The sequence below is a fragment of the Streptomyces sp. NPDC007863 genome (assembly GCF_040633895.1).
GTDB lineage: Bacteria > Actinomycetota > Actinomycetes > Streptomycetales > Streptomycetaceae > Streptomyces.
Genome location: NZ_JBEYEI010000012.1, coordinates 56,419 through 112,004, shown reverse-complemented (window position 1 = coordinate 112,004; position 55,586 = coordinate 56,419). Strand labels below are relative to the sequence as shown.

At 73.2% G+C, this 55,586-nt stretch carries 54 protein-coding genes (2 of these 54 only partly in view); 27 read left to right on the top strand and 27 right to left on the bottom strand.

From position 1 onward, the window contains the following. Positions 1–297: the final stretch of a molybdopterin oxidoreductase family protein gene (locus tag ABZ621_RS20180; protein WP_360606316.1), read on the top strand. It extends 1,791 nt beyond the left edge of the window; only the last 297 of its 2,088 coding nucleotides appear in the window; the start codon falls outside the window, past its left edge; its stop codon occupies positions 295–297. A 13-nt stretch (positions 298–310) separates the two neighbouring features. Here the strand turns inward: ABZ621_RS20180 and cutA are convergent, their stop codons facing one another. Genes cutA through ABZ621_RS20160 form a run of 4 tightly spaced genes read right to left on the bottom strand, consistent with a single transcriptional unit; the run spans position 311 to position 5,246 of the window. Further along, positions 311–1,030 carry a divalent cation tolerance protein CutA gene (gene cutA / locus ABZ621_RS20175; protein ID WP_360606314.1) on the bottom strand — a complete coding sequence of 240 codons (720 nt, stop codon included), beginning with the start codon at positions 1,028–1,030 and terminating at the stop codon, positions 311–313. Next, positions 1,027–2,898 carry an ABC transporter ATP-binding protein gene (locus ABZ621_RS20170; protein ID WP_360606312.1) on the bottom strand — a complete coding sequence of 624 codons (1,872 nt, stop codon included), beginning with the start codon at positions 2,896–2,898 and terminating at the stop codon, positions 1,027–1,029. Before ABZ621_RS20170 ends, cutA begins: the two co-directional genes overlap by 4 nt. Further along, positions 2,895–4,634, bottom strand: a complete 1,740-nt coding sequence (locus ABZ621_RS20165) for an ABC transporter ATP-binding protein (protein ID WP_360606310.1) — start codon at positions 4,632–4,634, stop codon at positions 2,895–2,897. Before ABZ621_RS20165 ends, ABZ621_RS20170 begins: the two co-directional genes overlap by 4 nt. 9 nt (positions 4,635–4,643) lie before the next feature. Further along, positions 4,644–5,246 (bottom strand): NAD(P)H-dependent oxidoreductase, encoded by a 603-nt coding sequence (locus tag ABZ621_RS20160; RefSeq protein WP_360606308.1) that lies wholly within the window; start codon positions 5,244–5,246, stop codon positions 4,644–4,646. A gap of 89 nt (positions 5,247–5,335) precedes the next feature. On the opposite strand from ABZ621_RS20160, the gene ABZ621_RS20155 reads away from it, so the two are divergent. The 4 genes from ABZ621_RS20155 (at position 5,336) to ABZ621_RS20140 (ending at position 8,428) form a co-directional block, all read left to right on the top strand. Then, positions 5,336–6,148: an aminotransferase class IV gene (locus tag ABZ621_RS20155; protein WP_360606306.1), complete on the top strand. Its 813-nt coding sequence runs from the start codon at positions 5,336–5,338 to the stop codon at positions 6,146–6,148. 9 nt (positions 6,149–6,157) lie between these two features. Further along, complete coding sequence (locus ABZ621_RS20150; RefSeq protein WP_360606304.1) at positions 6,158–6,967, top strand: sporulation protein; 810 nt, start codon at positions 6,158–6,160, stop codon at positions 6,965–6,967. 243 nt (positions 6,968–7,210) lie between these two features. Further along, the gene (locus tag ABZ621_RS20145) at positions 7,211–7,723 is read left to right on the top strand and encodes a hypothetical protein (RefSeq protein ID WP_360606302.1); all 513 of its coding nucleotides are present in this window, start codon (positions 7,211–7,213) and stop codon (positions 7,721–7,723) included. An 84-nt stretch (positions 7,724–7,807) separates the two neighbouring features. Beyond that, complete coding sequence (locus ABZ621_RS20140; protein WP_360606300.1) at positions 7,808–8,428, top strand: class F sortase; 621 nt, start codon at positions 7,808–7,810, stop codon at positions 8,426–8,428. Positions 8,429–8,437: 9 nt separating this feature from the next. On the opposite strand, the gene ABZ621_RS20135 is transcribed toward ABZ621_RS20140, so the two are convergent. After that, positions 8,438–9,223: a TSUP family transporter gene (locus tag ABZ621_RS20135; protein ID WP_360606299.1), complete on the bottom strand. Its 786-nt coding sequence runs from the start codon at positions 9,221–9,223 to the stop codon at positions 8,438–8,440. Positions 9,224–9,405: 182 nt separating this feature from the next. On the opposite strand from ABZ621_RS20135, the gene ABZ621_RS20130 reads away from it, so the two are divergent. The 6 genes from ABZ621_RS20130 to ABZ621_RS20105 all read left to right on the top strand — a co-directional run bounded on the left by ABZ621_RS20130 (position 9,406) and on the right by ABZ621_RS20105 (position 16,335). Next, entirely contained in the window at positions 9,406–10,596 is a 1,191-nt protein-coding gene (locus tag ABZ621_RS20130) for an FAD-dependent oxidoreductase (RefSeq protein ID WP_360606297.1), read from the top strand. Beyond that, positions 10,593–13,127: a nitrite reductase large subunit NirB gene (nirB, locus tag ABZ621_RS20125; protein WP_360606295.1), complete on the top strand. Its 2,535-nt coding sequence runs from the start codon at positions 10,593–10,595 to the stop codon at positions 13,125–13,127. Before ABZ621_RS20130 ends, nirB begins: the two co-directional genes overlap by 4 nt. Continuing rightward, on the top strand, positions 13,124–13,462 hold the full coding sequence (nirD, locus tag ABZ621_RS20120) for a nitrite reductase small subunit NirD (RefSeq protein ID WP_360606293.1): 339 nt from the start codon (positions 13,124–13,126) through the stop codon (positions 13,460–13,462). The genes nirB and nirD overlap by 4 nt, the downstream gene beginning before the upstream one ends. Before the next feature lie 38 nt (positions 13,463–13,500). Continuing rightward, on the top strand, positions 13,501–14,085 hold the full coding sequence (locus ABZ621_RS20115) for a TetR family transcriptional regulator (protein ID WP_360606291.1): 585 nt from the start codon (positions 13,501–13,503) through the stop codon (positions 14,083–14,085). A 91-nt stretch (positions 14,086–14,176) separates the two neighbouring features. Next, positions 14,177–15,544 carry an MFS transporter gene (locus ABZ621_RS20110; RefSeq protein WP_360606289.1) on the top strand — a complete coding sequence of 456 codons (1,368 nt, stop codon included), beginning with the start codon at positions 14,177–14,179 and terminating at the stop codon, positions 15,542–15,544. Positions 15,545–15,567: 23 nt separating this feature from the next. Continuing rightward, positions 15,568–16,335: an SDR family oxidoreductase gene (locus ABZ621_RS20105; RefSeq protein WP_360606287.1), complete on the top strand. Its 768-nt coding sequence runs from the start codon at positions 15,568–15,570 to the stop codon at positions 16,333–16,335. Between the two features lie 17 nt (positions 16,336–16,352). Here ABZ621_RS20105 and ABZ621_RS20100 read toward each other — a convergent pair whose 3' ends face one another. Together ABZ621_RS20100 and ABZ621_RS20095 are read right to left on the bottom strand one after the other, a co-directional pair. Continuing rightward, the gene (locus ABZ621_RS20100) at positions 16,353–16,766 is read right to left on the bottom strand and encodes a VOC family protein (RefSeq protein ID WP_360606285.1); all 414 of its coding nucleotides are present in this window, start codon (positions 16,764–16,766) and stop codon (positions 16,353–16,355) included. Positions 16,767–16,884: 118 nt separating this feature from the next. Further along, complete coding sequence (locus tag ABZ621_RS20095; protein ID WP_360606283.1) at positions 16,885–17,352, bottom strand: group III truncated hemoglobin; 468 nt, start codon at positions 17,350–17,352, stop codon at positions 16,885–16,887. Between the two features lie 70 nt (positions 17,353–17,422). Here ABZ621_RS20095 and ABZ621_RS20090 point away from each other — a divergent pair, with 70 nt between their 5' ends. After that, the gene (locus tag ABZ621_RS20090) at positions 17,423–17,989 is read left to right on the top strand and encodes a hypothetical protein (RefSeq protein ID WP_360606281.1); all 567 of its coding nucleotides are present in this window, start codon (positions 17,423–17,425) and stop codon (positions 17,987–17,989) included. On the opposite strand, the gene ABZ621_RS20085 is transcribed toward ABZ621_RS20090, so the two are convergent. After that, a complete protein-coding gene (locus tag ABZ621_RS20085) occupies positions 17,961–18,989 on the bottom strand; it encodes a hypothetical protein (RefSeq protein ID WP_360606279.1) in 1,029 nt (342 codons plus the stop codon). The two genes, ABZ621_RS20090 and ABZ621_RS20085, sit on opposite strands and share 29 nt — an antisense overlap. 167 nt (positions 18,990–19,156) lie before the next feature. On the opposite strand from ABZ621_RS20085, the gene ABZ621_RS20080 reads away from it, so the two are divergent. Beyond that, on the top strand, positions 19,157–20,317 hold the full coding sequence (locus ABZ621_RS20080; RefSeq protein WP_360606277.1) for an alkaline phosphatase PhoX: 1,161 nt from the start codon (positions 19,157–19,159) through the stop codon (positions 20,315–20,317). Here ABZ621_RS20080 and ABZ621_RS20075 read toward each other — a convergent pair. The 4 genes from ABZ621_RS20075 to ABZ621_RS20060 form a co-directional block, all read right to left on the bottom strand. Beyond that, positions 20,287–21,315, bottom strand: a complete 1,029-nt coding sequence (locus tag ABZ621_RS20075) for a winged helix-turn-helix domain-containing protein (protein ID WP_360606275.1) — start codon at positions 21,313–21,315, stop codon at positions 20,287–20,289. The two genes, ABZ621_RS20080 and ABZ621_RS20075, sit on opposite strands and share 31 nt — an antisense overlap. Positions 21,316–21,812: 497 nt before the next feature. Next, the gene (gene ppdK, locus ABZ621_RS20070; protein WP_360606273.1) at positions 21,813–24,524 is read right to left on the bottom strand and encodes a pyruvate, phosphate dikinase; all 2,712 of its coding nucleotides are present in this window, start codon (positions 24,522–24,524) and stop codon (positions 21,813–21,815) included. 358 nt (positions 24,525–24,882) lie between these two features. Beyond that, a complete protein-coding gene (gene dusB / locus ABZ621_RS20065; protein ID WP_360606271.1) occupies positions 24,883–26,019 on the bottom strand; it encodes a tRNA dihydrouridine synthase DusB in 1,137 nt (378 codons plus the stop codon). Positions 26,020–26,099: 80 nt separating this feature from the next. Then, a complete protein-coding gene (locus ABZ621_RS20060) occupies positions 26,100–26,972 on the bottom strand; it encodes a helix-turn-helix domain-containing protein (RefSeq protein WP_360606269.1) in 873 nt (290 codons plus the stop codon). Between the two features lie 101 nt (positions 26,973–27,073). Between ABZ621_RS20060 and ABZ621_RS20055 the strand changes: the two genes are divergently transcribed. Then, entirely contained in the window at positions 27,074–28,516 is a 1,443-nt protein-coding gene (locus ABZ621_RS20055; RefSeq protein WP_360606267.1) for an MFS transporter, read from the top strand. 60 nt (positions 28,517–28,576) lie between these two features. Here the strand turns inward: ABZ621_RS20055 and ABZ621_RS20050 are convergent, their stop codons facing one another. After that, a complete protein-coding gene (locus tag ABZ621_RS20050) occupies positions 28,577–28,756 on the bottom strand; it encodes a DUF6243 family protein (protein WP_360606265.1) in 180 nt (59 codons plus the stop codon). A 242-nt stretch (positions 28,757–28,998) separates the two neighbouring features. On the opposite strand from ABZ621_RS20050, the gene ABZ621_RS20045 reads away from it, so the two are divergent. Then, a complete protein-coding gene (locus ABZ621_RS20045; RefSeq protein ID WP_360606263.1) occupies positions 28,999–30,006 on the top strand; it encodes an aldo/keto reductase in 1,008 nt (335 codons plus the stop codon). A gap of 16 nt (positions 30,007–30,022) precedes the next feature. Then, positions 30,023–30,616: a TetR family transcriptional regulator gene (locus ABZ621_RS20040; RefSeq protein WP_360606261.1), complete on the top strand. Its 594-nt coding sequence runs from the start codon at positions 30,023–30,025 to the stop codon at positions 30,614–30,616. A gap of 71 nt (positions 30,617–30,687) precedes the next feature. Here ABZ621_RS20040 and ABZ621_RS20035 read toward each other — a convergent pair whose 3' ends face one another. Further along, a complete protein-coding gene (locus tag ABZ621_RS20035; RefSeq protein WP_360606259.1) occupies positions 30,688–32,070 on the bottom strand; it encodes a glycine--tRNA ligase in 1,383 nt (460 codons plus the stop codon). Positions 32,071–32,236: 166 nt separating this feature from the next. Here ABZ621_RS20035 and ABZ621_RS20030 point away from each other — a divergent pair, with 166 nt between their 5' ends. The 4 genes from ABZ621_RS20030 to ABZ621_RS20015 are packed head-to-tail and all read left to right on the top strand — an operon-like array spanning position 32,237 to position 35,390. Further along, a complete protein-coding gene (locus ABZ621_RS20030; protein WP_360606257.1) occupies positions 32,237–33,238 on the top strand; it encodes a metal ABC transporter substrate-binding protein in 1,002 nt (333 codons plus the stop codon). A gap of 12 nt (positions 33,239–33,250) precedes the next feature. Continuing rightward, complete coding sequence (locus ABZ621_RS20025) at positions 33,251–34,018, top strand: metal ABC transporter ATP-binding protein (protein WP_360606255.1); 768 nt, start codon at positions 33,251–33,253, stop codon at positions 34,016–34,018. Positions 34,019–34,020: 2 nt separating this feature from the next. Next, positions 34,021–34,920, top strand: a complete 900-nt coding sequence (locus ABZ621_RS20020; RefSeq protein ID WP_360606253.1) for a metal ABC transporter permease — start codon at positions 34,021–34,023, stop codon at positions 34,918–34,920. Between the two features lie 59 nt (positions 34,921–34,979). Continuing rightward, complete coding sequence (locus ABZ621_RS20015; RefSeq protein WP_360606251.1) at positions 34,980–35,390, top strand: Fur family transcriptional regulator; 411 nt, start codon at positions 34,980–34,982, stop codon at positions 35,388–35,390. A gap of 54 nt (positions 35,391–35,444) precedes the next feature. Here ABZ621_RS20015 and ABZ621_RS20010 read toward each other — a convergent pair whose 3' ends face one another. The 4 genes from ABZ621_RS20010 to ABZ621_RS19995 are packed head-to-tail and all read right to left on the bottom strand — an operon-like array spanning position 35,445 to position 37,882. Further along, a complete protein-coding gene (locus tag ABZ621_RS20010; RefSeq protein WP_360606249.1) occupies positions 35,445–35,996 on the bottom strand; it encodes a YcxB family protein in 552 nt (183 codons plus the stop codon). 36 nt (positions 35,997–36,032) lie between these two features. Next, entirely contained in the window at positions 36,033–36,857 is an 825-nt protein-coding gene (locus ABZ621_RS20005; RefSeq protein ID WP_360606247.1) for an isoprenyl transferase, read from the bottom strand. 13 nt (positions 36,858–36,870) lie between these two features. Further along, complete coding sequence (gene recO / locus ABZ621_RS20000; RefSeq protein WP_360606245.1) at positions 36,871–37,620, bottom strand: DNA repair protein RecO; 750 nt, start codon at positions 37,618–37,620, stop codon at positions 36,871–36,873. Between the two features lie 46 nt (positions 37,621–37,666). Next, on the bottom strand, positions 37,667–37,882 hold the full coding sequence (locus ABZ621_RS19995) for a hypothetical protein (RefSeq protein WP_169084979.1): 216 nt from the start codon (positions 37,880–37,882) through the stop codon (positions 37,667–37,669). A gap of 659 nt (positions 37,883–38,541) precedes the next feature. On the opposite strand from ABZ621_RS19995, the gene ABZ621_RS19990 reads away from it, so the two are divergent. From ABZ621_RS19990 to ABZ621_RS19970, 5 genes are all read left to right on the top strand, one after another. Further along, entirely contained in the window at positions 38,542–38,982 is a 441-nt protein-coding gene (locus ABZ621_RS19990) for a hypothetical protein (RefSeq protein ID WP_360606242.1), read from the top strand. A gap of 33 nt (positions 38,983–39,015) precedes the next feature. Beyond that, the gene (locus ABZ621_RS19985) at positions 39,016–39,834 is read left to right on the top strand and encodes a hypothetical protein (protein WP_360606240.1); all 819 of its coding nucleotides are present in this window, start codon (positions 39,016–39,018) and stop codon (positions 39,832–39,834) included. 124 nt (positions 39,835–39,958) lie between these two features. Continuing rightward, complete coding sequence (locus ABZ621_RS19980; RefSeq protein ID WP_360606238.1) at positions 39,959–41,326, top strand: FAD-dependent oxidoreductase; 1,368 nt, start codon at positions 39,959–39,961, stop codon at positions 41,324–41,326. Positions 41,327–41,419: 93 nt separating this feature from the next. Then, positions 41,420–43,069 carry a helix-turn-helix transcriptional regulator gene (locus tag ABZ621_RS19975; RefSeq protein ID WP_360606236.1) on the top strand — a complete coding sequence of 550 codons (1,650 nt, stop codon included), beginning with the start codon at positions 41,420–41,422 and terminating at the stop codon, positions 43,067–43,069. A 78-nt stretch (positions 43,070–43,147) separates the two neighbouring features. Continuing rightward, positions 43,148–44,518: an FAD-binding oxidoreductase gene (locus tag ABZ621_RS19970; protein ID WP_360606234.1), complete on the top strand. Its 1,371-nt coding sequence runs from the start codon at positions 43,148–43,150 to the stop codon at positions 44,516–44,518. Positions 44,519–44,527: 9 nt separating this feature from the next. On the opposite strand, the gene ABZ621_RS19965 is transcribed toward ABZ621_RS19970, so the two are convergent. The 3 genes from ABZ621_RS19965 to leuA form a co-directional block, all read right to left on the bottom strand. Then, entirely contained in the window at positions 44,528–45,220 is a 693-nt protein-coding gene (locus tag ABZ621_RS19965; protein WP_360606232.1) for a TerB family tellurite resistance protein, read from the bottom strand. Positions 45,221–45,347: 127 nt separating this feature from the next. Next, positions 45,348–46,697, bottom strand: a complete 1,350-nt coding sequence (locus ABZ621_RS19960; RefSeq protein ID WP_360606230.1) for a choice-of-anchor A family protein — start codon at positions 46,695–46,697, stop codon at positions 45,348–45,350. Between the two features lie 205 nt (positions 46,698–46,902). Further along, on the bottom strand, positions 46,903–48,666 hold the full coding sequence (gene leuA / locus ABZ621_RS19955; protein ID WP_360606228.1) for a 2-isopropylmalate synthase: 1,764 nt from the start codon (positions 48,664–48,666) through the stop codon (positions 46,903–46,905). A gap of 293 nt (positions 48,667–48,959) precedes the next feature. Between leuA and ABZ621_RS19950 the strand changes: the two genes are divergently transcribed. Together ABZ621_RS19950 and ABZ621_RS19945 are read left to right on the top strand one after the other, a co-directional pair. Continuing rightward, positions 48,960–50,003 carry a M4 family metallopeptidase gene (locus ABZ621_RS19950; RefSeq protein ID WP_360606226.1) on the top strand — a complete coding sequence of 348 codons (1,044 nt, stop codon included), beginning with the start codon at positions 48,960–48,962 and terminating at the stop codon, positions 50,001–50,003. A gap of 22 nt (positions 50,004–50,025) precedes the next feature. Next, positions 50,026–50,274 carry a protealysin inhibitor emfourin gene (locus ABZ621_RS19945; protein WP_360606224.1) on the top strand — a complete coding sequence of 83 codons (249 nt, stop codon included), beginning with the start codon at positions 50,026–50,028 and terminating at the stop codon, positions 50,272–50,274. Position 50,275: 1 nt separating this feature from the next. Here the strand turns inward: ABZ621_RS19945 and ABZ621_RS19940 are convergent, their stop codons facing one another. From ABZ621_RS19940 to ABZ621_RS19915, 6 genes are all read right to left on the bottom strand, one after another. Further along, complete coding sequence (locus tag ABZ621_RS19940) at positions 50,276–51,190, bottom strand: hypothetical protein (RefSeq protein ID WP_360606222.1); 915 nt, start codon at positions 51,188–51,190, stop codon at positions 50,276–50,278. A 39-nt stretch (positions 51,191–51,229) separates the two neighbouring features. Further along, positions 51,230–52,180: a GTPase Era gene (era, locus tag ABZ621_RS19935; protein WP_360606220.1), complete on the bottom strand. Its 951-nt coding sequence runs from the start codon at positions 52,178–52,180 to the stop codon at positions 51,230–51,232. 38 nt (positions 52,181–52,218) lie between these two features. Continuing rightward, entirely contained in the window at positions 52,219–53,166 is a 948-nt protein-coding gene (locus ABZ621_RS19930; RefSeq protein WP_360606218.1) for a DUF916 domain-containing protein, read from the bottom strand. A gap of 93 nt (positions 53,167–53,259) precedes the next feature. Then, entirely contained in the window at positions 53,260–54,597 is a 1,338-nt protein-coding gene (locus tag ABZ621_RS19925; protein WP_360606216.1) for a beta-xylosidase, read from the bottom strand. Between the two features lie 204 nt (positions 54,598–54,801). Then, positions 54,802–55,284, bottom strand: a complete 483-nt coding sequence (locus ABZ621_RS19920; RefSeq protein ID WP_360606214.1) for a hypothetical protein — start codon at positions 55,282–55,284, stop codon at positions 54,802–54,804. Between the two features lie 198 nt (positions 55,285–55,482). Further along, a protein-coding gene (locus ABZ621_RS19915; protein WP_360606212.1) for a cytidine deaminase crosses the window boundary here: on the bottom strand, positions 55,483–55,586 show its 3' portion. The gene runs 259 nt beyond the window's last position; only the last 104 of its 363 coding nucleotides appear in the window; its start codon lies beyond the right edge, outside the window; its stop codon occupies positions 55,483–55,485.

Below are 55,586 nucleotides of genomic sequence, written 5' to 3'. Positions count from 1 at the left end.
CGGCGGGTCGCGGAGCTGAACGCCGCCGCGCCCGGCCCCTTCGTGGAGCTGCACCCGCGGCTCGCGGAGCGGATCGGGGTCGCGGAGGGCGAGCCGGTGGCGGTGGTCTCGCGGCGCGGGCGGGCGGTGGCGCCGGCCCGGATCACCGGCACGATCCGCCCGGACACCGTCTTCATGCCCTTCCACTGGTACGGGGAGGGGCGGGCGAACACGCTGGTGAACCCGGCGCTGGACCCGGTCTCCCGGATGCCCGAGTTCAAGGTGTGCGCGGTGCGGCTGGAACCGGTCGCGCGGTGACCGGCCGGCCGGGCTACGGCCGGTCGAACCAGTCGCCGCTCTCGATGACCGGGCCGAGGGGGGCGTCCGGGGACGCCACGAACACCCAGGCGGACACCTGCGCCCCGTCCTCCGTCCGGACGACGTCCATGGCCACCCGCTCGTAGCCGACGGGCAGCTCCAGGCGGTCGAGCAGGCCGAACAGGTCGCCGTAGTCGCCGGACGAGGGCGTGAGCAGCGAGCCGATCACCCGGCCGCCGGTCCGCGGCACGACGTACGGGTAACCGGGCCCGTCGTGCAGGACCGCGCCGGGCAGCACGGCGGCCGCCTCGGTGCCGATCCGGCCGGTGAGGAACCGGTCGTGGTTGTACCCGCCCGGGCGCAGCGTCCCGTACACGAAGAAGGGCCGCTCGTCCCGGGCCGGGGTCTCCGGCTCGACGGCGCCCGCCGTCTCGTCCTCGACCCAGCGGGCGTACCGCTCGGCCACCCGGGTCACCCGGGTGGCGAGGATCTCGGGCGTCTCGTAGTCGTGCGCGGCGGTGAGATGGGCCTCCAGGGCCCCGTAGCGGGCCTCGGTGGTCTTGAACACCACCTCCCACTCCTCGGTGGTCTCGATCGCGCCCCGCCAGTGGTAGACGGAGGTGACGGGCCCCGAGATCTGCGCGCACGCGGCGAGCCGGGCCTCGACGGCGCCGCGCGCCAGGGCGTCGGCCTTGGCGCGCGCGTCGGTGGTGGTGCGGACGGTGACGATCACGCCTCCACCGTACGGGCGAACTGTGCCGCGTGCAGCCGGGCGTACGCGCCGCCGCGGGCGAGCAACTCCTCGTGGGAGCCCTGCTCGGCGATGCCGCCGCCGTCCATGACGACGATGGTGTCGGCGTCCCGGATCGTGGAGAGCCGGTGGGCGACGACGAAGCTGGTGCGGCCGGCCCGCAGGGCGGACATGGCGCGCTGGACGTGGAGTTCGGTGCGGGTGTCGACGGAGCTGGTGGCCTCGTCGAGGACGAGGATCACCGGCTCGGAGAGGAAGGCGCGGGCCAGCGTGACCAGCTGGCGCTCGCCGGCGCTGAGGCCGCCGCCGTCCTCGTCGAGGACGGTGTCGTAGCCGTCGGGCAGGGTGCGGATGAAGCGGTCGGCGTGGACGGCCTCGGCGGCGGCGACGACCCGCTCGCGGGAGACCTCCCCGGGGACCCCGTAGGCGATGTTCTCGGCGATGGTGCCGCCGAAGAGCCAGGTGTCCTGGAGGACCATGCCGATGCCGGAGCGCAGCTCCTCCCGGCCCATCCGGGCGGTGTCGACGCCGTCGAGGAGGATCCGGCCGCCGGTGGGCTCGTGGAACCGCAGCAGCAGGTTGACCAGGGTCGTCTTGCCGGCGCCGGTGGGGCCGACGAGGGCGACGGTGCGGCCGGGTTCGACGGTGAGGGAGAGGTCCTCGACGAGCGGCCGGTCCGGCTCGTAGCGGAAGGAGACGTGCTCGAAGACGACCCGGCCGCGCGGCACGGCGGGCTTCTCGGGGTCGGCCGGGTCCGGGCGCTCCTCCTCGGCGTCGAGGAGGTCGAAGACCCGCTCGGCGGAGGCGACGCCGGACTGGAGCAGGCTCGCCATGGCGGCCACCTGGTTGACCGGGCCGTTGAACTCGTAGGAGTACTGGACGAAGGCCTGGACGTCGCCGACGGTGAGGGTGCCGCTCGCCACCTTCAGGCCGCCGAGGACGGCGATCAGGACGTAGCCGAGGTTGCCGGCGAGGGTGACGGCGGGCTGGACGAGGCCGGAGACGACCTGCGCGCGGAGCCCGGCCCGGTACAGCTCCTCGCCGAGCTCGTCGAAGCGGCGGACGGCCTCGTCGCGGCGGCCGAAGGCGACGACCTCGGTGTGGCCGGTGATGGTCTCCTCGGCGTGGCCGCCGAGCCGGCCGGTGACCGCCCACTGCTGCACGAACTGCGGCTGGGCGCGGCGGGCGACGAGGGCGGCCAGGCCGAGCGAGACGGGCACGGTGCCGAGGGCGACGAGGGCGAGCCCCGGGGAGATCCAGAGCATCATCGCGAGCACCCCGAGGAGGGTGAGGACGGCCCTGATCATCTGGCTGAGCGCCTGCTGGAGGGTCTGGGTGACGTTGTCGACGTCGTTGGTGGCGCGGGAGAGGACCTCGCCGCGCGGCTGTCCGTCGAGGTAGCCGAGCGGCAGCCGGGCCAGCTTGTGCTGGGTCCGCTCGCGCAGCCGGTGGCCGGCCCGCTGGACGACGTCGGTGACGAGCCGCTGCTGGACCCAGGTGAGCAGGGAGACGGCGACGACGGTGACGCCCGCGAGGGCGAGCTGCCGGCCGACGGCGGTGAAGTCGACGCCGCCCGGCCCGGCGGCGCCGGTGAGGACGAGGTCGGTGGCGCGGCCGAGGAGGAGCGGGATCAGGACGGTGAGGCCGACGGCGGCGGCGCCGGCGGCGAGGGCGGCGGCGAGCCGGGCCCGGTCGGGGGCGAGGGTGCGCAGCAGGCGGACGGCGGAGGCGCGGAAGCGCAGCGAGCGCTCCGGGGAGGGCGTGCCGGGGGCGCCGGGCCCGCCGCCCGGCTGGGGGGCGGGGCCGCGGCGGGCGGGGGCGGTGGGGCGGGGTGCGGTCGCGGTGGTCACGCGGCGGCCTCCTCGGTGGGCTGGGAGCGGACGATCTCCCGGTAGGTGGGGCTGCTCGCCAGGAGTTCCTCGTGGGTGCCGGTGCCGACGGCGCGGCCCCGGTCGAGGACGACGATCCGGTCGGCGTGGCGGATGGTGGAGACCCGCTGGGCGACGAGGACGACGGCGGCGTCGGCGGTCTCGCGGCGCAGGGCGGCGCGCAGCCGGGCGTCGGTGGCGTTGTCGAGGGCGGAGAAGGAGTCGTCGAAGAGGTAGAGGCGGGGGCGGGCGACGAGGACCCGGGCGATGGCGAGCCGTTGGCGCTGGCCGCCGGAGAGGTTGGCGCCGCCCTGGCTGACGGGCGCGTCGAGTCCCTGGTCGAGGGCGCGGACGAAGTCGGCGGCCTGGGCGGTCTCCAGGGCGTGCCACAGCTCCTCGTCGGTGGCGCCGGGCCTTCCGTACCGCAGGTTGGAGGCGACGGTGCCGGAGAAGAGGTACGGCTTCTGGGGGACGAGCCCGACGGTGGCGGCGGTGACCGCGGGGTCGAGGGCGCGGACGTCGGAGCCGTCGAGGAGGACCCGTCCCTCGGAGGCGTCGAGGAGCCGGGGCACCAGGCCGAGGAGGGTGGACTTGCCGCTGCCGGTGGCGCCGATGACCGCGGTGGTCTCGCCGGGGGCGGCGTGCAGGGTGACGCCGTCGAGGACGGGTTCCTCGGCTCCGGGGTAGCGGAAGGTGACGTCCTCCAGGGTGAGGTGGCCGGAGCCGGGGACGGCGGGAGGGGCGAGGGCGGGCGGGGGCGCGGGGGCGGGGGCGGTGGCGAGGACTTCGCGGACGCGGGCGGCGCCGGCCTCGGCCCGGGGCAGGTGCATGAGGAGGAAGAGCGCCATCATCACGGACATGGCGGTCTGGAGGAGGTAGCCGAGGAAGGCGACGAGGGTGCCGGCCTGGACGGCGCCGGAGTCGATGCGGTGGGCGCCGGCCCAGACGAGGAGGAGGGTGGTGGCCTCCCAGACCAGCAGGACGATCGGGTACATGACGGCCTGGAGGCGGCCGGCCCTCAGGCCGGTGTCGAGGAGGGCGGAGTTGGCGCCGGCGAAGCGGGCGCGCTCGTGGCCGTCGCGGACGAAGGCGCGGACGACCCGGACGCCGGTGATCTGCTCGCGCAGCACCCGGGTGACCCCGTCGAGGTGTTCCTGCATGCCGCGGAAGAGGGGCCGCATGCGGAGCACGACGGTGCCGACGGCGAGGGTCATGACGGGGACGAAGAGCAGCAGGACGAGGGCGAGCGGCACGTCCTGGCGCAGGGCCATGGCGAGCCCGCCGACGCACAGCAGCGGGGCGGCGACCAGCATGGTGAGCGCGAGGACGGCGAAGGTCTGCACCTGCTGGACGTCGTTGGTGGCGCGGGTGATGAGCGAGGCGGTGCCGAAGCGGCCGCGTTCCAGGGCGGGGAGGTCCTGGATCCGCCGGAAGACCTCGGAGCGCAGGTCGCGGGCGACGGAGAGGGCGATCCGGGCGGCGGTGTAGGTGACGGCGGCGGCCGCGGCGGCCTGGAGGAGGGTGACGGCGGCCATGACGGCGCCGCCGGAGAGCACGCGGCCGGTGTCGCCGCGGAGCACGCCCTCGTCGATGACGCCGGCGTTGAGCGCGGGCAGGGCGAGCGAGGCGAGGCTCTGGACCAGCTGGAGCAGGACGAGTAAGACGAGCCGGGCGCGGTGTGGGCGCAGCCGCCCGGCCAGGAGGCGCAGCAGGGTCATGACGGCTCCTCAGGCGGCGTACGGGCGGACGGCCTTGGCGTCGCGCAGGGCGGTTCCCCACCAGGCGAGCTGGTCGAGCATGAGCTTGGCGCCGGCCTCGGGCCCGGTCGGGTCCTTGAAGCGGCCCTCCTCGTCGAACTGCCCGTGGGCGTTGGGCAGGACGACCCCGTCGCGGACGGTCACGGCGTGCATCTCGGCGTAGACCTGGCGGAGCTGCTCGACGGCCCGGATGCCGCCGGAGATCCCGCCGTAGGAGACGAAGCCGACGGGCTTGGCGCGCCACTGGGTGTAGTGGCGGTCGATGAGGTTCTTGAGGGAGGCGGGGAAGGAGTGGTTGTACTCGGGGGTGAGGACGACGAAGGCGTCGGCGGCCTCCAGGACGGGGGTGACGCGGGCGAGTTCGGCGCGGACGGCGGGGTCGGGGTCGTAGGAGAGGGAGGTGGGGAGGGTGACGTCGGCGAGGTCGAGGACGGTGAGGGCGAAGTCGTCGCGCTCGGCGACGCGGGAGCGGAACCAGTCGGCGATGACGGGGGCGAAGCGGCCTTCGCGGTCGCTGGCGACGACGAGGGCGAGGGTCAGGGGGGCGCCGACGGTGGCGTTGGTGATGTCCATGTCGAGGATCGTGGTACCTCAAGTTTGGTTGAGGTCAAGCGCGGTTCTCCGGGACCCGTCCGGGCGGTCTCCGTGACTACGGTGGGGCCATGACGACTTCTCCCGTTCCGGCCTCCGCGCACATCGAGATCGACGGGGTCCCGGCCGCCGATCCGGCCTCCCTCTCGGTGGTGATGGGCGGCTACGGCCACTTCACCGCGATGCAGGTGCGGGACGGCCGGGTGAAGGGCCTCGGCCTGCACCTCGACCGCCTCGACCGGGCCACCCGCGAGCTGTTCGGCGAACCACTGCCCGGGGAGCGGGTGCGGGAGCTGCTCGCGCGGGCGCTCGGGCGGGCGGGGCGGCGGGACGCGTCGGCGCGGGTGTACGCGTACGAGCACGGCTCCGGCTTCCTGGTGGCGGTCACCGTCCGCGAGGCCGCGCCCGACGGGCTCGGCGCGCCGCAGCGGCTGACGGCGGTCGACTACCTGCGCCCGGCGGCGCACCTCAAGCACCTGGGCGGCTTCGGGCAGATGTACCACGGCGACGCGGCGCGCCGGGCGGGCTTCGACGAGGCGCTGCTGACCACGCCGGCGGGCGAGGTCGCGGAGGGCGCGGTCGCCAACATCGCCTTCTGGGACGGCACTTCGCTGGTGTGGCCGACGGCCCCGCATCTCACCGGGATCACCATGGCGCTGCTCGCGCCGCGGCTGCCGTCGATCCACCGCCCGGTCCCCCTGGCCGAGTTGGCGGGGTTCCGGGCCGCGTTCACCGCCAACTCGCGGACGATCGCGCCGGTGACGGCGGTCGACGGGGTGGCGTACCCGGTGGACGAGGCGCTGATGGCGCGGGTCCTGGCGGCCTACACGGCGGTGCCGGGCGAGAAGATCGTTTCCGGTGACGGGAGTGTTCTCGCCGGTTAGCCTGCGGCCATGGTGTTCAAGAGACTTTTCGGCAATGGCGGCGTTCCGCTGGAGATCGACACGATCGTCCCCGACGAGCCGGTCCGTCCGGGCGGCAAGCTGCGCGGCGAGGTCGTCGTCCGGGCCCCCGAACGCGACCTGAAGATCGAGTCGATACGCATGCGGATGGTCGTCAACGCGTCCCTCGCGCACAAGGGGGACGGCGACGGCACGGACGACGGCACGACCGTCTGCTACCCCAGCGCCAGCGGCTGGTTCGAACTGAAGAAGGGCGAGGAGCGGCGCATCCCGTTCTCCGAGCGCCTGAAGTGGGAGACCCCGCCGAACGAGACGCGCGGCGAGCGGCTCGGCGTCTCGATCGGCGTCCGGACCGAGGTCGAGGCCGTCGGCGTCAAGGCGGCGACGGACCTGGACCCGGTGCGGGTGGAGACGCTGCCGCTCCACGAGGCGGTCCTCGACGCCTTCGAGGCCGAGGGGTACGGCCTGGAGAACTCCCGGGTGTACGAGAACTCGATCGCCCCGGCGGAGTACCACCTGTACCTGTGGCAGGGCTTCCGGCTGAGCGACCGGCGGGGCGAGGAGGGCCGCCCGCAGCGGCTGGAGCTGACCTTCCACACCAACGCGGTCGGCTGCGAGATCTTCCTGCGCCGGTTCCGGCAGAGCGCCGACGGCTACTGGAGGGACAAGCCGGAACCGCTGCGGTTCGTCGCCGCGCACCACGAGGTCGGAAGCCGCGACTTCGGCGCCGACGTCCGCCGGTGGCTGGAGAGCGCCGCCGCGCTGAAGCAGGGCAAGGGCGACGGGGACGACGAGGACTGACGGGCGGCGGCCGAGGGCGCGGGCACCCCTCAGGGGGCCCGCTCACCCGTTCGGCACGACATGTCAGCTGACGCCTTATAACCAGCTCTGACCTGCGGAAACGTCCTGATTCCAGTCGACGCGCCGCATCGGACGGAGCAATCCTGACGCGCCATCAGCAGGCGGGGGGCGCGCCGGGGCCGTTTGCTCGGTCGTACGGAAGACCGTACGACCGAACGACCGCGCGCCCCGGAGGACCCCACCATGCGCCCCACCACCCGCCTGCTCACCGGAACCGCGCTGACGGTCGTCGCGCTCGGCGCCTTCGCCGCGCCGGCCGCGTACGCGAACAACGACAAACCCGAGACGCTGGAGATCTATCCCTCCACCGCCTCCCCCGGCACCACCGTCACCGTGAACACCCTGGCCTGCGGCAAGAACGGCCACGGCGTCGGCGACGCGAACTCGGTGGGCGCCGGGGAGTTCCAGCTCAGCCCGAGCACGCACAAGGAGGTCGTGGTGGGTCAGTTCACCCTGCCCCAGCACGCCAAGCCCGGAACCCACTGGATCGCCGTCGCCTGCGACAACGGCCGGACCGCCCGCGGCGAGCTGACCGTGAAGCACCGCGAGCCCAGCGGTCATGTCAAGACCGGTGTCGGCGGCAGCATCGGCCCCGACACCGCCCAGGTCACGGCGGGCGCGGCGGTGCTGGCCGCGGCTGCCGTCGGCGGTGTGTGGCTCATGCGGCGCCGGGCGAGCGGCGCCCAGGGCCACTGATCACACCGCCCCGTCCCGCCCCCGCCCGGCTCCCGCACACGGCCGGCCGGGGGCGGGGCCTTCCCCCGATCCCGAGGAAACGACGTGAGCAACAGGAGCAAGGGCTGGGGCATAGCGGTGGCCGCCTGCGTCGGCCTCTGGCTCGTCCAGAACGGCTCGCAGGACGTCACCCCGCCCGTCCCGTCCGCCGCCCAGGCCTTCGCCGCCGGGCCGAGCGTCCACACCGACGCCGCCGCCGACCCGCTGCCGTCGTCCCCGCCGGTGCGGCTGCGCATCCCGGAGACGGACGTGGACGCGCCGATGACCCGGCTCGGCCTCGCCCCGAACGGCTCCCTGGAGGTGCCGCCGGCCGAGGACCGGAACCTCGCCGGCTGGTACGGGGACGGCGTCACGCCCGGCGCCAAGGGCACCGCGATCGTCGCGGGTCACGTGGACAACGCCGGCGGCCCCGCCGTCTTCTACACGCTCGGCGCCCTGCGGAAGGGGCACCGGATCGAGATCGACCGGGAGGACGGGAAGACGGCCGTCTTCACCGTCGACGCCGTCGAGGTCTACGACAACGACGCCTTCCCCGACGAGAAGGTGTACGGCGCCACCGACCGCGCCGAGCTCCGCGTCATCACCTGCGGCGGCGGCTTCTCCGAGAAGGGCGGCGGCTACCAGGGCAACGTGGTCGCCTTCGGGCACCTCATCGGCGTGCGCTGAGCCGGGGCCTCACGCCCACTGGTCCCAGCCCAGCTTCGCCGCCATGGAGAGGACCACCACCAGCAGCACCGCGCGGACGAAGCCCGAGCCCTTGCTCAGCGCCATCCGGGCGCCGGCCATCCCGCCGGCCAGGTTGAAGGCCGCCATGAGCGCGGCCAGCTGCCAGTAGACGGTGCCCTGGTAGGCGAACATGGCGAGCGCGCCCCCGTTGGTGCAGACGTTGACGATCTTGGCGGTGGCGGAGGCCGTCACCAGGTCGAGGTGGAGCACGGCGGTCAGCGCGAGCACCAGGAACGTGCCGGTGCCGGGCCCGAACAGACCGTCGTAGAAGCCGATGCCGCCGCCGACGAGGACGATCGCCGTGACGAGCCGGGCCCGGGTGAGCGGCGCCCGGTCCTCCCCCGCCGGGCGCGCCCCGAACGAGGGCTTCAGGATCACGAACGCCGCCACCGCGACGAGCACCACGATGATCAGCGGCCGCAGGATCTCCTCGTCGACCGCGGTCGTGAACAGGGCTCCGGCCGACGAACCCGCGAGGGCCGCGAGCCCGACCCGTACCGCCGTCCGCACCGGCACCCTCGTCTTGCGGGCGTAGGTGATCGCCGCGCCCGTCGTGCCGACGATCGAGACCGCCTTGTTGGTGCCGGTGACATAGGGGTACGTGGCGTTCGGCAGCCCGATCAGCAGCGCCGGCATGAGCAGCAGCCCTCCACCGCCCACCACGGCGTCGATCCAGCCCGCGACGAGCGCGGCCAGGCACAGCAGGACGATGGTGGTGAGGGTGATGTCGGGCATGACTGTGACCCTAGGGACGGGATCGTTGGCCCGTCCATCGATCGCCTGATCGTTGAGCAAGCTCTGAGCTTGGGGCGGCCCCGCGCCCTCACAGCCCGCCTCCTCCCCCTCGGAGATCAGCGTTCCGTGCGGGAAACAGTCGGGATGCCACCGGGAAACACCGGGCCCGCACCCTTCGGGGTATGAGTACACGGATCGTGGTGGTCGGAGGCGGAACGGCGGGCCTCCGCCTCGCCCAGCGCCTGCCGGTCACCCTCCTCGGCGAGGAGCCGCACACCCCGTACAACCGGGTGCTGCTCGCCGACGTCCTCGCCGGACGGTACGCCCCCGAGGTCGTCGCCCTGCCCGAACCGCGCGAGCCGGTGCGCCGCGGGGTGCGGGTGGTGGGGATCGACCGGGCGGCCCGGACGGTGGAGTGCTCGGACGGCGAGCTCGTGCCGTACGACCGGCTGGTGCTCGCCACCGGCTCGAACCCGGTGCTGCCGCCGCTGCGCGGTCTGCGCGGGGCGGAGCTCCCCCGGGGCGTCCACTCCTTCCGCACGCTCGACGACTGCCTGGCGCTGCGGGCCGTCGTCCGGCCCGGGGTGCGGGCGGTCGTCGTCGGCGGCGGCCTCCTCGGCGTGTCGGCGGCGCGGGCGCTGGCCGCGCTGGGCGCCGAGGTGGTCCTCACCCAGCAGGGCGAGGGCCTCATGGAACGGCACCTGGACCCGTACGCCTCCGCGCTGCTGCGGGAGCACCTGGACGGGCTCGGCGTCGAGACGCACACCGAGTGCCGGGTCAGCGGCCTGCGGCAGCGGGACGGGGCGGTGACGGCGGTCGAGCTGGCCGACGGTTTCGTCCTGGACGCCCAGGTCGTGGTCCTGGCCTGCGGGGTCCGTCCCCGGGTGGCGCTGGCCCGCGCGGCCGGACTCGACGTCCGCTCCGGCGTCGTCGTCGACGACGAGCTGCGGACCTCGGACCCCTACATCCACGCGATCGGCGACTGCGCCGAACACGACGGCCGGGTCTACGGCCTGGCCGGCCCGGCGCTCGAACAGGCCGACGTCCTCGCCGACGTGCTGTCCGGCACCGCCGGGCCCCGCTACACCGGCACCCGGGCCCTCACGCGGCTCACCCTCGGCGGCGCGCAGCCGCTGGACCTCGCCGCCTTCGGCGAGGCCACCCCGCGGGCGGGGGACGACGTCGTCCAGCTGGCCGACGCGACCAAGGGCGCCTACCGCAAGGTCGTCGTCCGCGACAACCGGCTCGTCGGGGGCGTCCTCCTCGGCGATCTGGCCGCGGTCGGCGCGCTCGCCCGGGCCTGGGAGGGCGACGAAGCCCTCCCCGAGGCCCCCCTGCTGCACCTGCTCACCCACGACGGAGGCTCCGCATGACCACCCCCACCATCGTCCTGGTCGGCCACGGAATGGTCGGCCAGCGGTTCCTGGAGGCGCTCGCCGACCGGGGCGTCACCGAGCGGGCCAGGATCGTGGTCCTCTGCGAGGAGCCCCGCCCGGCGTACGACCGGGTCCAGCTGACCTCGTACTTCTCCGGGAAGACGCCCGACGACCTGTCGATGGTCGAGGACGGCTTCATGGAGCGGCACGGCATCGAGCTGTACACGGACGAGCCCGTCGTGGGCATCGACCGCGCGGCGCGGACGGTGACCGCCCGCTCCGGCCGGGTCGTCGCCTACGACCACCTGGTGCTGGCCACCGGCTCGTACCCCTTCGTCCCGCCGGTGCCCGGCAAGGACGCCACCGGCTGCTTCGTCTACCGCACGATCGAGGACCTCCTCGCCATCGAGGAGTACGCCAAGACGGCGACGACGGGCGCCGTGGTCGGCGGCGGTCTGCTGGGCCTGGAGGCGGCCGGCGCGCTGAAGGGCCTCGGGCTCGACACGCACATCGTGGAGTTCGCGCCGCGCCTCATGCCGGTGCAGGTCGACGAGGGCGGCGGCGCGGCGCTGCTGCGGACGATCGAGCAGATGGGGCTGACCGTGCACACCGGCACGGGCACCCAGGAGGTCGTGACGGCCGACGGGTCCGTGACCGGCATGAAGCTGTCGGACGGCGCCGAACTCGCCGTCGACATGGTGGTGTTCTCGGCGGGCGTGCGCCCCCGGGACCAGCTGGCGCGCGACTGCGGGCTCGACGTGGGCGAGCGCGGCGGCATCGCCGTCGACGCGCACTGCCGCACCTCCGACCCGGCGGTCTTCGCGATCGGCGAGTGCGCGCTCGCCGCCGACGGCCGGGTCTACGGCCTGGTCGCGCCGGGGTACGAGATGGCGCAGACGGTGGCCGCGGTGATCGCCGAGGAGGAGCCCGGCGACGGCTTCACCGGCGCCGACCTGTCGACCAAGCTGAAGCTCCTCGGGGTGGACGTCGCCTCCTTCGGCGACGCGCACGGCACCGCCGAGGGCTGCCTCGACGTCGTCTACTCCGACTCCCGCGCGGGCGTCTACAAGAAGCTGGTGGTGGACGGCGAGGGCCGGCTCCTCGGCGGCGTCCTGGTCGGCGACGCCGATTCGTACGGCCTGCTGCGCCCGATGACCGGCACCAAGCCGCCGGTCTCCCCCGAGCAGCTGGTGCTTCCGGCGGGCGCGGGCGCTCCGGTGGCGCTCGGCCCGTCCGCGCTGCCGGACGACGCCGTCATCTGCTCCTGCCACAACGTGACCAAGCACGCGATCGGCCAGTGCTCCTCGCTGCCCGAGGTGAAGAAGTGCACCAAGGCCGGCACGGGCTGCGGCAGTTGCGTGAAGGTCATCGAGAAGCTGCTGCCGAAGGCGGCCGACAAGGGGCTGTGCGGCTGCTTCCCGTACTCCCGCAGCGAGCTCTACGAGATCGCCCGCACCCTGCGGGTCACCTCCTTCGCCGCGCTGCTCGACTCGCACGGCCGGGACGGCGCGAAGGGCGGCGAGGGCTGCGAGGTCTGCAAGCCGACCGTCGGCTCGATCCTCGCCTCGCTCGCGCCGGCGATCGGTCTGGGCGGCTACATCCTCGACGGCGAGCAGGCCGCGCTCCAGGACACCAACGACCACCACCTCGCCAACCTCCAGCGCAACGGCTCCTATTCGGTGGTCCCCCGCATCCCCGGCGGCGAGATCACCCCGGAGAAGCTGATCGTGATCGGCGAGGTGGCCCGCGACTACGGCCTCTACACGAAGATCACCGGCGGTCAGCGGATCGACCTCTTCGGCGCCCGCGTCGACCAGCTCCCGGCGATCTGGACCCGCCTGGTGGACGCCGGCTTCGAGTCCGGTCACGCCTACGGCAAGGCGCTGCGCACCGTGAAGTCCTGCGTGGGACAGACCTGGTGCCGCTACGGCGTCCAGGACTCGGTGAAGATGGCCATCCAGCTCGAACTGCGCTACCGGGGCCTGCGCGCCCCGCACAAGCTGAAGTCGGCGGTCTCCGGCTGCGCCCGCGAGTGCGCCGAGGCCCAGTCGAAGGACTTCGGCGTGATCGCCACGGCGAACGGCTGGAACCTGTACGTCGGCGGCAACGGCGGCGCGACCCCGCGCCACGCCGACCTGCTGGCCCAGGACCTGTCGGACGCCGAACTGATCCGGCTCATCGACCGGTTCCTGATGTTCTACATCCGGACGGCGGACCGCCTGGAGCGGACGTCGGTGTGGCTGGAGCGCCTGGAGGGCGGGCTCGACCACCTCCGGGACGTGATCGTGAAGGACTCGCTGGGCCTCTGCGACGAGCTGGAGGGCCTGATGGCGGCGCACGTCGCCGACTACCAGGACGAGTGGGCGCAGACCCTGGACGACCCGGAGCGGCTGCGGCGCTTCGTCTCCTTCGTGAACGCGCCGGAGACGCCCGACCCGACGGTGCGCTTCGTGCCGGAGCGCGACCAGATCAAGCCCGACCTCACGATCCTGACGATCGGCACCCTGGAAGGAGCCACGTCCCGATGACGACACCGACGACGCTCGAACTCTCCCCGGCCCCCGACGCCTGGATGACGGTCTGCGAGGAGGCCCGGCTCACCCCGGGCCGGGGCCTGGCGGCGCTGCTGCCGGACGGCCGGCAGGCGGCGGTCTTCCGGGACCGGGCGGGGCGGGCGTACGCGATCGACAACCGCGATCCCTTCACCGGGGCGCAGGTGCTGTCCCGGGGGCTGCTCGGGACGGCGGACGGGCGGCCGTTCGTGGCCTCGCCGCTGCTGAAGCAGCGCTTCGACCTGGAGACGGGACGGTGCCTGGACGACGACGAGGTGACGGTGGCGGTCTATCCGGTCCGCACCATCTAGCTTGACCGGTCGTTCCAGAAAGGCGTACTGTCCACCCCGTGGCCAGGACCAAGGAATTCGACCCCGAGGCCGCGCTCCAGGCAGCGCTCGACCTGTTCTGGGCGCGCGGCTACGAGGCGACGTCGATGGCGGACCTCGTGGAGCACCTCGGGATCGGCCGGGCCAGCATCTACGCGACCTTCGGCAACAAGCACGAGCTCTATCTGAAGGCGATGGACCGCTACCTGGAGACCCGGGACCCGGGGCTCGTCGAGGAGCTGTCCGCGCCGGGCCCGGCGCTGCCGGCCGTCCGGGCGCTCGTCCGCCGCTTCGCCGCCGAGGCGACGGCGGAGGGCCTGCGCCTGACCGGCTGTTTCGTCACCAACTCGGCGGCGGAGCTGGCCCCGCGCGATCCGGTGGTGGCCCGCCGGGTCGAGCTCAGCTGGGAGCAGATCGAGACCCTTCTGTACGCGGCGCTCACCCGGGCCCGCGCCCAGGGGGAGCTGCCGGAGGGCCGCGATCCGCGCACCCTCTCCCGGATGCTCCTGGTCCTGCTCCAGGGGATCCGGGTGGTCGGCAAGGCGTCGACGGACCCGGCCAGGGTCCGGGACGCGGCGGAGGAGGCCCTGCGGCTGCTCGACTGAGCGGCCGGAAGGACGGGCGCCCTTGAAGGGCGCCTTTTCTCGGGGCTCATTCTGGAATGAACGGTCAAGTACAGACAGCACGGGGGGACACATGACGACACAGGGGACGACAACGGCACCGGTCACGCCCACGAGAGGCGGCCGGGCCGCCCGCCGGGGGTTCGCGCTGCTCGGCACCGTGCAGGCGACGCTCATCTTCACGCTCGCCTCGCTCGCCGTGCCGCTCCCCCGGATCGCCGCCGAATTCGGCCTGGACCAAGGGAGGCTGATCCTCCTCAGCGCCGCCTACGGACTGACCTTCGCCGGACTCCTGCTGCTCGGCGGACGGCTCGCCGACCGGTACGGCGCCCGGCGGGCGCTCACCGCCGGACTGCTCCTCTTCGCCGCCGCCTCCGCGCTCGCCCCGCTCGCCACCGGATACGCCGCCCTGCTCGGCGCCCGCTTCGCGCAGGGCGCCGGCGCCGCGCTCGTCGCCCCGGCCGCGATGGGCGCGCTGCGCGCCCTGTACCCCGAACCCGCCGCGTACGGGCGGGCGATGGGCACCTGGGGCAGCCTCTCCGTCCTCGGCGCCACCGCCGGGAACCTGCTCTCCGGCGCCCTCACCGCCGCCGCCTCCTGGCGCGCCTCCTTCGCCGTGCCGGTCGCCGTCGCGCTCGCCGCCCTGCTCCTCGCGCCCCGGCTGCTGCCCGCCACCCCGCCCGGCCACGGCCGCGCCCTCGACCTGCCGGGCGCCCTGCTCGCCACCGCCGGGATCGTGCTCGCCAGCACCGGCCTGGTGCTGACCGACGCCCACCCGTGGGGCTCCGCGCCCGTCCTCGTACCGCTGCTCGGCGGGCTCACCCTGCTCGCCGGCTTCGCCCGCGCCGAACGCCGGGCCGCCGACCCGCTGCTCCCGCCGGACTTCCTGCGGGACCGGCGGCGGCTCCTCGGGCTCGCCGCGATCGCGCTCACCGCCGCCGGCACGGCCACCGTCTTCGTCCTGCTCTCGCTCGACCTCCAGCGGGAGCGCGGCTACTCGGCGGCGCTCACCTCGGCCGCCTTCGTGCCCTTCGCCGCCGCGCTGCTCGGCGCCGGCCGGCTCGCGGGGCCGCTGCTCGGCCGGTACGGGCCCGGCCGGGTCGCCGCCACCGGACTCGGCACGGCGGGCGCCGGGCTCGCGCTGCTCGCGGCCGGCACGGCCGACCCCGCCCTCCCGTACGCGTACGGGCTGCTGCCCGGGCTGCTCCTGCTGCCCGCCGGCGGGTCGCTCTCCTTCGCGGCCGCCGCCGTCCTCGCCACCGAACGGGTCCCGGCCGACCGGGCCGGGCTCGCCGGCGGCGTCCTGAACACGGCGATGGAGCTCGGGCCGACCGTGCTCTTCGCCGCCCTGCTCACCCTCGGCGGCTCCGCCGCGCCGCTCGCCGCGGCGGCGGCGCTCTTCGCCGCCCTCGCCGTCCTCACCGTCCGTCTCGCCAAGTGACCATCGATTCCAGGGGAGTTCCCATGTCCGCAGCCGCCCGCTTCACCGGCCGTTCCGTCCTCGTCACCGGCGCCGGCTCCGGCCTCGGCCGCGAGATCGCCCGCGCCTTCGCCGCCGAGGGCGCGAGGGTGGTGGCCGCGGGGCGCACCGCCGCGGCCCTCGACGCGACCGTGGCCCTGATCGAGGCCGAGGGCGGTACCGCCACCGCCGTCACCGCCGACGTCACGGACCCCGCGTCCGCCCGCGCGCTGGTCCGGCGCACGGTGGAGACGTACGGCGGCCTCGACGTCGCCGTCAACAACGCGGGGATCTTCCGGGGCGGGCACAGCGCCGCCGACTTCCCCCTCGACGACTGGCAGGCCCTCCTCGACACCAACGTCACCGGTGTCCTGAACGCCCTCCAGGCCGAGGTCGGCCACATGCGGGCCCACGGCGGCGGGGCGATCGTCAACATCTCGTCCAACCTGGGCGCGCACGTCCGGATCCCGGGCGTCTTCGGCTACCAGGTCTCCAAGGCGGCCGTCTCGGCCCTCACCCGCGCCGCGGCCCGCGACCACATCGCCGACGGGGTGCGGATCAACGCGGTCAGCCCCGGCGCCTCGGAGTCCGCGATGTCGCTGCTGCCCGGCGAGAGCGAGGCCGAGCGGGCGGTCCGGATGAAGGAGCAGTCGCCGCTCGGCCGGATCACCTCGGCCGCCGAGGTCGCGGCGGCCGTCCTCCACCTCGCGTCGGACGCGGCGGGCTCCACCGTCGGCGCGGACCTGGTGGTCGACGGCGGCGTCTCCGCCTGAGCCCCCGGGGCGCCCGCTCAGCCCTGCGCGGCCTCCTGGTCCATCCAGAAGACCTCCCAGTGGTGGCCGTCCGGGTCGGCGAAGGAGCGGCCGTACATGAAGCCCATGTCCATGGCCTCCTTCGCCGGGCTGCCGCCCACCTCCAGGGCCCGGTCGGCCAGCTCGTCGGCCTTCTCGCGGCTCTCGGCGTTCAGGGTCAGCATCACCTGGGTGGTGGCGGAGGCGTCGGCGACCGCCTTGCCGGGGGCCATGAAGCCGGCGAACTTCTCCTCGGTGAGCAGCATGACGAAGATGGTGTCGCTGACCACCACACAGGCGGCGGTGTCGTCGCTGAACTGCGGGTTGATCGAGTAACCGAGCTTCTCGTAGAAGGCCTTGCTGACGTCGAGGTCCTTCACGGGCAGGTTCACGAAGATCATCTGCGGGGCCATGATGTGCTCTCTTCTCCGTCGTGCGGTCCGTCGTGCGGTTCCGTCGTGTGCGGTGCTTTCGGGAGTAGAGACGGGCCGTCCGGCCCGGACTCATCGCTCCCCGGAGAAGTTTTTTCGATCAGGCGGCCGAGCGCAGGGCGAGCGCCGCCAGCGGGACGAACCCGCCGGTCCCGCCGGCGGCCGCCTCGGCCTGCGCGCCGGGGCCGCCGAGCCGCTTCAGCATCGAGACGGCGATCCGCTCCCCCATCGCCTTGGCCCGGTCCGCGAGCGGACCCCGGTGGAGCCCGTCGACGGTGGCGTGCCAGAGCTGCACCCAGCGGCCGAAGTGGGCGGGGGTGAGCGGGCGGGCCGAGTGCAGCGCGGCGTGCGGGGCGAAGGCGTCCCGCCCGTATGCGGCCGTACGGAACAGGGCCCGCTCCCAGAAGTCGGCGATGCGCGGGAGGTGGACCTCCAGGTCGGTGCCGGCGACCTCGGTGAAGAACGGGCCGATGAGGGGGTCGGCGAAGGCCGCCGAGTAGAAGCGGCGCAGCAGCACGTCGAGGTCGTCGCGGCCGCCGATGTCGGTGAGCTCCCGGGTTTCGCGCATGCGCCCAGTCTGCCGGGCGGAGACGTCCTCCCCCAGTGCCGAAGGTCCCTGCCGGGCATAGCTTCGGACCATGAGCAGCGGCAAGCGCATCACCGAGAAGCTCTCGGACGAGGCCCTGACGGCGGCGACCGGCCGGGGCTGGGCGGAGTGGTTCGCCCGGCTCGACGCCTGGGGCGCGACCACCCGCACCCACACCGAGATCGCCCGCCACCTCGTCGACGACGAGGGCGTCGGCGGCTGGCACGCCCAGTCGGTGACCGTCGGCTACGAGCAGGAACGGGGCCTGCGGGAGGTCGGCCAGTCCGGCGACGGCGACTGGCAGGCGAGCGCGAGCAGGACCGTGGCCGCCCCCGCCGCCCGGGTCACGGACGCCTTCGTCGACCCGGAGCTGCGCCGCCGCTGGCTCCCGGACGGCGGCCTGGACCTCCGCGCCCACCGGCCCGGGAAGTCCCTCACGGCCGACTGGGAGGGCGGCCCGAGCCGGATCGCGGTCCATCTGACGCCGAAGGGCGAGACGAAGACCCTGGTGGGCCTCGGCCACCTGAAACTGCCGGACGCGGCGGCGGTGGCGGCGTCCAAGGAGTTCTGGCGCGACCGGCTGACCGCCCTCAAGACCCTGCTCGAGTCCAGCGACTGAGGGTCTCGCCCGCCCGGTCGTGAGTGAGCCAGGTGCCGTCGCCGAGGGGACGGACGTAGCCGGTGACGGGTGCGGGATAGGCGACGCGGCCGAGGACGCGCAGGTCGCCGTCGAGGAGCCAGTGGCCCGGGCCGTCCGCGTCGCCGTCGGTCTCCACCAGGGCGAGCACGGTGTCCGCGTCGACGTGCCCCGCGCACCAGTCCCAGCGCGGGGCGCCGGTGCGGTGCGCCGTCCCCTCCGCCAGCACCTCGCCGTCGGGGCCGTGGACCTGGAGGTCCCACCCGTTGTGCTCGACGGTGAGGAGGTGGCCCCGCTCGGGGTGGACGTCGAGCAGGATCCGGTCGAGGCCCTCGTTGAGGTCGCGCACGACGATCCCGTCGCCGTCCCGGCGGGCCCAGTACAGCAGGCAGCCGTCCTGGCCCATGCCGACGGAGAGGGCGACGTGCTCCCCGTCGGGCAGGGCGAGCTGGTACGAGCCCGAGGCGACGCTCTCCTCCAGCGGGATCCGGCCGACCTCGCGCCCGTCCCGGGCGTCGAGCACGACCCACCGCTCCGGCCCGTCCTCCCCGACGACATGGGCCCAGACGAGCCGCCCGTCGGCGGAGACGAGCACCGAGCCGTGCTCCAGGCCTTCGCAGACCTCCTGCTCGTCGCCGGTGTGCGGGTGGCCGATCACGGGACCCCAGCAGCCGTGCCGGTACTCCCACAGGGCGCGCCCGTCCGCGGCCACCGCCCGGACGGCCCGCTGGCCGGAGAAGACGGCGAAGCCCAGGTCCGGGGCGACCGCGTCGACCCCCTGGTCCCAGCCGGGCCAGGGCGCCGGGAAGACCGCGACGGGCTCCGGCGCCCCGGAGGAGGACTCCGGCATCCGGTGGACCTCCAGGCGGTCGCCCCGCCGCAGCGCGAGTCCGCCCGCGCCGGCCACGCGGGCCGGGCCGTCCACGAGGTCCGCCGCACCCGGCAGCCGTACCGATCCGAGCAACTGCGCGGTGATCGTCATGGCGCGAACCTAGCGTTCGCCTCCGACACCGACTCCCCCGCCCCTCCCGCGCCCCTTCCCCGTCACCGTTTGTTGATGCACAGTCAATTCCGCCCTCCTAGATTCCCCTCGCGCGGCCCCGCCGCTGACCGTGCGGCGGGAGGTCACCACACCCCTGGAGAGAAGACGTGGAGCGACGCAGTTTCCTGCGTGGAGCGGTCATCGGCACGTCGGCGGCCGCCTTCGGCGGCACCCTGATGGCGGGCGCCGCCTACGCGGCCCCCGCCCAGCCCGGCACCGGCCCCTACGGCGCACTCGGCGCGGCGAACGCGAACGGCATCATGCTGCCGGCCGGGTTCACCAGCCGGATCGTCGCCCGCTCGGGACAGACCGTCCCCGGCACCTCGTACACCTGGCACAACGCCCCCGACGGCGGCGCCTGCTACGCCGACGGCACCGGCTGGATCTACGTCTCCAACTCGGAGATCAACCCGAGCGGCGGCGCGAGCGCGCTGCGGTTCGGCTCCGCCGGCACGATCACCGGCGCCTACCGCATCCTGTCGAACACCCGGCAGAACTGCGCGGGCGGCAAGACCCCGTGGAACACCTGGCTCTCCTGCGAGGAGGTCAGCCTCGGCTACGTCTACGAGACCGACCCGTACGGCGTGAACGCGGCCGTCCGCCGTGACGCCATGGGCCGCTTCAAGCACGAGGCCGCCGCGGCCGACCCGGTCCGCAAGGTCGTCTACCTGACCGAGGACGAGTCGGACGGCTGCTTCTACCGGTTCATACCGACCACCTGGGGCAACCTCTCCTCCGGCACCCTCCAGGTCCTCAAGGCCGGCACGGCCACCTCCGGCTCCTTCACCTGGCAGAACGTGCCGGACCCGGACGGCTCCCCGACCACCACCCGCACCCAGGTCTCCGGCGCGAAGAAGTTCAGCGGCGGCGAGGGCTGCCACTACGCCGACGACAAGGTCTGGTTCACCACCAAGGGCGACAACCGCCTCTGGCAGCTGAACCTCACGAACAGCACCTACGAGCTCGCCTACGACGACTCGCTGGTGCCCGGCGGCGCCGCCCCGCTCACCGGCGTGGACAACGTCACCGGCGCCTCCTCCGGCGACCTCTACATCGCCGAGGACGGCGGCAACATGGAGATCTGCCTGATCACGCCGGACGACACCGTCGCGCCCTTCCTGCGGATCACCGGCCAGTCCGGCTCCGAGATCACCGGACCGGCCTTCTCGCCCGACGGCACGCGGCTGTACTTCTCCAGCCAGCGCGGCACCTCGGGCAGCTCCTCGGGCGGCATCACCTACGAGGTGACCGGCCCGTTCCGCGCGTAACAGCGCTCCTCACGGCGCCGCTGGGTCCCGCCTCCCCCGAGGAGCGCGGCGCCCAGCGGCGTCAGCGTGTGCAGCACCGCGTTCCCGTGCCGCAGGGTCGCGATCAGCCCGGCGTCCCGCAGCACGCCGGTGTGCTGGCTCGCCGAGGCGAGCGAGACCCCGGCCCGGCGGGCCAGCTCGCTGGTCGTCCCGCCGTCCCCGATGGCCTGGAGGACCTCCGCGCGGGTCTGGCCCACCAGCTTCGCCAGCGAGGAGACGCCCGGCGGCCGGACCGTCGGCGCCTCCCCGTGGGTCACCGGGTAGACGAGCACCGGCGGCAGCGCCGGGTCCCGCAGCATCACCGGCGTCCCCCGGCAGAAGTACGAGGGCTGGAGCAGCAGCCCCCGCCCGTCCAGGTGCACGTCCCGGTCGACCGGGTACGTCGCCTCCAGGACCGGCGCCCGCCAGGTCAGCATCGGCGGCAGCGAGTCGAGGAGCTCCTCCGCGCCGCCGTCCAGGACGGCCCGGCCCCGGCGCGCCCGGTCCGCCTCCACCCGGGCCCGGATGTGCGCCCAGTACGGCTCCACGGCCGCCCGGTGATAGCTGCGCAGCGCCCCGAGAAGCCGGTCGAAGGGCTCCGGGCCGCCGTCGGCGAGGGCCCGCAGCGAGTGCGGCACGGTGCGGCCGCCCGACCGGTCGGCGGCCAGCAGGGAGAGCTCCGAGCGGAGCCGGCCGGAGGGCGTCGCGCGGACCGCCCCGAGCCCGTCGTCGAGGCCGTGGAGGCCCTCCGCCGGGGTGAGGAAGTCGGGAAAATAGCCGCGGCTCGGGACGAGGGCGGCGAGCAGCCGGGTCTCCCCGCCGAGCCGCGCCCTGGTTTCCGTGCGCCATCCGCCGAACACCACCGGGCCACGCCGGTCCCTTAAACGGTGAAAGCTGAGAATCGTTTCCCACAGGACGTCAGGACGGGCGGCGATCCGCACCCCCGCCAGATCGTCCGCAGTGAAATGAATACGAAGCATGAAGTCCCCACCTGTGCACTCGCAACCACCCCGCGATCGAGTATGCACACCATCACAGCACGTTACCAGGGTGTTTCAGCCACAGATGAAAAGCATCGCGGCGAACACAGCCCAACGGAAATGCTGTGCGGGTCGGGCAGGAAACCTTCAGGACCGAGGTGACGTGGTGAAGACCGTGGGGGGCTTTGCCCGTCCGGCGGCGGTCGGCGAGGGTTGCGGCTCACCTGCCCGACACAGTGAAAAGGGAGCGGCCCCCGGGTGGGGATCCGGGGGCCGCGACCGAAACGCCCGCAAACACAGACGTTCAATTTCCAATAATTCAATGCGGACGTAATTACGCATGAATCTGACGTGAAAACGACGGGACGGACACCTCCGCACAAGGTGTCCGTCCCGTCGTTTTCGGTTCCGGGGCCGCCGTCCGCCGGTGAGGGTTCGGAAGGGATGGCCGACGGTGGCCCCGGGGGCTTCGTGGGGCCCCGCGGGCCCCTCGGGGGTCAGCGGCTGTCGCTGCCCTTCGCCTCGGCGGCCGCGCGGCCGGCCTCCAGGCGCGCCACCGGGATCCGGAACGGCGAGCAGGAGACGTAGTCGAGGCCGACCTCGTGGAAGAAGTGCACCGACTCCGGGTCGCCGCCGTGCTCGCCGCAGACGCCGAGCTTGATGTCGGGGCGGGTGGCCCGGCCGGCCTGGACCGCGGAGCGGACCAGGGCGCCGACGCCGTCCTTGTCGATGGTCTCGAAGGGGCTGACGCCGAAGATGCCCTTCTCCAGGTACGCGGTGAAGAAGCTGGCCTCCACGTCGTCGCGGGAGAAGCCCCAGACCGTCTGGGTGAGGTCGTTGGTGCCGAAGGAGAAGAACTCGGCGGCCTCGGCGATCTGGCCGGCGGTGACGGCCGCGCGGGGCAGCTCGATCATGGTGCCGAGCGCCAGCTTCAGCTCCACGCCGGTCTCCGCCACGACCTCGGCGATGACCTTCTCGGCGTCCTCGCGGACGATCTCCAGCTCCTGGACGGTGCCGACGAGCGGGATCATGATCTCGACGCGCGGGTCGCCCTTGGCGTCGATCCGCTGGGCCGCGGCCTCGGCGATCGCCCGGACCTGCATGGTGAACAGGCCGGGGATGACCAGGCCGAGGCGGACGCCGCGCAGACCCAGCATCGGGTTCTGCTCGTGCAGCCGGTGCACGGCCTGGAGCAGGCGCAGGTCGTTCTCGTGCGGCTCCTTGCGGGACTCGGCGAGGGCGACGCGCACCGACAGCTCGGTGATGTCGGGCAGGAACTCGTGGAGCGGCGGGTCGAGCAGGCGGACCGTGACCGGCAGCCCGTCCATCGCCTCGAAGAGCTCGACGAAGTCGGTCTTCTGGAGCGGCAGCAGGGCCTTGAGGGCGTCGTCGCGCTCGGCGTCGGTGTCGGCCAGGATCAGCCGCTCGACGTACTGGCGGCGCTCGCCGAGGAACATGTGCTCGGTGCGGCACAGGCCGATGCCCTGGGCGCCGAAGCGGCGGGCGCGGGAGGCGTCCTCGGCGTTGTCGGCGTTGGCACGGACGCGCAGCCGGCGGACGCGGTCGGCGTAGGCCATGATCCGGTGGACGGCCTGGACCAGCTCGTCGGCGTCGTCGGCGCCGGCGTGCATCCGGCCCTCGAAGTACTCGACGACCGGGGACGGTACGACGGGTACCTCACCGAGGTACACCTTGCCGGTGGAGCCGTCGATGGAGACGACGTCGCCCTCCTCGATGACCGCGCCGGAGGCGGTGGTCATGCGGCGGCGCTTGGTGTCGACCTCCAGCTCCTCGGCGCCGCAGACACAGGTCTTGCCCATGCCGCGGGCGACGACGGCGGCGTGCGAGGTCTTGCCGCCGCGCGAGGTCAGGATGCCCTCGGCGGCGATCATGCCGTCCAGGTCGTCCGGGTTGGTCTCGCGGCGGATCAGGATGACCTTCTCGCCGGAGCGGGACCACTTGACGGCCGTGTACGAGTCGAAGACGGCCTTGCCGACGGCCGCGCCCGGGGAGGCGGCGATGCCGCGGCCGATCTGCTCGACCTTGGCGTGCTCGTCGAACTTCGGGAACATCAGCTGGGCGAGCTGGGCGCCGGTGACGCGCTGGAGCGCCTCGGCCTCGTCGATGAGGCCCTGGTCCACGAGCTGGGTCGCGATGCGGAAGGCGGCACCGGCGGTGCGCTTGCCGACGCGGGTCTGGAGCATCCAGAGCTGGCCGCGCTCGATGGTGAACTCGATGTCGCAGAGATCCTTGTAGTGGGTCTCCAGGGTCTCCATGATCTGCATGAGCTGGTCGTACGACTTCTTGTCGATCGACTCCAGCTCGGCGAGCGGCACGGTGTTGCGGATGCCGGCGACGACGTCCTCGCCCTGCGCGTTCTGCAGGTAGTCGCCGTAGACGCCCTGGTGGCCGGAGGCGGGGTCGCGGGTGAAGGCGACGCCGGTGCCGGAGTCCGGGCCGAGGTTGCCGAAGACCATCGAGCAGACGTTGACGGCGGTGCCGAGGTCGCCGGGGATGCGCTCCTGGCGGCGGTACAGCTTCGCGCGGTCGGTGTTCCACGAGTTGAAGACGGCCTCGATGGCGAGGTCCATCTGCTCGCGCGGGTCCTGCGGGAAGTCGCGGCCGGTCTCGGCCTTCACGATGCCCTTGAACCGCTCGACGACCTTCTTGAGGTCGGCGGCGTCCAGGTCGGTGTCGCTGGCGACCTTCTTCTCGGCCTTGGCCTCGTCCAGGGCGTCCTCGAAGAGCTCGCCCTCGACGCCGAGGACGGTCTTGCCGAACATCTGGATGAGGCGGCGGTACGAGTCCCAGGCGAAGCGCTCGTTGTCGGCCTGGCGGGCGAGACCGGTGACGGACTCGTCGGAGAGGCCGATGTTGAGGACGGTGTCCATCATGCCCGGCATGGAGAACTTGGCGCCCGAACGGACGGAGACCAGGAGCGGGTCGTCCGCCTGGCCGAGCTTCTTGCCCATCTTCCGCTCAAGGGCGTCGAGGTGGGCCGTGACCTCGTCGCGCAGGGCGACGGGCTCCGAGCCGGACTCGAGGTAGACCTTGCACGCCTCGGTGGTGATCGTGAAGCCGGGAGGGACCGGGAGACCGAGGTTGGTCATCTCGGCGAGGTTGGCTCCCTTGCCACCGAGCAGGTCCTTCAGGTCCCTGTTGCCCTCGGTGAAGTCGTACACGAACTTCTGATCATTGTTTTCCGACACGGGTCTCGACTCCTCGACGACTCGGTTGGCTGCCCTGACGGCGAGGAACATACCCAGATCGAAGGCTTCTGGGGAGGTACGCCTACCGGTCACGCAGTCGTAACCACCCGTCCGCCCCCACTTCGAAAGTTACCGAGGCGAAGCTTCCGTATTCACGCCCCGAAGCCCGCTTGACCCAATCCAGGGACAACATGCTCAGATGAGCGCCTTCACTGCGCATTTGCGTTCAACTCTTGAACGCAAAAGGGGTGGCACCCAGTGCCACCCCTTCAAGGCGTACAGCCCTCGTGAACCTGCTCATCTGAGCACCACCCCCCTCAAGGGTGGCGAGGATCACTCGCCCGGTCGCCCGGAAATCTCAGCCCCCGGACGTGTCGAGCTCGGCGTCCTCGCTCACTCCGGCGCAGTCGTACGGGTCCTTCAGCCAGCCTTCCGGCAGGACGACCCGGTTGTTTCCGGACGTACGGCCCCGGGGGCCGTCCGCCCCCACCGGCCACGGCTGGTCCAGGTCCAGCTCGCTCAACTGAGCGCGCAGCTCGTCCAGGGACGAGGTGACCGCGAGGCGCTTGCGCATCTCCGAACCGACCGCGAACCCCTTCAGGTACCAGGCCACGTGCTTGCGGAAGTCGATGACACCGCGCGACTCGTCGCCGATCCACTCCCCGAGCAGCGTCGCGTGCCGCACCATCACCTCCGCGACCTCCCGGAGCCCCGGCGTCCGGTACCCCCCGGTGCCCTCCAGGCCCGCGACCAGGTCCGCGAAGAGCCAGGGCCGGCCCAGACAGCCGCGGCCCACGACCACGCCGTCGCAGCCGGTCTCGCGCATCATCCGCACGGCGTCGTCCGCCGACCAGATGTCGCCGTTGCCGAGCACCGGGATCTCCGGCACGTGCTCCTTGAGCCGCGCGATCGCGTCCCAGTCGGCCGTGCCGCCGTAGTGCTGCGCCGCCGTCCGCCCGTGCAGGGCGATCGCCGTCACGCCCTCCTCGACCGCGATCCGGCCCGCGTCGAGATAGGTGATGTGGTCGTCGTCGATGCCCTTGCGCATCTTCATCGTGACCGGCAGGTCCCCGGCGTTCGTCACGGCCTCGTGGAGGATCGCGCGCAGCAGCGGCCGCTTGTACGGCAGCGCCGAGCCGCCGCCCTTGCGGGTCACCTTGGGCACCGGGCAGCCGAAGTTCAGGTCGATGTGGTCGGCGAGGTCCTCGTCGACGATCATCCGCACCGCCTTGCCGACGGTGACCGGATCCACCCCGTACAGCTGGATCGACCGCGGCTTCTCGGTCTCGTCGAAGTGGATGAGCTGCATCGTCTTCTCGTTGCGCTCCACCAGCGCCCGCGTCGTGATCATCTCGCTCACGAAGAGGCCCTTGCCGCCGGAGAACTCGCGGCAGAGGGTGCGGAAGGGGGCGTTGGTGATGCCGGCCATGGGCGCGAGCACCACCGGCGGCTGCACGACGTGCGGGCCGATGGAGAGGGGGGAGAACGCGGTCATGGCCCCATTGTCCCGTACCACCGGGAACACCCGTCGGGCGTATGCCTCCGCCCCGCGCGCCCGACGGCCCCGAGGCCGCCTCAGGCGGCGGCCCGGGCGTCCCGCTCCCCGGCCACGAGCTCCAGGAGCCGGGCGCAGCCGGCCCGGGTCTCCTCGTCGAGCGGCACGTACGTGACGAGGACGGGTCCGGGGCCGGGCTGGAGCCACAGCTCGGTGTGCTCGAAGCCCAGCGGCCCGACGAGCGGGTTCCGGATGACCTTGGCCATGCTCTCGGAGGAGACCACGTCGTGCCGGGCCCAGACCTCGCGGAACTCGGGCGAGGCCGCTTCGAGCCGCTGGACCAGCCGCTTCCAGGCGGGTTCGACCAGGCATCCGGCCATCCGGGCGCGCAGCTTTCCCGCGAGGCGGACGATCAGGTCCGGGTCGGTGACGGCGGCCCGGAACTCCGGGTCGGTGCAGGCCAGCCAGAGGGTGTTGCGGTCCTCGGGCGGCAGCGCGTCGAGGTCGCGGAAGAGCCGCCCGAAGACGCGGTTGTGGGCGAGGATGTCGAACCGGCTGTTCTGGACTGCGGCGGGCACGGGCTCCAGCCGGTCGAGCATCGCCCGTACGGCGGGCGTGACGGCCGGGCTCGGCAGGCCGGGCCGGGGATCGGGCTGTCCGGCGAGGGCGAAGAGGTGGGAGCGCTCGGCCGGGTCGAGGAGGAGGGCCCCGGCGAGGGCGTCGAGGACCTGCGGGGAGACCTGGATGTCCCGGGCCTGCTCGATCCAGGTGTACCAGGTGACGCCGACGGCGGAGAGCTGGGCGACCTCCTCGCGGCGCAGGCCGGGGGTGCGGCGCCGGCGGCCCCGGACCAGGCCGACCTGTTCGGGGGTGACGCGCTCGCGCCGGCTGCGCAGGAAGGCGGCGAGTTCCCGCCGCCGGGCCTCGGGCCCGGTCGTCACGACGATGCTCATGGTCCCAGCCTGCCCGGCCGCGCAGTCCGGTGCCAGGCAGTTCCGGTACCAGGATGAGGAGACTCTGGTACCAGGCAAGCGGGGAGCCGAAGGTCGAAGGCGTGACCACGACGACCCCTTCCTCCCGCACCCGTCCGCCCGCCCCCGCCCCGGGCGCCCCGGCGCCGGCCCTCGGCTCCCTGGGCCTGTTCACCGTCCTCCTGGGGGCCGCGCTGCCCCTGGTCGACTTCTTCATCGTCAACGTCGCCCTGCCGTCGATCGGCCGTGACCTCGGCGCGGACGAGTCGCTCCTCGAACTGGTCGTCGCCGGTTACGGCCTGGCGTACGCGGTCCTGCTGGTGCTCGGCGGGCGGCTCGGCGACCTCTTCGGCCGGCGCAGGCTCTTCCTCGCGGGCCTGGCGGCCTTCGGCGTGACGTCCCTGCTCTGCGGGCTCGCCCCGAGCGCCTGGTCCCTGGTCGCGGCCCGGGTGGCACAGGGTGCCACGGCGGCTCTGCTGCTGCCTCAGGTGCTCGCGACCCTTCATTCCTCGACGACAGGCGCCCGGCGGGCACGGGCCATCGGCCTGTACGGGGCGACCACCGGGCTCGCCTTCGTCACCGGCCAGATCCTCGGCGGCCTGCTGGTCGCCGCGGACGTGGCGGGCCTCGGCTGGCGCGCGGTCTTCCTGGTGAACGTGCCGGCGGTGCTGCTCGTCCTGCCACTGGCGCTCCGCACGGTCCCGGAGACCCGCGCGGCGGCCCCGGCGCCCCTGGACGTCCGGGGCACGGTCCTGCTGGCCCTGGCCCTGGTCTCGCTCCTCGCCCCGCTGACGGAGGGCAGGGCGGCGGGGTGGCCGCTGTGGACGTGGGGCGCGCTCGCCGCCTTCCCGCTCCTGGCGGCGGCGTTCTGGCGCACCGAGCGGCGCACGGAGCTGCGGGGCGGCACCCCGCTGGTCCCGCCGTCCCTCCTGCGCCTGACGCCGCTGCGCCGGGGCCTCGTCCTCGTGCTGCCCCTCTCGGGCGGCTTCGGCGGCTTCATCCTGGTGATCGCGGTGGCGCTCCAGCAGGGCCTGGAGCTGGGCCCGGTCGCCTCGGGCGCGGCCCTCGCGCCGATGGCGCTCGCCTTCTTCGCCGCCTCGCTGGCGGGCCCGCGCCTGGTGGCCCGGTGGGGCACCCGGGTCGTCCCGGCGGGCGCCCTGCTGCAGGCGGCGGGCCTCGGCATGATGGCCTGGACGGCGTGGTCCTCCTGGCCGGACGCCACCCCGTGGACGCTGGCCCCGGGCATGGCGGTGGCGGGCCTCGGCCAGGGGCTCCAGCTGCCGGTCCTCTTCCGCGTGGTCCTCGCCGAGGTCCCGGCGGACCGGGCGGGCGTGGGCAGCGGGGTGATGGTGACGACCCAGCAGTCGGCGCTCGCGCTGGGCGTGGCGACGCTGGGCTCGCTCTTCCTGACGCTGGCGGCGACGGTTCCCCTGGGCGAGGCCCTGGCGACGACGCTCCTCGTCCAGCTGGCGCTGGCCCTGTGCACCGCCCTGTACGCCCTCCGGCTGCCGAGGACGACGGCCTGAGCGGGTACGGCGAAGGGCCCGGGCCACAGGTGTGCGGCCCGGGCCCTCCGGTGTCGGTGACTACTCGGCGGCGCCGTCCTGGTGGTTGCGCTCGCGCATCTTCTTCAGGAGGTCCTGCTTCTTCTCCTCCGCGGAGCGGCGGTCGGCGGCGCGGCTGCGGCCCGCGCCCTGCTGTTCGGCGCGGGACAGCTTCTTGCGCTGTCCGCCGACGCCGAGGAGGTTGTTGCGGCTCTTGGCCATGGGGTTCTCCCCTTCGGTGAGGTGTGCGGTGGGTCGTCGGTCCGCCGGGGCGGCACCGCTCTCACTCGTAGATCGGGAGGTGTGCGTGCATTCCCGCACGGTAGCGGGGCGGCCGGGTGCGGGGCATCCGGTTTTCCGGGTCCGGCCCGCCCTGCCGAATGACCGATGACAGATATTGAAATCTGTCATCGGTCATGTCATGGTTGTAGGGCACCCCTCCTCCCTCCCCTCAGGAGACCGTCATGCTTCCCACCCGCTCCCTCGGCACCACCGGCCCCGCCGTCTCCGCGCTCGGCCTCGGCTGCATGGGCATGTCCGCGCTGTACGGCGAGGCCGACCGCGCCGAGTCGATCGCGACCCTCCACGCGGCCCTGGAGGCCGGCGTGACCCTCCTCGACACCGGCGACTTCTACGGGATGGGCCACAACGAGCTGCTCATCGCCGAGGCGCTGCGCACCGCCCCCGCCGGCCGCCGCGAGCAGGCCCTGACCAGCGTCAAGTTCGGCGCGCTGCGCACCGTCGAGGGCGGCTTCACCGGCTACGACGGCCGTCCGGCCGCGGTGAGGAACTTCGCCGCGTACTCGCTCCAGCGGCTCGGCACCGACCACATCGACGTCTACCGGATCGCCCGCGTCGACCCCGACGTGCCGATCGAGGAGACCGTCGGCGCCATCGCCGAGCTGGTCGAGGCCGGGCACGTCCGGCACATCGGCCTCTCCGAGGTCGGCGCGGACACCCTGCGCCGGGCCGCCGCCGTCGCCCCGATCGCGGACCTCCAGATCGAGTACTCGCTGATCTCCCGGGGCATCGAGGAGAAGATCCTGCCGGCCGCCCGCGAGCTGGGCATCGGCGTCACCGCGTACGGGGTCCTCTCCCGCGGCCTGATCAGCGGCCACTTCACCCGCGACCGGGCGCTCGCCCCGGGCGACTTCCGCGGCATGAGCCCCCGCTTCCAGGGCGGGAACCTGGACCGCAACCTCGCCCTCGTGGACCGGCTGCGGGCCGTCGCCGAGGCCAAGGGCGTCTCGGTGGCGCAGACCGCGATCGCCTGGGCCCTGGCGCAGGGCGACGACATCGTGCCGCTGGTCGGCGCCCGCACCCGGACCCGGCTCGCCGAGGCGCTCGGCGCCCTGGACGTCACCCTCGACGCCGCCGACCTCGCCGCGATCGAGGAGGCCGTCCCGGCGGGCGCCGCCGCGGGCGAGCGCTACCCGGCCGCGCAGATGGCCCACCTGGACAGCGAGCACTGACGGGTACTGTCGGTCCATGGCCGCCACCGAAACCCTCACCGCCGAGCGCATCCTCGAAGCCACCGAGGAGGTGCTGCGCCGCTACGGCCCCGCGAAGGCGACCGTCGTGGACGTGGCCCGTGCCCTCGGCGTGAGCCACGGCAGCGTCTACCGCCACTTCCGCACCAAGGCGGCGCTGCGCGAGGCGGTCACGGAACGGTGGCTGGAGCGGAACGTGGTCGAGCTCCGCCCGTACGCCAAGGGTCCCGGCCCTGCCGACGAGCGGCTGTCCGGCTGGCTGTACCGCCTCTTCGCGCTCAAGCGGCAGAAGGCCGGCGGTGACCCGGAGCTGATGGCGACGTTCCTGGTCCTCCTCGAAGAGAACAGCGCGGTGGTCGACCGGCACGTGGAGCACCTGGTGGAGCAGATCGCCGCCATCGTCGCGGACGGGATCCGACAGGGGATCTTCGCCACTCCGACCCCTGACGTCGCCGCCACCGCCCGGGCCGTCTTCGACGCCACCGACCGCTTCCACGACCCGGTGCACGTCGCCGACTGGTCCACCCCGGGCATCCAGGCCGCCTTCGAGGCCGTCGTCTCCCTGGTCCTGCGAGCGCTGCGCCGGCCTTGAGCCACGTACGCACGGGAAAGCCCCCGGTTCCGGGTACGGAACCGGGGGCTTTCCCGTGCGTGCGACCGAGGTCAGCAGCCGATGAGGCGGGTGGCCAGGTAGCCCTGGATCTGGTCGAGGGAGACGCGCTCCTGCTTCATCGTGTCGCGCTCGCGCACGGTCACCGCGTTGTCCTCGAGGGTGTCGAAGTCGACGGTGATGCAGTACGGGGTGCCGATCTCGTCCTGACGGCGGTAGCGGCGGCCGATGGCGCCGGCGTCGTCGAAGTCGATGTTCCAGTTCTGCCGCAGGTCGGCCGCGAGGCCCTTGGCCTTCGGGGAGAGCTGCGCGTTGCGGGAGAGCGGCAGGACCGCGGCCTTGACCGGGGCCAGGCGGTGGTCGAGGCGCATGACGACGCGCTTCTCCATGACGCCCTTGGCGTTGGGGGCCTCGTCCTCGGTGTAGGCGTCGAGGAGGAAGGCGAGCATGGTGCGGCCGACACCGGCGGCGGGCTCGATGACGTACGGCGTGTAGCGCTCGCCGGACTCCTGGTCCAGGTACGTCAGGTTGGCGCCGGACGCCTTGGAGTGGGCGTTCAGGTCGTAGTCGGTGCGGTTGGCGACACCCTCCAGCTCGCCCCACTCGCTGCCGCCGAAGGAGAAGCGGTACTCGATGTCGGCGGTGCGCTTCGAGTAGTGGGAGAGCTTCTCCTGCGGGTGCTCGAACCAGCGCATGTTCTCCTCGCGCAGGCCGAGGTTGGTGTACCAGTTCCAGCGCTGCTGCATCCAGTACTCCTGCCACTGCTCGTCCTCGCCCGGCTTGACGAAGAACTCCATCTCCATCTGCTCGAACTCGCGGGTCCGGAAGATGAAGTTGCCCGGAGTGATCTCGTTCCGGAAGGACTTGCCCATCTGCGCGATGCCGAACGGGGGCTTCTTGCGCGCCGTCGTCTGCACCTGGGCGAAGTTGGTGAAGATGCCCTGGGCGGTCTCGGGACGCAGGTAGGCGACGGAGCCGGAGTCCTGGGTCGGGCCGAGGTGGGTGGAGAGCAGGCCCGAGAAGTTCTTCGGCTCGGTGAAGGTGCCCTTGTTGCCGCAGTTGGGGCAGTTGAGGTCGGCGAGGCCGTTCTCGGGGAGGCGGCCGTGCTTCTCCTCGTACGCCTCCTCCAGGTGATCGGCGCGGAAGCGCTTGTGGCAGGAGGTGCACTCGGTCAGCGGGTCGGTGAAGGTCGCGACGTGACCGGAGGCCTCCCAGACCTCGGTCGCCAGGATGACCGACGAGTCGATGCCGACGACGTCCTCGCGCGAGGTGACCATGTAACGCCACCACTGGCGCTTGATGTTCTCCTTGAGCTCGACGCCCAGGTGCCCGTAGTCCCAGGCGGCTCGCTGACCGCCGTAGATCTCACTGCAGGGGAAAACGAAGCCACGGCGCTTGCTCAGGCTGACGATGGTGTCGATCTTGTCGGCGGCCACGGTGCTCTCTTCATTACGACGACGAAGTGCGAATGCCACAGGTTACCGGCGCCCATGGGGCCCGTATCAAATCGGTATGCCGGTGGCTCCGGGGTGGCCGGGACCACACCCCGGAACCGCCCCGGGCAATTGACAACCGTTTCCAGTTTTGTTGAAAATGAGTGTCATGAACGTACGCCGTCTGATACCCACCACCGCCGTCGCCGGAGCCGTCGCCCTCGGTCTCGTCACCCTCACCGCCTGCGGCGGGGACTCCTCGGCCGCCGACAAGGGGACGGACGGCAAGCTGGACGTCGTCGCGTCGTTCTACCCCGTGCAGTACCTCGCCGAGCAGATAGGCGGCGGCCACGTGGCCGTCCGGACCCTGACCGCGCCCGGCGTCGAGCCCCACGACCTGGAGCTCAAGCCCCGGCAGATCGGCGAGCTCGCCGACGCCGACGTCCTCCTCTACCTCAAGGGCGTCCAGCCCGCCGTCGACGAGGCCATCGCCCAGGCCGGCGTGAAGCACACCGTCGACGCCGCCACCCTCACCACCCTCGAAGCCCACGGCACCGGCGAGGGCCACGACCACGAGGGCGAGGCCCACGAGGGCGAGGAGCACGCCGGGGAGGAGTCCCACGAGGGCCACGACCACGGCTCCGAGGCCGGCACCGACCCCCACGTCTGGCTCGACCCCGTGAAGTACGCCGAGGTCGCCAAGGGCGTCGGCGCCGCCTTCGCGAAGGCCGACCCGGACCACGCGGCCGACTACGAGAAGAACACCGCCGCCCTGGTGAAGAAGCTCGGCGACCTGGACACCGCGTTCGAGACGGGCCTCAAGAACACCGAGACCCGCACCTTCATCACCACCCACTCCGCCTTCGGCTACCTCGCCGAGCGCTACCACCTGGACCAGGAGGGCATCACCGGCGTCGACCCCGAGTCGGAGCCGAGCCCCGCCCGCGTCAAGCAGCTCCAGGACGTCGCGAAGGAGGACAAGGTGACCACCGTCTTCTTCGAGACCCTCGCGAGCGACAAGACCGCGAAGACCCTGGCCCGGGACACCGGCCTGAAGACCGACGTCCTCGACCCGCTGGAGGGAATCACGGACCGGTCCAAGGGCGATGACTACATCGAGGTCATGCGGGCGAACCTCGCCGCGCTCAAGACCGCCCTCGGCGCCAAGTAGGAGGACTCCCCCGTGCGCGACGACGACCCCGTCATCTCCGTCCGCGGCGCCACCGCGGCGCTCGGCGCCCGCCCCGTCCTGCGCGGCGTCGACCTCACCGTGAACCGCGGCGAGGTCGTCGCCCTGCTCGGCGCCAACGGCTCCGGCAAGTCCACGGCCGTCCGCGCGGTCATCGGCCAGGTGCCGCTGACCGGCGGCACCATCGAGCTGTTCGGCACCGAGCGGAAGCGGTTCCGCGACTGGGCCCGGGTCGGCTACGTCCCCCAGCGCACCACCGCCGCCTCCGGCGTCCCCGCCACCATCCGCGAGGTCGTCGCCTCGGGCCGGCTCTCCCGCCGGAAGTTCGGCTGGGCGACCAGGGCCGACAAGGCCGCCGTCCAGCGGGCCATCGACCTCGTCGGCCTCGCCGACCGCGCCGGGGACTCCGTCTCCGCGCTCTCCGGCGGCCAGCACCAGCGGGTCCTCATCGCCCGCGCGCTCGCCTCCGAACCCGAACTGCTGATCATGGACGAGCCGATGGCCGGCGTCGACCTCGCCAGCCAGGAGATCCTCGCCGCGACCCTGCGCGAGCAGGTCGCCGGCGGCACCTCGGTCCTCCTCGTCCTCCACGAGCTCGGCCCGCTGGAGCCCCTCATCGACCGCGCGGTCGTCCTGCGCGACGGCTGCGTCGTCCACGACGGCCCGCCGCCCGAGGCCCTCGGGCAGCACGCGCTGCCCGGCCACGACCACGTCCACCCCCACGCGGCCGGAGAGCCGCTCCGCACGGGACTGCTGACCTGACCATGGACTTCCTCGAACCTGCCTTCATGCAGCGGGCGCTCCTCGCGGCCGTCCTCGTCGGCATCACCGCCCCCGCCGTCGGCATCTACCTCGTCCAGCGACGCCAGGCGCTGATGGGCGACGGCATCGGCCACGTGGCGATGACGGGCGTGGGCCTCGGCTTCCTGCTCAACTCCAGCCCGGTGTGGATGGCGACCCTCGTCGCCGTCGTGGGCTCCGTCGCCATGGAGCTGATCCGGGCGTACGGCAAGACCCGCGGCGACCTCGCGCTCGCCCTGCTCTTCTACGGCGGCATGGCCGGCGGTGTGCTGCTGATCAACCTCTCGCCGACCGGCTCCAACGCCAACCTCAGCTCGTACCTCTTCGGCTCGCTCTCCACGGTCTCGCCGGAGGACATCACCGCGATCGCGCTGCTCGCCGCCTTCGTGGTCCTCGTGACCGTCGGCCTGCGCCGGCAGCTCTTCGCGGTCAGCCAGGACGAGGAGTTCGCCCGGGTCACCGGACTGCCGGTGCGGCTGCTCAACCTGCTGATCGCGGTCACCGCCGCCGTCACCGTCACGGTGGCCATGCGGGTCGTCGGCCTGCTCCTGGTCAGCGCGCTGATGGTGGTCCCGGTCGCCGCCGCCCAGCAGCTGACGAAGTCCTTCCGGGCCACCTTCGTGCTCGCCGTGGCGACGGGCATCACCGTCACCCTGGCCGGCACGGTCACGTCCTACTACCAGGACGTCCCCCCCGGCGCCACCATCGTCCTCTACGCGATCGGCGTCTTCGTCCTCCTCACCCTCCTCGCCGCTCCGCTCGCCCGACGGCGGGCCCGGGCCGCCGCCGCCGCGGCCGCCGTGGACGGCTGCGACAGCACGGTCCCGGCGGGACGCAAGCCGGCGGACGACGTCAGGGTCTGACCCGGCACAGGCGGGACTGGCAGAATGGCGGGGGCAACGGATACATCAAGGAGGCCCCCGTGGCGACGGCAGGACCCCCCGTACGCGGGCGCTCGACCAGGCAGCGCGCCGCCGTGTCGGCCGCGCTGAGCGAGGTGGACGAGTTCCGCAGCGCCCAGGAGCTGCACGACATGCTCAAGCACCGCGGCGACTCCGTCGGGCTGACGACCGTCTACCGCACCCTCCAGTCGCTGGCGGACGCGGGCGAGGTGGACGCGCTGCGCACCAGCGACGGCGAGACGGTCTACCGCCGCTGCTCGTCCGACGACCATCACCACCACCTCGTCTGCCGCTCCTGCGGCAAGGCCGTCGAGGTCGAGGGCCCGATGGTGGAGCAGTGGGCCGAGACGGTCGCGGCGGAGCACGGCTTCGTGAACGTGGCGCACACCGTCGAGATCTTCGGTACCTGCGCGGAGTGCGCGGCGAAGTGACCCGACCCGCGTGGGGCCCGCACCGGATCTTCCGGTGCGGGCCCCGCGCGCAGGTCACACGCGGCGGCTGTGCCTGTCCAGGAGGGCCCGGAGCCGGTCGGCGTCGGCCGGGTCGGCGAGGCCGTGCTTGGGCAGGTAGGCGAAGCCGGTGCCGGCCCGGCGCGGGATGAGCAGGACGAAGAGCCGTTCGGTCTCCACGTACCGGGTCAGCATCGCCCAGCGGACGACGGTCTCGGTGTCGCGGGAGGTCCACCGGCCGCCCTCGGCGTCGACGACGGCCCGGGCCTCCCCGCCCTGGGCGCGGGCGGCCCGCAGGACGGTCCGGGCGACGGCCCGGACCATCAGCCGGACCACGACGACCGCGGCGGTGCCGAGCCCGGCCATCTTGGCGACGGTCCCCGCGTCCGGGTCGCCCGGGAGCAGCAGTTCCAGGGCGACGATCAGGAAGGCGAGGGCCGCCGAGCCGTACGCGGCTCCCCGCAGGACCCGCCACCAGACGGCGGCCCCCAGGCTGACGCGCACCGCCTCGCGGACATCGGCGGGGAGGGCGGGGTAGGCGAGCTCGACCCGGTCGTGGAGCGCGGAGTCGTCGGTTGTCCCGTTCACGCGCCGGATCGTAGCGTCACCCCGTGACGCGGGCGGTCACGCCTTGTCGAGGACGGCGAGGTCGGCCGGGTCGACGCCGCCGAAGCGGCGGTCGCGCTGGGCGTACTCGACGCAGGCGCGCCACAGGTCGCGGCGGTCGAAGTCGGGCCACAGCACGTCCTGGAAGACCATCTCGGCGTACGCGCTCTGCCAGATCAGGTAGTTGGAGGTGCGCTGCTCGCCGCTGGGGCGCAGGAAGAGGTCGACGTCCGGCATGTCCGGGTAGTACAGGTACCTTTGGATCGTCTTCTCGGTGATCTTCGCCGGGTCGAGGCGGCCCGCCTTCACGTCCTCGGCGAGCGCCTGCGCGGCGTCCGTGAGCTCGGCCCGGCCGCCGTAGTTCATGCAGAAGTACAGCGTGAGCCTGGTGTTGTCCTTGGTCTGCTCCTGGGCGACCTGGAGCTCCTTGGCGACGGACTTCCACAGCTTGGGCATGCGGCCCACCCAGCGGACCCGGATGCCGAGCTCGTCGAGCTGGTCGCGGGTCTTGCGGATGAAGTCGCGGTTGAAGTTCATCAGGAAGCGCACCTCCTCGGGGGAGCGCTTCCAGTTCTCGGTGGAGAAGGCGTAGAGCGAGATCGCGCCGACGCCCATCTCGATCGCGCCCTGGAGCACGTCGAGCACCTGCTCGGCGCCGACCTTGTGCCCCTCGGTGCGGGGCAGTCCGCGCTCCTTGGCCCAGCGGCCGTTGCCGTCCATGACGATCGCGACGTGCCGCGGCACGAGCTCGGCCTGGAGCTTCGGCGGGCGGGCGCCGGACGGGTGCGGCTCGGGGGTGCTGTACTCCCGACGCTGGCGCCCGAGGAGTCGTGCGATGGCCATGACGTGGTCTCTCCTAGCTTTTCTCTACGTACCGCAGGGAGCGCAGGCCGCGCTCCAGGTGCCAGTGCAGATAGGCGGACACGAGTCCGCTGCCCTCCCTGACGTGACGCGGCTCGCACGCGTCCGCCGTCGCCCAGTCGCCGGTGAGCAGGGCGCTGAGCAGGCCGATGGCCTCCGCCGAGGGTACGACGCTTCCGGGCACCCGGCAGTCGCCGCATATGACGCCGCCCGCGGCGACCGAGAAGAAGCGGTTGGGGCCGTCGAGTCCGCATTTCGCGCAGTTCGAGAAGCTGGGCGCGTAGCCGTTGACGGCGAGGGAGCGCAGGAGGAAGGCGTCGAGGATGAGGTGGGGGGCGTGCTCGCCGCGGGCGAGGGTCCGCAGTCCGCCGACGAGCAGGAGGTACTGCTGGACGGCCGGCTCGCCCTCGTGGTCGGTGAAGCGCTCCGCGGTCTCCAGCATGGCGGTGCCGGCGGTGTAGCGGGCGTAGTCGGTGACGATGCCGCCGCCGTACGCGGCGATGGTCTCGCTCTGCGTGCAGAGCGGCAGGCCGCGGCCGACCAGTTCGCTGCCCCGGGCGAAGAACTGCACGTCGACGTGGGAGAAGGGTTCGAGCCGGGCCCCGAACTTCGACTTGGTCCGCCGTACCCCGCGCGCGACGGCCCGCACCCGCCCGTGGCCGCGCGTGAGGATCGTGATGATGCGATCCGCCTCGCCCAGTTTCTGGGTGCGCAGCACGACGCCGTCGTCACGGAACAGACTCATGGGCCCCATTCTCCCGTACGCGGGTGGCGGCGCGGGCCGCCCGTCTTCAGGGGACCTCGCCGCGGCTGCGGGCGTTGGCGTGGGCGGTGGCGGCGCTGAGGCGCTCCGCGGAGGTGGCCTCGCGGACCTCCTCGGGGGCCACGTCCCACTCGCGGCCGCCGCCGAGCGGGCGGATCTGGACGTACGGGCCCTCGTGGCCCATCACTCTCGCGACCCGTCCGGTGCGGATCTCCACGACGTACGCACCGATCTGCAGTGCCATGACCGGCCCTCCTCCCCGGCGGCCCCGGGCCGGCGGGGTGCGCCGACCGGGCCACCGTGCGGTGTCCCTTGCGAACGAGCGGCCGAGGGGACGGCGGAGCGGCGGGGCCGGCCGCGGCGGGGTCCGGGCGGAGGGGATTCCCTCCGGGCCGTTCCCGCGCAATTCCGGCTCCGCGCGCCGCGCTCGCTCCGACTTCCCCCGTGGTCGTTCTCTTCTGGTGTCTTCCTTCACCAACGTATGCCTTTCTGAATCCATTTCCCGCTTCCCCACTCCCGGGTGACCCGTGCTCCGTAGAATCGTCGGACGCACCAAGGGAGTTCGGGACGTTCCCGCACGCCACCGGGGGCGGGATGTTCGAGCGGATGATTCGATTCGCGGCCGTCGGGTCGGTCGTGGAATCGCTGAAGTCCCGTAAATCCGGAGGATTGTCGAACTGTCGTCCCGGAGCGTCGTGGAATTGTTCCCGGAGCCTTCGGTTTTCGCTCCGGCGCACGCCGGGGGCGCGCGAAGGGAGCGCGCGGGGCGGCCCCGTCGGGGCGGCTTCCGGGGACCGGACGTGGTGCGGGGCGGGCCGGTGCCCCTACGATCGGCGAGGGAGCGCCGCCCTGTCGCCCGGAGGCGCCCCGGGACCGACCGACGGCGGCGGAGGAACGCGGACGATGACGGCCACCCCTTCCCTGGTCCTGCGCGGTGGCGAATCGGTTCTCCACTTCGCGGGCGGGCCGGTCACCCTGCACCGGCCGGACAAGGAACACCACATACCGCTGGCGGCGATCTCCTTCGTCCACGCCGAGGGCAGCTCGCTCGCGATCGTCCTGACGGCCTCGGGCGCGAACGAGCCGACGATCTACCGCGTCACCGGGGTCGACGAGGCCGCCGCGCTCGCCTTCGGGGAGGCCGTGACGGCCGCGCTCCCCGCGGACCCGGCCCCCGACGGCGCCGCGCTCGTCACCACCCGCACGCCCGGCCCGCCGGAACCCGCCGAAGCCCCCGCGGCGCCCGGCGTCCCCTGGAAGCCGGTCGCGGTCACCGTCCTGCTGCTCGCCCTGGCGGTGTTCGCGGTGTTCTCGGTGATCGCGGTGGCCGCGGCGAGGGGCTGACCAGGACCCGTACCCGGCTTTACGATCACGCCCATGCCGATACCCATCGCCTCGCTCCCGGTGCTCGTGGGCCGGGACAGGACCGCCCTGTCCGCCGAAGACGGCGGCCTGGTCCTCGACCTCCCGACGGAGCAGATCACCTTCACCGCCGACGGCCTCGGCCGGATACGCGCCGAGGGGCGGACCGTCCTGATCGAACTGCGGGCGAAAGCCGGGGCGACCCCGCGCGTCCACCGGATCGACGACGTCGACCCGGACGGGGCGGTCCTCTTCGCCGACACGATCAACGAGCTGCTCGCCAACCGGACGGACAGCGACGACGTCGACGGCACCCGCTTCGCGGTGATCCGCTCGCTGGCCCCGACGTGGCGGGACAGGTTCCGCCGCCGGCTCCTGTGGGGCGTCCTCGGCCACCTGCTCGCGCTGATCGCGCTCGCGGTGGTCGCCGGGTCGCTGGGCCACTGGGACATCGTCATCGTGGAGATCCCGGTGGGCGGCATCGGCTGGCTGGCCGCCGGCTTCGGCGCGTACGGGGTCGGGCGCAGCCGGCGCGAACGGTGGCTGGAGCGGCACGGGGTCGAGGTGGTCGCCACCCGGGCCACGACGCGGGGCGCGTACATCTACCCCGACGGGACCGGCGACTACCGGGGCTTCCTGCACGGCCCGGCCGGTGCGGCCATCACCGCCTACTACCCGCCGGAGGACCCGGCGGACGTGCTCGTGCCGTCGGTGCCGTTCACCCGGTTCGTGAACACCGTCGCCGGCGGCTTCCTGCTCCTCTGCGGATTCGTGTGCACCCTCGCGCTCGTGCTGCTGGCCGTGGTCTCGTTCAGCTCCCCCGATGGACTTTGAGAAGTCATAAGCCTGCCTTATGGGGGCATAGACCAGGGTCGGGTACCACTTCCCGTTCGGGGTTAATTAGGGTGGCCTAAGTGTCGGCGGCTCCGCCGCACCCCGCTTGCGAAGGGAACCAGTCATGCCCCGCCCCCTCCGGGTCGCGATCGTCGGCGCCGGCCCCGCCGGCATCTACGCCGCCGACGCGCTGCTGAAGTCCGACACCGCCACCGAGCCGGGCGTGTCCATCGACATCTTCGAGCGGATGCCGGCCCCCTTCGGCCTCATCCGCTACGGCGTCGCCCCCGACCACCCGCGGATCAAGGGCATCATCACCGCCCTCCACCAGGTCCTCGACAAGCCGCAGGTCCGCCTCTTCGGCAACGTGAACTACGGCACCGACGTCCACCTCGACGACCTGCGCTCCTTCTACGACGCGGTGGTCTTCTCCACCGGCGCCATGTTCGACCGCGAGCTGAGGATCCCCGGCGTCGAGCTGGACGGCTCCTTCGGCGCCGCCGACTTCGCCTCCTGGTACGACGGCCACCCGGACGTCCCGCGCACCTGGGACCTGTCCGCCGAGAAGGTCGCCGTCCTCGGCGTCGGCAACGTCGCCCTCGACGTCGCCCGCATCCTCGCCAAGACCGCCGAGGAGCTGCTGCCGACCGAGATCCCGGCCAACGTCCACGAGGGCCTGGCCGCCAACAAGGCCGTCGAGGTCCACGTCTTCGGCCGCCGCGGCCCGGCGCAGGCGAAGTTCAGCCCCATGGAGCTGCGCGAGCTCGACCACTCGCCGAACATCGAGGTCATCGTCAACCCCGAGGACATCGACTACGACGAGGGCTCGATCGCCGAGCGGCGCAAGAACAAGCAGACCGACATGGTCGCCAAGACCCTGGAGAACTGGGCGATCCGCGACGCCGGCGACCGCCCGCACAAGCTCTTCCTGCACTTCTTCGAGTCCCCCGTCGAGATCCTCGGCGAGAACGGCGAGGTCGTCGGCCTGCGCACCGAGCGCACCGAGCTCGACGGCACCGGCAACGTGAAGGGCACCGGCGTCACCACCGACTGGGACGTCCAGTCCGTCTACCGCGCCGTCGGCTACCTCTCCGACGAGCTGCCCAAGCTGCCCTGGGACACCGTCAGCGGCACCGTCCCGGACCAGGGCGGCCGCGTGATGGAGGGCGAGGAGCACATGGCCTCCACCTACGTCACCGGCTGGATCCGCCGCGGCCCGGTCGGCCTCATCGGCCACACCAAGGGCGACGCCAACGAGACCGTCGCGAACCTCCTGGAGGACTTCGCCGCCGGCCGGCTCCTCACCCCGGCCAGCCCGGAGACCGACGCGGTCGTCGCCTTCCTGGAGGGCAAGGGCGTCACCTACACCACCTGGGAGGGCTGGTACGCGCTCGACGCCGCCGAGAAGGCGCTGGGCGAGCCGCAGGGGCGCGAGCGCGTGAAGATCGTCGAGCGCGAGGACATGCTCCGCGCGAGCGGCGCGATCGACTGACCCGGCACACCACCGCACGGGGAGGGGGCACCCACCGGGTGCCCCCTCCCCGCGTCCGGTCCTAGGCTGGAGGGACCGGAAGGGGTGAGGCACGTGTCCGCACCCGTGATCGACCGGGCCGGGCGGGCCCGGGACGCCGTGGCCCGCGAGGCCTGGGCCGAGGCGTACGCGCTGCTGCACGCCTGCGACCGGCACCCCGACCAGGCGCTGACCGCCGAGGACCTCGACGCGCTCTCCGACGCCGCCTGGTGGTCCGGGCACCTCGACGAGTCCGTCGCCGCCCGGCTGCGGGCGCACTCCGCCCACGTCGCCGCCGGCGACCACCGGGGCGCCGGGATGGACGCCTGGTGGCTCCACTACGAGTACGCCGGCCTGGGCCGGCCCGCCGTCGCCGCGGGCTGGCTGCACCGCGCCCGCCACCACCTGGACGGGCTGCCGCCCTGCCCCGAGCAGTCCTTCCTCGCCTGGACCGACGCCGAGGAGGCCACCGCCCGCGGCGACGGGACCGCCGCGCTCGCCGCGACCGCCCGCCTGACCCGGCTCGCCGAAGGCTCCGGCAGCCCCGACCTCCTCGCCCTCAGCCGCCAGGCCGCCTCCGCCGCCCTGCTCGCCCAGGGCCGCCGCGCCGAGGGGCTGGCGCTCCTCGACGAGGCCATGTGCGCGGCCGAGGCCGGCGAGCTGAGCGGCCTCTTCACCGGCTGGCTGTACTGCCTGGCCCTCACCCAGTGCATGGAGACCGCCGACTTCGGCCGGGCCGTGGAATGGACCCGTACCGCGATGGAGTGGTGCGCCGGCACCGACGACGGCGAGAACCCCTTCCGCGGGGTCTGCCGGGCCCACCGGGTCGAGGTCCTCGACCTGCTCGGCGACTGGCCCGCGGCCGAGGAGGAGGCCCGGCGGGCCTGCCGGGAGGTGCCGGTGGACTGCCTGGAGTCGGCGGCCACCGCCTACCGCGCCGCCGGCGACGTCCAGCGCCGCCAGGGCCGGCTCGACGAGGCCGCCCGCTCCTACTCCCACGCCCACGAGCTGGGCCTGCTCCCCCAGCCGGGGCTCGCCCTGCTGCGGCTCGCCCAGGGCCACGCCGACGCGGCGGCGGCCGGGCTGCGGCTCGCGCTCGCCTGCCAGGACACCCACCGCGGCCCGCTGGCCCGGGCCCGGCTCCTCGCCGCCGCCACCGAGGTCTCCCTCGCCGTCGGAGCGGTACGGGACGCGGCCGGTACGGCGGCCGAGCTCGACGCCCTCGCCGGTGACGTGCCGCTGCTGCGCGCCCTCGCCGACACGGCGACCGGCGCGGTGGCCCTGGCCGAGGACCCCGTGGCGGCGCTGCCGGTGCTGCGGCGGGCCCTCGACGGCTGGCTGCGGCTGCGGGTGCCGTACGAGGCGGCGCAGACCCGGATGCTGGTCGCGGCGGCCGACCGGGCGGCCGGGGACGAGGAGGCCGCCCGGCTCGAACTCGCCTTCGCCCGGGACGGCTTCGAGCGGCTCGGGGCCGCTCCCGACGCCCGCCGGGCCGCCGCGCTGCTCTCGGCGGCCGCCCGGCGCCGGCTGCCGGGCGGACTGACCGCCCGGGAGGCCGAGGTGCTGCGGCTCGTCGCCGGCGGCGCCACGAACAAGGGCGTCGCCCGCGCTCTGGTGATCAGCGAGCACACGGTCGCCCGGCACCTCAACAACATCTTCGCCAAGCTGGGCGTCTCCTCCCGCTCCGCCGCGACCGCCTACGCCTACGCGCACGGCCTGGTCTGAACGGCCCATCCGGCGGCGCCCCGGAAATGGGCGGTACGGGCGACGCGGCCGCCGGGCCCGGCCGCGTACACCGGGAGCATGACCACTTCGACGGAGACCCTGGACGCGCTCCGCGGTGCCGTGCGCGGCACCGTCGTCACCCCCGGCGACCCCTCGTACGAGGCGTCCCGGCGGGTCTACAACGCCCTGCACGACCGCCGGCCGGCCGTCGTCGTCCACGCCGTCGACGCCGGCGACGTGATCGCGGCCGTCCGCCACGCGCGGGAGCACGCGCTCCCGCTCGCGGTGCGCGGCGGCGCCCACTCGGTCGCCGGCTTCGGCACGGTCGACGACGGCCTGGTGGTGGACCTCTCCCCGATGCGGGAGGTACGGGTCGACCCGGAGGCCCGGACGGCCCGGGCCGGCGGCGGCGCCACCTGGGGCGACTTCAACCACGCCACCCACGCCTTCGGGCTCGCCACCACCGGCGGGGTGATCTCCACGACCGGCATCGCCGGGCTGACCCTCGGCGGCGGCATGGGCCACCTCGCCCGCCGGTACGGCCTGAGCTGCGACAACCTGATCGGCGCGGAGGTCGTCACCGCCGACGGCACCCTCGTCTCCTGCGACGCCGAGCATCGGCCCGACCTGTTCTGGGCGCTGCGCGGCGGCGGCGGGAACTTCGGAGTGGTGACCGAGTTCCGCTACCGGCTGCACCCGCTGGCCGAGGTGTTCGGCGGGATGACCTGCTATCCGCTGGACCCTGCGGTGATCCGCGCCTGGTACGAGGCCGCCACCGCCGCGCCGGAGGAGCTGAACATCATCATGGTGCTGGCCCTCGGCCCCGAGGAACCGTTCCTGCCGGAGCGCTGGCACGGGCGCCCGATCTGCGCCGCGTTCACCTGCTCCAGCGGCCCGCCCGCATCCGACGGCAAGGCCCTGGCGCTCCTGGACTCGCTGGGCCCGGTCGTGGGCCGGTTCCTGGAGCGGATGCCGTACCCGGTGATCAACACCCTCTTCGACGAGCAGCTGCCCGCCGGGCTGTACCACTACTGGAAGGGGCACTTCAGCCACGGCGTGACCGCCGGGGCCGCCGCCGCGCACGCCGAGTACGGCGCGACCATGCCGACCATGGAGTCGGACACCGCGCTCTTCCCGATCGACGGGGCCTGCCACCGGACCGGTCCGGAGGAGACCGCCTTCGCCTACCGGGACGCGGACGTCTCGCACTCCCTCGGCGCCACCTGGACCGACCCGTCCGGCACGGCCGCGAACGTGGCCTGGACCCGCGCCTACGACGCCGCCCTGCGCCCGCACACCGAGGCGGGCGGATACGTGAACTTCATGGACACCGACGACCAGGACCGGGTCCGGGTCAACTACCGGCAGAACTACGCGCGGCTGCGCGAGGTGAAGCGCCGCTACGACCCCGACAACGTGTTCCGGCTGAACCAGAACATCGTGCCGTAGGCCCGGAGGTCAGGAGACCGTGCGCGCGGTGGCGAGCAGCCGCAGGACGTCCTCGGGCGGCAGGCCGAGCGCCGTGCCCACGGTGCCCAGGACCTCCTGTTCGGCCGGGCTGTAGCCGCCGTCGGCCAGCGCGATCCCGGCCGCCTGGAGGAGCAGCGCCTCCCGGCCGGCCGGCTCCAGGTGCGGGGTGAGCGGGGCGACGGCCTCGTGGATCTCGATGGCGAGGAGGGCGCCCTCGGGGTTGATCTCGGGCATGAAGCGCCCGGTGTCCGCCTCCAGGGCCTCGACCAGGTCGACGAGCTGGACGGCCGTGCAGTCGGCGTATCCGGCGGAGCGGACGGCGTGCACGGCCCGGTCGAGGACCTCGCGGGAGCCGGTGCCGCCGGCCGCGAGGACGGCGAGGGCGACGGTGTGGACGGCGTCCCGCAGCATGGCGGAGAACCGGCCGGTGGTGGGCCGCTCCAGGACCTCGGTGCCGAAGCGGGTCTGGCAGGCGGCGCACTCCACCACCGGCCCGGTACAGCCCCGGGGCACCAGCGGGACGCCGAGGACGGCGAACCGGCGGCGGCCGGTGCGCCGTCGGTAGTTGCGGTCGCCGCCGCACTCCTCGCAGAAGAACTCGCCGTCGCCGATGGTGTTCCAGGAGGTGCGGATCCCGCAGACGGTCAGCTTCCCACCACGTGTTTTCCTGGCAGAACGCACGCGCACCTCCTCAACGGCCCGGCTGCACTGCCGGTGCGTTGGCGTGATGTTAGCCACATCCTTGATGTGACGTCAGCACCTCGTCCGTACTTCGCACCGGAGATGGCCGAGACATGACGCCGGGGTTTCAGGCCCGGCGGCGCCGCTTCGCGAAGGCCAGGAAGCCTCCGCCGAGCAGCAGGGCGCCGACGGCCGCGCCGATGACACCGGGCCCGATGGCCGAACCGGTCGTCGCGAGATCACCCTCCGGGGTGGTCGCGGAGGGAGCGGGGGCAGCCCCGGTCTCCTCGGTCTCCTCGGTCTCCTCGGTCTCCTCGGTCTCCTCGGGGGCGGCCGGGGGCGCGGTGCTCCCGGCGGGGGTGCCGGAGGGGGTGGCCGACGGCTGCCCGGAGGGGGTGGCGGAGGGACTGCCGGTGCCCTCGGGGGCGGGCGCGGTGGTGGACGGCGTCGCACTGGGCGCCGGGGTGTCGGTCGGCTTGGGCGTCTCGGGGGTGACGACCGGTCCGGGGGTGGTCACCCGGGGCAGGCAGCCGGTGAAGTTCATCTGGTGGGTCTCGGCGCCGGGGGCGGTGTCCAGGGACTCGGCGATGAGGGAGCCGTTGATGTGGCCGCTGGTCATGGTGACGGCGGCGCGGGGCGCGAGGATCGCGCCGGGCCAGGCGGAGGAGTTCTTCGTGACGGTCTCGGCCTGCGGGAAGTTCCACAGCAGCTTGGAGCGGATGCTCTTGTGGCCGTCGGTGTGCCGGTCGTAGTCGTCCTGGACGTAGGCGCCGCCCTCCGAGATCCAGACGCCGGAGGTGGGCTTGGCGGTCATGTCGTACGAGGCGCCGATGACGTTCACGAGGGTGGAGGAGCCCACCGGGACCTTGAGGTAGATCTCGCCGGCCTTCTCCAGGTCGGCGGCGCTCAGGGCGAAGACGTTCAGCTCCGCGTCGGCGCCGGTGAGGTAGAGGCTCCGGCCGTCCTGGCCGCCGGCCGTCTCGCCGTTGGGCCGCTCGCCCGCCCAGCCGGCCGAGAGGGTCCGCAGCTTCGCGAACTCGGCGCCGAAGTCGACCGGGGACGGGCCCTCGGCGATGGGGCCGTCGACGCCGAAGCCGCCGTCCCCGGCGGAGGCGTCCACGACCTTGCCGGCCGTGCCCGAACCTTTCACCAGGACCACGCCGTTGGCCTTGAGGGTGCCGCCGACGACGAGGCTGTGCCCGCCGGGCAGCCGGGCGAGGTCGGCGTCGGTGAGGCGGGAGCCGACCGAGAAGCCGGACCGGTTCGCCGTGCCGAAGGCCGCGTCGCCGCCGACGGCCACCGCGCCCTCGGAGTCCGCGTGCCGCACCGAGTCCTTCTCCACGAACTCCGCGTACAGCCCGGCGGTGCCGAGCGGATCGACGGCACACTCGGTGCCGGCGGCGGAAGCGGTGGGGGCCCAGGCGAGGGCGGCTCCGGTCACCGCGAGGACGGTGGCCACGGCAGCGGACGTGCGCATGCGGAACTCCAGGTCAGGGAGTACGGAGGTGGGATGGTCCGTACCATCCGCCAGACCGTGATGTGCCGTCAACTGCCCCCATATGGCACCGATTCCGTCATGTCCGCATGATCTTCCTTAAGCGAACCTGAAACCGTGACACACCTCACATACGACGGCGCCCCGCCCCCCGGTCGGAGGGGCGGGGCGCCGTGTGCGCGCGAGGTCAGCGGGCGGAGCGGTTGACCGCCGAGATGACCGCCTTCAGGGAGGCGCGGGTGGTGTTGGCGTCGATGCCGATGCCCCACAGGACGCGCCCGTCGATGGCGCACTCGATGTACGAGGCGGCCTGCGCGGAGGCGCCCTCGCTCATGGTGTGCTCCTGGTAGTCCAGCAGGCGGGCGTCCACGCCGACCGACTGCAGGGCGTCGAAGAAGGCGGAGATCGGGCCGTTGCCGGAACCGGTCAGGACGGTGTCGACGCCGTCGACGACCGCCTCGACGCGCAGCGTGTCGGTGCCGTCCGTGTCCGAGGTGGACTGGCCGGAGCGCAGCTGGATGCGGCCCCAGGCGTTCTCCGGGTTGGGCAGGTACTCGTCCTGGAAGACGGACCAGATCGCCGCCGGGGTGACCTCGCCGCCCTCGGCGTCGGTCTTGGCCTGGATGATCCGGGAGAACTCGATCTGCATCCGGCGGGGCAGGTCCAGCTTGTGGTCGTTCTTCAGGACGTAGGCGATGCCGCCCTTGCCGGACTGCGAGTTGACCCGGATGACGGCCTCGTAGGAGCGGCCGACGTCCTTCGGGTCGATGGGCAGGTAGGGGACGGCCCACTCGATGTCGTCGACGGTCTTGCCCTGGGCGGCCGCGTCGGCCTCCATGGCGTCGAAGCCCTTCTTGATGGCGTCCTGGTGGGAGCCGGAGAAGGCGGTGTAGACCAGGTCGCCCGCGTAGGGGTGGCGCGGGTGGACCTCCATCTGGTTGCAGTACTCGCTGGTGCGGCGGATCTCGTCGATCTGCGAGAAGTCGATCTGCGGGTCGACGCCCTGGCTGAAGAGGTTCATGCCCAGGGTGACCAGGTCGACGTTGCCGGTCCGCTCGCCCTGGCCGAACAGGCAGCCCTCGATGCGGTCGGCGCCGGCCATGATGGCCAGCTCGGCGGCGGCGACGGCGGTGCCGCGGTCGTTGTGCGGGTGGACCGACAGGCAGACGTGCTCGCGGCGGGTCAGGTTGCGGGACATCCACTCGAAGCGGTCCGCGTGGGTGGAGGGCGTCGAACGCTCCACGGTCGCGGGCAGGTTGAGGATGATCTCGCGGCCGGGGCCGGGCTGCCACACGTCGCAGACGGCCTCGCAGACCTCCAGGGCGAAGTCCAGCTCGGTGTCGGTGAAGATCTCCGGGCTGTACTGGTAGCCGAAGGTGGTCTCCGGGCCCAGCAGCTTCTCGGCGTACTCCATCACCAGGCGGGTGCCGTCGACGGCGATCTGCTTGATGTCGTCCTTGGAGCCGCGGAAGACGACCCGGCGGAAGGTCGGCGCGGTGGCGTTGTACAGGTGGACGGTGGCGCGGTGGGCGCCGACCAGGGACTCCACGGTCCGCTCGATCAGGTCCTCGCGGGCCTGGGTCAGGACGGAGATGGTGACGTCGTCCGGGATCGCGCCCTCTTCGATGATGGAGCGCACGAAGGCGAAGTCGGTCTCGCCGGAGGACGGGAAGCCGACCTCGATCTCCTTGTAGCCCAGGCGTACGAGCAGGTCGAACATCTCGCGCTTGCGGGCCGGGGACATCGGGTCGATCAGGGCCTGGTTGCCGTCGCGCAGATCGGTCGACAGCCAGCGGGGGGCCTTGGTGATCCGCTGCTCGGGCCAGGTGCGGTCGGGGATCTCGACGGCCTCGTACCGGCCGTACTTGTGGATCGGCATCCCGGACGGCTTCTGCGTGTGCGTCGCGTTGGTGATCGGCGTGGGCCGGCTGACGAACGGAGACTGGGACATTGCGTAGGGCTCCTCGGGTCCTTCGGGGGGACGGCCGACTGTCGAACGCAACACCGAAACCCGCGGGGAGGGGGTCGGCCTACGACTACAGGCCCTCGCCGCGGCAGCTAAGGAGAAGCAGCCCGAAACGCATGATGTGCGTCACCATAGCCCAGGACCGGGGAAGGCGGACGTCCTGTTTCAGTATGCGGGACGGCGGTGTCGTCAAGACCGAAAGGTGACTCATCACTCCATTTCGCCAATCCCTGTCACTTCTCGTGACACCGCCGTCGCCCAGTGCCACATTGCCGGGTATGACCTCCCCCTTCTGCACGATCGTGCCGCCCCACCTCCTGGAGCACCTGGCGGCCTCCGGAAACCCCGCCGTCGCGGCCGCCGCCCGCCGCACCCTGATCGCCGACGCCTCGGCCCGTACCGCCCGGGTCCTGCCCCGCGCGGCCGTCGCCCCCGCCGGCGCGCCCGCCGAGCCCGCGACCCCGCGCCGGACCGTGTACGACGCCCAGCGCCGTACCGCCCTGCCCGGGGTGAAGGTCCGCGACGAGGGCGAGGAGGCGACGGCCGACGCCACCGTCAACCGCGCCTACGCGGGCCTCGGCGCCACCTTCGCGCTCTTCCGGGACGCCTTCGGGCGCGACTCCATGGACGGCGCCGGGCTGCCGCTGCTCGCGACCGTCCACTACGACGAGAAGTACGGCAACGCCTTCTGGAACGGCGAGCAGATGGTGTTCGGCGACGGCGACGACGAGATCTTCCTCGACTTCACCCTCCCCGTGGACGTCATCGGCCACGAGCTGGCGCACGGCTTCACCCAGTACACGGCGAACCTGGAGTACTTCAGCCAGTCCGGCGCGCTCAACGAGTCCGTCTCCGACGTCTTCGGCTCGCTGGTGAAGCAGCACGCGCTCGGCCAGACCGCCGACCAGGCCGACTGGCTGATCGGCGAGGGCCTCTTCCACCCGGACGTGGAGGGGACGGCGCTGCGCTCCATGAAGGCGCCGGGGACCGCGTACGACGACGACGTCCTCGGCAAGGACCCGCAGCCCGCCCACATGGACGACTACGTGCGCACCAGCCGGGACAACGGCGGGGTGCACATCAACTCCGGCATCCCCAACCACGCGTTCTACCTGGTGGCGACCGAGCTCGGCGGCCACGCCTGGGACCGGGCCGGTCGGATCTGGTACGACGTGATGACCGGCGGCACCCTCACCCCCGAGACCCGCTTCGCCGAGTTCGCGGCGGCCACGGTGGCGGCGGCGAAGGCGCGGTACGGCGACGCGGCGGAGATCCAGGCCGTGACGAAGGCGTGGGCGGCCGTGGGCGTACCCACCGACTGAGCCGGGCTGGTAGACAGGGCCCATGCGGATTCGAGTGCGGCGCACCGGTGGTTTCGCGGGCATCGAGCGGTCGGCGGAGGTGGAGGTCTCGGGCCCCGAGTGGGAGTCCCTGGCCTCCGCCGTCCTCGCGGCGCCGGAAGCCGCCCGGGGCGTCCCGGACGGCTTCTCGTACGAGATCACGGTCGACGGCCGGACGGTGCGGTGCGCCGACCCGCACCTCACGGACGCCCAGCGGACCCTCGTGACGAGGGTCCTCAAGGAAGGCGCGTGAGCTAGCGGCCGAGCAGGCGGGCCCAGAAACCGGACTTCTTCTCCTCCGGGGGGCGGACGGGGCCGATGTCGAGCGACCATTCGCCCTCGGCCTTCAGGACCTCCACGAGCAGCGGCCCCTCGGCCAGCTTCCGGCTGTCCTCCAGGCGCCGGCCGAAAAGGCTCGCCAGCGTGTCCGGGTACGTGGCGGGGGTGTCGGGGCGGCGCGGCTTGTGGCCCTTGACGTCCAGGGACGCGTCGGCCTTCGCCGGGCGCAGCCGGGAGCGCAGTTCACCGGCGGGGCCGGTGTGGAGCAGCACCTCGCTGCCCCGCCCCGTGGCGCCCTCACCGAGCTCGCGCACGCCGGCCACGGACCGGATCACGATCGCCCACTCGTCGTGGTCGCCGCACCGCAGGCGGAAGCGCAGTGGGTACAGGTTGTCGCACCACATCACCCGCTGCGCGAACCGGCCGGCCGGAAGCGTGCCGCCGAAACCGACGGCCTCCCTGCCGTTCCAGTCGATGGAGTCCAGGATGAGGTACCCCGGCCCCGTCCACCCGAACTCGACCAGGACGTAACCGGGCGGGACCTTCTCCTCCATGGTGAACTTGGCGCCGCCCCTGCCGACGTACACGATGTCGTCGAACTGCCCGCCGAGGGTCCCGGCGGCTGCGGCCACCCGGGCGGACGGGACGGGCGAGGGGGCGATCAGCTCCGCCCACCTGCCGCCGGCCGCGGGGTCGATCCGGCGCGGAGCCGGGTCGCCGGCTCCGGCGGAGGCGCCGTCCGCGACGGAGCCCGTATCCCAGCCCCATCCCGCGTCCGATCCCGGACCCGGACCCGCTCCCGATCCCGGATCCGGATCCTTGCCGACGCCCTCGATCCGCCACTCCTGCCCGGGGTCCGGCAGGCTCTCCCCCTTGCTGATGCGCGTCACCGCGTCATGCTGGCACGCCGCCCCCGGAAAGGTCGACGGTCAGAAGCCCAGGCGGCGGAGCTGCTTGGGGTCGCGCTGCCAGTCCTTGGCGACCTTGACGTGCAGGTCGAGGAAGACCGGGGTGCCGAGGAGGGCCTCGATGTGCTTGCGGGACTTCATCCCGACCTCCTTCAGGCGGCTGCCCTTGGGGCCGATGATGATGCCCTTCTGGCTGGGGCGCTCGATGTACACGTTGGCGTGGATGTCGAGCAGCGGCCGGTCGGCGGGGCGGCCCTCGCGGGGGATCATCTCCTCGACGACGACCGCGATGGAGTGCGGCAGCTCGTCGCGGACGCCTTCGAGCGCGGCCTCGCGGATCAGCTCGGCGACCATGACCTGCTCCGGCTCGTCCGTGAGGTCGCCCTCCGGGTAGAGCGGCGGGGACTTCGGCAGCAGCGGGATGAGCAGGTCGGCGACGAGCTGGACCTGCTTGTCGCCGACGGCGGAGACCGGCACGATCTCCGCCCACTCGATGCCGAGCTCGCGGCCGAGCTGGTCGATGGCGATCAGCTGCTCGGCGAGGGTCTTGGAGTCGACCAGGTCGGTCTTGGTGACGATGGCGACCTTGGGGGTCTTCTTGATCTCGGCGAGCTCCTTGGCGATGAAGCGGTCGCCGGGGCCGAGCTTCTGGTCGGCGGGCAGACAGAAGCCGATGACGTCGACCTCGGCCCAGGTGGTGCGGACGACGTCGTTGAGCCGCTCGCCGAGGAGGGTGCGCGGCTTGTGGAGGCCCGGGGTGTCGACCAGGATCAGCTGGGCGTCCGGGCGGTGCACGATGCCGCGCACGGTGTGCCGGGTGGTCTGGGGGCGGTTGGAGGTGATCGCCACCTTCTGGCCGACCAGAGCGTTGGTGAGGGTGGACTTGCCCGCGTTGGGGCGCCCGACGAAGCAGGCGAAGCCCGCCCGGTGGGGGGCGGTGTTCTCATCGGTCTCTTCACGGCGCACGCTCATGGGGGCCATTGTCCCCGATGCGCGGCCCGGTCACGCACTCAGTGCCCCCGCCGGGCCCGGCGGCGCCGGATCCGCCACCCCGTGAGGCCTCCGGCGGCCCCCAGCGCGAGCACCGCGGCGGCGAGCCAGGGCACCGCGAGGAAGGAGACGGCGGCGCTCTCGCGGACGTCCTTCGCGGTGGCGGTGAGGGTCACCTCGCCCCAGTCGAGCTGCGGCGAGCCGGTCCACCGCTCGGTGAGCCGGATCTTCTGCCGGGGCAGCAGCTCGGCGGGCACCCGGTCGAGGTCGCGTTCGAGCAGGGTCCGCCCGAAGAGGCCCTCGGCGCTGAGGACGACCTTGGGGTTGAGCGTGACGTTGCCGCGGTTGTGGAGGGTGTACGTGACGAGGGCGGTGCCGTCGCGGGTGCCGGGGACGAGCGGCCGGTCCTGCTCCAGGGTGACGTCCTCGACGGCGAGGGCGGGCACGGCGGGGCCGCTGACCTTGAGGTAGACGCGGGCGGCGACGGCCTTCTGGACGCCCATCGCGACGCTGCCGCCGCCCGCGGGGGTGATCCGCTCGTCGAGGGCGACGAGCGCGCCGGGGTGGTCGCCGGGGTCGGCGTCGGCGGGGACGGTGAGCGTGAAGGGGACGGTGACGGCGGAGCGCGGCGGGACGGTGACCGTGGTCCGCTCGGGCTCGATCCAGGCGCCGGCGCCGGTCTGCTCCTCCTTCAGGGTGCGCACGGCGAAGCCGCCGTCGCGCTCGGTGTTGTAGGCGTCGGCGCCGTAGAGCCGGAAGGTGAGCGGGGCGGCGGTCTTGTTGGCGACGGTCACCTTGTCGCGGAGGGTGGCGCCGGGGTCGGCGGTGAGGACGTAGTAGGGGCGTTCGCCGAGCCGGGCGGCGGCCGGGTAGACGGCCCATTCGCCGTTCTCGGCGGCGTGGGCGGCCGGGGCCCCGAGGAGCGGCAGGGCGGCGCTCAGGAGGAGGACGTACAGCTTGCGTCGCACGGTGCGGACCCCCGGGGGTGCGGTCGGGAGGGGCGGATGGGGGGCGCCGACGGGCCGGCCGGGGGGTGCGCCCGGCCGGCCCGTCGGCCGCCGTCAGGACAGGGTCAGCGTCAGCACGCCCGCGTAGCCGCCGGGCGCGGTGAACGCCGGGACGTCCAGCGAGAGTCCGGCGTCGACGGTGAACTCGCCGCCGGTGACCGTGCCGTTCGCCGTGGAGGCGAGGGTGGCGCCGGCGCCGACGGGTCCGGCGGAGCCGGCCGTGCAGGCGCTGGGGCTGCCCTCCTTGGCGACGCAGGCGGGGGTCCAGCTGAGCTTGTCGGCGCCGATGGCGCCGCCCGGTCCGGTGAAGTCGGTGACCTTGCCGGTCACGGACCAGCCGGCGGGGCCGCCGCGGAAGTCCTTGACCGTCACCGTCTGAAGGGCTCCGGTGGCGGCGCCGCCCTGGCCGAAGTCGACCGCGGAGAGGGCGACGGCGTCACCGGCCTGGGTCATGGAGAGTTCGCCCGCCTGGACGGTGGCCGTGATCTTCTGGCTGTTCGGCGGGGTCGGGGTGTCGTCGATCACCTGGTACGGGAGGGGTCCGGCGCCCTTCTCCGCGTTCCAGACACCGCCCTCGTAGGCGACGATCCCGGTGGTGGCGAGGTCGTTCACCTTGAGCCGGGCGACGAAGCCGCCCTCGCTGTCGGTGGTGACGGTCATCCGGTCGGCGGTCTCCGCCGCGCCGGCCCTGGCGGCCACGGTCACCTCGCTGAGCGGGGTGAACTTGGCCCCCGTGACGGTGACCCGGACGCCGGGGGCGCCGGAGGCGGCGCCGAGTTCCAGGGTCCGCTCGTTGGGCACGGTCTGGTCGCCGGCCTGGACCGTCTCGGAGACGGGGGCGGGCGGGTTGAGGACCGTACAGGGGGTGTCCAGCTCCATGATGTAGCTGGTGTGGATGTTGTAGTCGCCCGGCGAGAGGGTGATCGCGCCGGGGGCGGTGACCGTGAAGGTGCCGGTCATGGAGAAGCCGGGGAAGGCGCCCTTGCCGGGGACCGGCGGGTTCTTCTTGGGTCCGGTGACGCTGACCGTGCCGGTCTGCGCGCCGCCGAGGACGACCTTGCCGGTGGGGGTGAGGATGTCGGCCGGGAGCGCGAGGTCCACCGGGTTCGACGCGGCGGGCTTGGTGATCGCGTAGGTCACGCTCACCGTGTCGCCGACCTTGGGGCTGGCGTTGTCGACCGAGATCACGGCGGTGGTGACGCCCTCGATGGGCGGGATGCCCGCGATGGGCGGCGGGACGCAGCGGGTGGGGAATTCCACCGAGAGTCCGGCGCCGGTCGCCTGCGCCGGGGCGGCGAGCGCGCCGCCGGCCGCGAACGCGAGGGCGGTGGCGCCGAGTACGGCGGTCCAGCGCCGTCTTCGGGCCGCCGCCCGGGTTCGGGTGAGTGCCATAGTGTGTGCCCCCTCCTGAGGGTCGAGAGGGCGCCATTGACGGCCGGGGGGCAAGAGAAGTCAATAACGACGGAACCCATTGACTGATGACCCATCAGATAATGGCAGGATCGGTCGATGTGACGACTTCTCCGGCATGTCGGGCGGCATGCCGAAGACCGGCGCCGCCCTCGGCGGCACCGGTCACGGGTGGTGCGCGGTGGATCAGCTGATGACGAACGGTCCCGGGGACTGCGAGGTCACCGCGTCGCAGTTCACCGTGACGCCGAAGATCACCAGCTTGAGGGCGACTCCGGCGAAGTACGAGTTGAGGCTGTCGCCGGCGACCACGTTGGTGGCGGTCAGCGGTCCCAGCTTCGCCGTACCACCGGCCGGGATCGCCGGGTTCTTCTTGCCGGTGAAGACCCGGTCGGGGCCCGTCGCGTTGTCCAGGATCAGCGTGGAGCTGATCGAGTCCGCGCCGACCGCGATCGGCGTGGTCACGGGAGCGGCGATCGAGACCTGACCGGTGGTGCCGGAGTGGGTCATGGTGAGCGTGGCGGTGCCGCCGCCCCAGCTCCCGCAGTCGTACGTGGCCGTCGCCGAGCCCGGCGAGACCGCGGCGGACGCCGTGGGGGCGAAGACGAGCGACATGCTGGCGAGGCCCGCGGCGAGCGCCCCGGCCGCCCCTAAGGTGCTTCTTCTCATGGCGGGTTCGTACCCCTTCCGATGACGAACGCAGGGGTGCGGGCACTGCGTGGAATGGCGGAGATCTGACGGTCCGTCGGACCGCCCGCCGCCTATTGAGACGCAGACCGCATGGGAAGGCAAGAGAAGTCGCGGAGATCCTTCACAAACGCGCAAGGGCCCGGCCGTGGCCGGACCCCGCTGTCCCCCGTGCGGCGCTCAGCCCGCCGTGACGGCCGAACGCAGCTGTCCGTCGGGCCCCGCGAGCAGCACCGGCGTCCCGGGCCCGCCCAGGTCCCGCACGGCCGCCCGGTCCTCCTCCG

Bases quoted from the DNA above. Each gene is read 5' to 3' on its own strand.
- ABZ621_RS20165 (WP_360606310.1), bottom strand. From the start codon at position 4,634: ATGACCCTGCTGCGCCTCCTGGCCGGGCGGCTGCGCCCACACCGCGCC.
- ABZ621_RS20160 (WP_360606308.1), bottom strand. From the start codon at position 5,246: ATGGACATCACCAACGCCACCGTCGGCGCCCCCCTGACCCTCGCCCTC.
- ABZ621_RS20155 (WP_360606306.1), top strand. From the start codon at position 5,336: ATGACGACTTCTCCCGTTCCGGCCTCCGCGCACATCGAGATCGACGGG.
- ABZ621_RS20150 (WP_360606304.1), top strand. From the start codon at position 6,158: ATGGTGTTCAAGAGACTTTTCGGCAATGGCGGCGTTCCGCTGGAGATC.
- ABZ621_RS20145 (WP_360606302.1), top strand. From the start codon at position 7,211: ATGCGCCCCACCACCCGCCTGCTCACCGGAACCGCGCTGACGGTCGTC.
- ABZ621_RS20135 (WP_360606299.1), bottom strand. From the start codon at position 9,223: ATGCCCGACATCACCCTCACCACCATCGTCCTGCTGTGCCTGGCCGCG.
- ABZ621_RS20130 (WP_360606297.1), top strand. From the start codon at position 9,406: ATGAGTACACGGATCGTGGTGGTCGGAGGCGGAACGGCGGGCCTCCGC.
- nirB (WP_360606295.1), top strand. From the start codon at position 10,593: ATGACCACCCCCACCATCGTCCTGGTCGGCCACGGAATGGTCGGCCAG.
- nirD (WP_360606293.1), top strand. From the start codon at position 13,124: ATGACGACACCGACGACGCTCGAACTCTCCCCGGCCCCCGACGCCTGG.
- ABZ621_RS20110 (WP_360606289.1), top strand. From the start codon at position 14,177: ATGACGACACAGGGGACGACAACGGCACCGGTCACGCCCACGAGAGGC.
- ABZ621_RS20105 (WP_360606287.1), top strand. From the start codon at position 15,568: ATGTCCGCAGCCGCCCGCTTCACCGGCCGTTCCGTCCTCGTCACCGGC.
- ABZ621_RS20100 (WP_360606285.1), bottom strand. From the start codon at position 16,766: ATGGCCCCGCAGATGATCTTCGTGAACCTGCCCGTGAAGGACCTCGAC.
- ABZ621_RS20095 (WP_360606283.1), bottom strand. From the start codon at position 17,352: ATGCGCGAAACCCGGGAGCTCACCGACATCGGCGGCCGCGACGACCTC.
- ABZ621_RS20090 (WP_360606281.1), top strand. From the start codon at position 17,423: ATGAGCAGCGGCAAGCGCATCACCGAGAAGCTCTCGGACGAGGCCCTG.
- ABZ621_RS20085 (WP_360606279.1), bottom strand. From the start codon at position 18,989: ATGACGATCACCGCGCAGTTGCTCGGATCGGTACGGCTGCCGGGTGCG.
- ABZ621_RS20075 (WP_360606275.1), bottom strand. From the start codon at position 21,315: ATGCTTCGTATTCATTTCACTGCGGACGATCTGGCGGGGGTGCGGATC.
- dusB (WP_360606271.1), bottom strand. From the start codon at position 26,019: ATGACCGCGTTCTCCCCCCTCTCCATCGGCCCGCACGTCGTGCAGCCG.
- ABZ621_RS20060 (WP_360606269.1), bottom strand. From the start codon at position 26,972: ATGAGCATCGTCGTGACGACCGGGCCCGAGGCCCGGCGGCGGGAACTC.
- ABZ621_RS20050 (WP_360606265.1), bottom strand. From the start codon at position 28,756: ATGGCCAAGAGCCGCAACAACCTCCTCGGCGTCGGCGGACAGCGCAAG.
- ABZ621_RS20045 (WP_360606263.1), top strand. From the start codon at position 28,999: ATGCTTCCCACCCGCTCCCTCGGCACCACCGGCCCCGCCGTCTCCGCG.
- ABZ621_RS20040 (WP_360606261.1), top strand. From the start codon at position 30,023: ATGGCCGCCACCGAAACCCTCACCGCCGAGCGCATCCTCGAAGCCACC.
- ABZ621_RS20030 (WP_360606257.1), top strand. From the start codon at position 32,237: ATGAACGTACGCCGTCTGATACCCACCACCGCCGTCGCCGGAGCCGTC.
- ABZ621_RS20020 (WP_360606253.1), top strand. From the start codon at position 34,021: ATGGACTTCCTCGAACCTGCCTTCATGCAGCGGGCGCTCCTCGCGGCC.
- ABZ621_RS20005 (WP_360606247.1), bottom strand. From the start codon at position 36,857: ATGGCCATCGCACGACTCCTCGGGCGCCAGCGTCGGGAGTACAGCACC.
- recO (WP_360606245.1), bottom strand. From the start codon at position 37,620: ATGAGTCTGTTCCGTGACGACGGCGTCGTGCTGCGCACCCAGAAACTG.
- ABZ621_RS19995 (WP_169084979.1), bottom strand. From the start codon at position 37,882: ATGGCACTGCAGATCGGTGCGTACGTCGTGGAGATCCGCACCGGACGG.
- ABZ621_RS19990 (WP_360606242.1), top strand. From the start codon at position 38,542: ATGACGGCCACCCCTTCCCTGGTCCTGCGCGGTGGCGAATCGGTTCTC.
- ABZ621_RS19985 (WP_360606240.1), top strand. From the start codon at position 39,016: ATGCCGATACCCATCGCCTCGCTCCCGGTGCTCGTGGGCCGGGACAGG.
- ABZ621_RS19980 (WP_360606238.1), top strand. From the start codon at position 39,959: ATGCCCCGCCCCCTCCGGGTCGCGATCGTCGGCGCCGGCCCCGCCGGC.
- ABZ621_RS19970 (WP_360606234.1), top strand. From the start codon at position 43,148: ATGACCACTTCGACGGAGACCCTGGACGCGCTCCGCGGTGCCGTGCGC.
- ABZ621_RS19960 (WP_360606230.1), bottom strand. From the start codon at position 46,697: ATGCGCACGTCCGCTGCCGTGGCCACCGTCCTCGCGGTGACCGGAGCC.
- leuA (WP_360606228.1), bottom strand. From the start codon at position 48,666: ATGTCCCAGTCTCCGTTCGTCAGCCGGCCCACGCCGATCACCAACGCG.
- ABZ621_RS19950 (WP_360606226.1), top strand. From the start codon at position 48,960: ATGACCTCCCCCTTCTGCACGATCGTGCCGCCCCACCTCCTGGAGCAC.
- ABZ621_RS19945 (WP_360606224.1), top strand. From the start codon at position 50,026: ATGCGGATTCGAGTGCGGCGCACCGGTGGTTTCGCGGGCATCGAGCGG.
- era (WP_360606220.1), bottom strand. From the start codon at position 52,180: ATGAGCGTGCGCCGTGAAGAGACCGATGAGAACACCGCCCCCCACCGG.
- ABZ621_RS19925 (WP_360606216.1), bottom strand. From the start codon at position 54,597: ATGGCACTCACCCGAACCCGGGCGGCGGCCCGAAGACGGCGCTGGACC.
- ABZ621_RS19920 (WP_360606214.1), bottom strand. From the start codon at position 55,284: ATGAGAAGAAGCACCTTAGGGGCGGCCGGGGCGCTCGCCGCGGGCCTC.